The organism is Bradyrhizobium sp. ISRA464 (genome assembly GCF_029910095.1).
In the GTDB taxonomy this organism is placed as follows: Bacteria; Pseudomonadota; Alphaproteobacteria; order Rhizobiales; family Xanthobacteraceae; genus Bradyrhizobium.
Map to the genome: position 1 here is coordinate 800,700 of NZ_CP094526.1, position 55,815 is coordinate 856,514.

At 65.1% G+C, this 55,815-nt stretch carries 55 protein-coding genes, 1 tRNA gene and 1 pseudogene (2 of these 57 running past the window's edge); 26 read left to right on the top strand and 31 right to left on the bottom strand.

Translation table 11 applies throughout. The features are described from left to right. The 6 genes from MTX19_RS03725 to MTX19_RS03750 all read right to left on the bottom strand — a co-directional run. A protein-coding gene (locus MTX19_RS03725) for an acyl-CoA dehydrogenase family protein (protein WP_280982483.1) crosses the window boundary here: on the bottom strand, positions 1-469 show its start. The gene continues 692 nt to the left of window position 1, outside the view; 469 of the gene's 1,161 nt are visible here — the first part of the coding sequence; its start codon is at positions 467-469; its stop codon lies off the left edge, out of view. Positions 470-492: 23 nt separating this feature from the next. Next, positions 493-1,560, bottom strand: coding sequence for an acyl-CoA dehydrogenase family protein (locus MTX19_RS03730; protein ID WP_280985846.1), 1,068 nt, complete (start codon positions 1,558-1,560; stop codon positions 493-495). A 229-nt stretch (positions 1,561-1,789) separates the two neighbouring features. Continuing rightward, positions 1,790-2,632, bottom strand: coding sequence for a helix-turn-helix domain-containing protein (locus tag MTX19_RS03735; protein ID WP_280982484.1), 843 nt, complete (start codon positions 2,630-2,632; stop codon positions 1,790-1,792). A gap of 2 nt (positions 2,633-2,634) precedes the next feature. Then, a complete protein-coding gene (locus tag MTX19_RS03740) occupies positions 2,635-3,768 on the bottom strand; it encodes an NADH:flavin oxidoreductase/NADH oxidase (RefSeq protein ID WP_280982485.1) in 1,134 nt (377 codons plus the stop codon). A gap of 44 nt (positions 3,769-3,812) precedes the next feature. Further along, the gene (locus MTX19_RS03745) at positions 3,813-5,027 is read right to left on the bottom strand and encodes an ABC transporter substrate-binding protein (RefSeq protein ID WP_280982486.1); all 1,215 of its coding nucleotides are present in this window, start codon (positions 5,025-5,027) and stop codon (positions 3,813-3,815) included. Between the two features lie 15 nt (positions 5,028-5,042). Next, complete coding sequence (locus tag MTX19_RS03750) at positions 5,043-6,671, bottom strand: AMP-binding protein (protein ID WP_280982487.1); 1,629 nt, start codon at positions 6,669-6,671, stop codon at positions 5,043-5,045. Between the two features lie 189 nt (positions 6,672-6,860). Between MTX19_RS03750 and MTX19_RS03755 the strand changes: the two genes are divergently transcribed. Together MTX19_RS03755 and MTX19_RS03760 are read left to right on the top strand one after the other, a co-directional pair. Beyond that, positions 6,861-7,622: an N-acyl homoserine lactonase family protein gene (locus tag MTX19_RS03755; protein ID WP_280982488.1), complete on the top strand. Its 762-nt coding sequence runs from the start codon at positions 6,861-6,863 to the stop codon at positions 7,620-7,622. Positions 7,623-7,714: 92 nt separating this feature from the next. After that, entirely contained in the window at positions 7,715-8,497 is a 783-nt protein-coding gene (locus tag MTX19_RS03760) for an SDR family oxidoreductase (RefSeq protein WP_280982489.1), read from the top strand. 156 nt (positions 8,498-8,653) lie between these two features. Here the strand turns inward: MTX19_RS03760 and MTX19_RS03765 are convergent, their stop codons facing one another. Both MTX19_RS03765 and MTX19_RS03770 read right to left on the bottom strand, forming a co-directional pair. After that, positions 8,654-8,932, bottom strand: a complete 279-nt coding sequence (locus MTX19_RS03765) for a GlsB/YeaQ/YmgE family stress response membrane protein (RefSeq protein WP_280982490.1) — start codon at positions 8,930-8,932, stop codon at positions 8,654-8,656. 38 nt (positions 8,933-8,970) lie between these two features. Further along, entirely contained in the window at positions 8,971-9,573 is a 603-nt protein-coding gene (locus MTX19_RS03770; RefSeq protein ID WP_280982491.1) for a YidB family protein, read from the bottom strand. A 151-nt stretch (positions 9,574-9,724) separates the two neighbouring features. Here MTX19_RS03770 and MTX19_RS03775 point away from each other — a divergent pair, with 151 nt between their 5' ends. The 3 genes from MTX19_RS03775 to MTX19_RS03785 are packed head-to-tail and all read left to right on the top strand — an operon-like array spanning position 9,725 to position 11,454. Beyond that, positions 9,725-10,729 (top strand): 2-dehydropantoate 2-reductase, encoded by a 1,005-nt coding sequence (locus tag MTX19_RS03775; RefSeq protein WP_280984685.1) that lies wholly within the window; start codon positions 9,725-9,727, stop codon positions 10,727-10,729. A gap of 52 nt (positions 10,730-10,781) precedes the next feature. Next, positions 10,782-10,988 carry a hypothetical protein gene (locus MTX19_RS03780; protein WP_280982492.1) on the top strand — a complete coding sequence of 69 codons (207 nt, stop codon included), beginning with the start codon at positions 10,782-10,784 and terminating at the stop codon, positions 10,986-10,988. Positions 10,989-11,031: 43 nt separating this feature from the next. Then, positions 11,032-11,454 (top strand): CAP domain-containing protein, encoded by a 423-nt coding sequence (locus MTX19_RS03785; protein ID WP_280982493.1) that lies wholly within the window; start codon positions 11,032-11,034, stop codon positions 11,452-11,454. A 79-nt stretch (positions 11,455-11,533) separates the two neighbouring features. Here the strand turns inward: MTX19_RS03785 and MTX19_RS03790 are convergent, their stop codons facing one another. Together MTX19_RS03790 and MTX19_RS03795 are read right to left on the bottom strand one after the other, a co-directional pair. Continuing rightward, entirely contained in the window at positions 11,534-12,187 is a 654-nt protein-coding gene (locus MTX19_RS03790) for a hypothetical protein (protein WP_280982494.1), read from the bottom strand. 295 nt (positions 12,188-12,482) lie between these two features. Continuing rightward, on the bottom strand, positions 12,483-13,580 hold the full coding sequence (locus MTX19_RS03795; RefSeq protein WP_280982495.1) for a hypothetical protein: 1,098 nt from the start codon (positions 13,578-13,580) through the stop codon (positions 12,483-12,485). 291 nt (positions 13,581-13,871) lie between these two features. Here MTX19_RS03795 and MTX19_RS03800 point away from each other — a divergent pair, with 291 nt between their 5' ends. Next, complete coding sequence (locus tag MTX19_RS03800; protein ID WP_280982496.1) at positions 13,872-14,009, top strand: hypothetical protein; 138 nt, start codon at positions 13,872-13,874, stop codon at positions 14,007-14,009. A gap of 139 nt (positions 14,010-14,148) precedes the next feature. Then, a tRNA-Arg gene (locus MTX19_RS03805) sits at positions 14,149-14,225 on the top strand. A gap of 667 nt (positions 14,226-14,892) precedes the next feature. Here the strand turns inward: MTX19_RS03805 and MTX19_RS03810 are convergent. Then, positions 14,893-15,312, bottom strand: coding sequence for a hypothetical protein (locus MTX19_RS03810; RefSeq protein WP_280982497.1), 420 nt, complete (start codon positions 15,310-15,312; stop codon positions 14,893-14,895). A 661-nt stretch (positions 15,313-15,973) separates the two neighbouring features. On the opposite strand from MTX19_RS03810, the gene MTX19_RS03815 reads away from it, so the two are divergent. Next, a complete protein-coding gene (locus MTX19_RS03815; protein WP_280982498.1) occupies positions 15,974-16,306 on the top strand; it encodes a hypothetical protein in 333 nt (110 codons plus the stop codon). 205 nt (positions 16,307-16,511) lie between these two features. On the opposite strand, the gene MTX19_RS03820 is transcribed toward MTX19_RS03815, so the two are convergent. Then, a complete protein-coding gene (locus tag MTX19_RS03820) occupies positions 16,512-16,994 on the bottom strand; it encodes a helix-turn-helix domain-containing protein (RefSeq protein ID WP_280982499.1) in 483 nt (160 codons plus the stop codon). A gap of 192 nt (positions 16,995-17,186) precedes the next feature. On the opposite strand from MTX19_RS03820, the gene MTX19_RS03825 reads away from it, so the two are divergent. Genes MTX19_RS03825 through MTX19_RS03875 form a run of 11 tightly spaced genes read left to right on the top strand, consistent with a single transcriptional unit; the run spans position 17,187 to position 28,350 of the window. Next, positions 17,187-17,825, top strand: a complete 639-nt coding sequence (locus MTX19_RS03825; RefSeq protein WP_280982500.1) for a 2-hydroxychromene-2-carboxylate isomerase — start codon at positions 17,187-17,189, stop codon at positions 17,823-17,825. A gap of 46 nt (positions 17,826-17,871) precedes the next feature. After that, entirely contained in the window at positions 17,872-19,425 is a 1,554-nt protein-coding gene (locus tag MTX19_RS03830; protein ID WP_348638265.1) for an AMP-binding protein, read from the top strand. A 44-nt stretch (positions 19,426-19,469) separates the two neighbouring features. Then, on the top strand, positions 19,470-20,207 hold the full coding sequence (locus MTX19_RS03835; protein WP_280982501.1) for an SDR family oxidoreductase: 738 nt from the start codon (positions 19,470-19,472) through the stop codon (positions 20,205-20,207). Positions 20,208-20,219: 12 nt separating this feature from the next. After that, on the top strand, positions 20,220-21,401 hold the full coding sequence (locus MTX19_RS03840; RefSeq protein ID WP_280982502.1) for an acyl-CoA dehydrogenase family protein: 1,182 nt from the start codon (positions 20,220-20,222) through the stop codon (positions 21,399-21,401). Positions 21,402-21,424: 23 nt separating this feature from the next. Then, positions 21,425-22,555, top strand: a complete 1,131-nt coding sequence (locus MTX19_RS03845; RefSeq protein WP_280985847.1) for an acyl-CoA dehydrogenase family protein — start codon at positions 21,425-21,427, stop codon at positions 22,553-22,555. Between the two features lie 11 nt (positions 22,556-22,566). Further along, the gene (locus tag MTX19_RS03850) at positions 22,567-23,754 is read left to right on the top strand and encodes an acetyl-CoA C-acyltransferase (RefSeq protein WP_280982503.1); all 1,188 of its coding nucleotides are present in this window, start codon (positions 22,567-22,569) and stop codon (positions 23,752-23,754) included. Between the two features lie 21 nt (positions 23,755-23,775). Continuing rightward, positions 23,776-24,786: a nitronate monooxygenase family protein gene (locus tag MTX19_RS03855; protein ID WP_280982504.1), complete on the top strand. Its 1,011-nt coding sequence runs from the start codon at positions 23,776-23,778 to the stop codon at positions 24,784-24,786. Between the two features lie 11 nt (positions 24,787-24,797). Continuing rightward, on the top strand, positions 24,798-25,571 hold the full coding sequence (locus MTX19_RS03860; protein WP_280982505.1) for an enoyl-CoA hydratase-related protein: 774 nt from the start codon (positions 24,798-24,800) through the stop codon (positions 25,569-25,571). 41 nt (positions 25,572-25,612) lie between these two features. After that, complete coding sequence (locus MTX19_RS03865; RefSeq protein WP_280982506.1) at positions 25,613-26,773, top strand: iron-containing alcohol dehydrogenase; 1,161 nt, start codon at positions 25,613-25,615, stop codon at positions 26,771-26,773. A 29-nt stretch (positions 26,774-26,802) separates the two neighbouring features. Further along, entirely contained in the window at positions 26,803-27,609 is an 807-nt protein-coding gene (locus tag MTX19_RS03870; RefSeq protein ID WP_280982507.1) for a glutathione S-transferase, read from the top strand. A gap of 39 nt (positions 27,610-27,648) precedes the next feature. Then, positions 27,649-28,350, top strand: a complete 702-nt coding sequence (locus MTX19_RS03875; protein WP_280982508.1) for an SDR family NAD(P)-dependent oxidoreductase — start codon at positions 27,649-27,651, stop codon at positions 28,348-28,350. Positions 28,351-29,335: 985 nt separating this feature from the next. Here MTX19_RS03875 and MTX19_RS03880 read toward each other — a convergent pair. From MTX19_RS03880 to MTX19_RS03890, 3 genes are all read right to left on the bottom strand, one after another. Next, positions 29,336-30,352, bottom strand: coding sequence for an ABC transporter substrate-binding protein (locus tag MTX19_RS03880; protein ID WP_280982509.1), 1,017 nt, complete (start codon positions 30,350-30,352; stop codon positions 29,336-29,338). A 153-nt stretch (positions 30,353-30,505) separates the two neighbouring features. Next, positions 30,506-31,372, bottom strand: a complete 867-nt coding sequence (locus tag MTX19_RS03885) for an ABC transporter permease (protein WP_280982510.1) — start codon at positions 31,370-31,372, stop codon at positions 30,506-30,508. A gap of 15 nt (positions 31,373-31,387) precedes the next feature. Continuing rightward, positions 31,388-32,167 carry an ABC transporter ATP-binding protein gene (locus MTX19_RS03890; protein ID WP_280982511.1) on the bottom strand — a complete coding sequence of 260 codons (780 nt, stop codon included), beginning with the start codon at positions 32,165-32,167 and terminating at the stop codon, positions 31,388-31,390. Between the two features lie 117 nt (positions 32,168-32,284). Here MTX19_RS03890 and MTX19_RS03895 point away from each other — a divergent pair, with 117 nt between their 5' ends. Together MTX19_RS03895 and MTX19_RS03900 are read left to right on the top strand one after the other, a co-directional pair. Next, the gene (locus tag MTX19_RS03895; RefSeq protein ID WP_280982512.1) at positions 32,285-32,950 is read left to right on the top strand and encodes a response regulator transcription factor; all 666 of its coding nucleotides are present in this window, start codon (positions 32,285-32,287) and stop codon (positions 32,948-32,950) included. A gap of 46 nt (positions 32,951-32,996) precedes the next feature. After that, positions 32,997-34,298 carry a sensor histidine kinase gene (locus tag MTX19_RS03900; RefSeq protein ID WP_280982513.1) on the top strand — a complete coding sequence of 434 codons (1,302 nt, stop codon included), beginning with the start codon at positions 32,997-32,999 and terminating at the stop codon, positions 34,296-34,298. Positions 34,299-34,325: 27 nt separating this feature from the next. On the opposite strand, the gene radC is transcribed toward MTX19_RS03900, so the two are convergent. Beyond that, positions 34,326-35,039, bottom strand: coding sequence for a DNA repair protein RadC (gene radC / locus MTX19_RS03905; protein ID WP_280982514.1), 714 nt, complete (start codon positions 35,037-35,039; stop codon positions 34,326-34,328). A gap of 118 nt (positions 35,040-35,157) precedes the next feature. Between radC and MTX19_RS03910 the strand changes: the two genes are divergently transcribed. Further along, the gene (locus tag MTX19_RS03910) at positions 35,158-35,877 is read left to right on the top strand and encodes a DNA-3-methyladenine glycosylase I (protein WP_280982515.1); all 720 of its coding nucleotides are present in this window, start codon (positions 35,158-35,160) and stop codon (positions 35,875-35,877) included. A gap of 30 nt (positions 35,878-35,907) precedes the next feature. On the opposite strand, the gene map is transcribed toward MTX19_RS03910, so the two are convergent. Continuing rightward, on the bottom strand, positions 35,908-36,732 hold the full coding sequence (map, locus tag MTX19_RS03915) for a type I methionyl aminopeptidase (RefSeq protein WP_280982516.1): 825 nt from the start codon (positions 36,730-36,732) through the stop codon (positions 35,908-35,910). Between the two features lie 214 nt (positions 36,733-36,946). Then, the gene (locus MTX19_RS03920; protein WP_280982517.1) at positions 36,947-38,263 is read right to left on the bottom strand and encodes a mechanosensitive ion channel domain-containing protein; all 1,317 of its coding nucleotides are present in this window, start codon (positions 38,261-38,263) and stop codon (positions 36,947-36,949) included. Between the two features lie 218 nt (positions 38,264-38,481). Here MTX19_RS03920 and MTX19_RS03925 point away from each other — a divergent pair, with 218 nt between their 5' ends. Further along, positions 38,482-40,275 carry a potassium/proton antiporter gene (locus MTX19_RS03925; RefSeq protein WP_280982518.1) on the top strand — a complete coding sequence of 598 codons (1,794 nt, stop codon included), beginning with the start codon at positions 38,482-38,484 and terminating at the stop codon, positions 40,273-40,275. Between the two features lie 24 nt (positions 40,276-40,299). Here the strand turns inward: MTX19_RS03925 and MTX19_RS03930 are convergent, their stop codons facing one another. The 6 genes from MTX19_RS03930 to mepA form a co-directional block, all read right to left on the bottom strand. Beyond that, on the bottom strand, positions 40,300-41,505 hold the full coding sequence (locus tag MTX19_RS03930) for a hypothetical protein (protein ID WP_280985848.1): 1,206 nt from the start codon (positions 41,503-41,505) through the stop codon (positions 40,300-40,302). A 39-nt stretch (positions 41,506-41,544) separates the two neighbouring features. Then, on the bottom strand, positions 41,545-42,216 hold the full coding sequence (gene modC / locus MTX19_RS03935; RefSeq protein WP_280982520.1) for a molybdenum ABC transporter ATP-binding protein: 672 nt from the start codon (positions 42,214-42,216) through the stop codon (positions 41,545-41,547). 2 nt (positions 42,217-42,218) lie between these two features. Next, positions 42,219-42,914, bottom strand: a complete 696-nt coding sequence (gene modB, locus MTX19_RS03940) for a molybdate ABC transporter permease subunit (RefSeq protein WP_280982521.1) — start codon at positions 42,912-42,914, stop codon at positions 42,219-42,221. Positions 42,915-43,076: 162 nt separating this feature from the next. Next, positions 43,077-43,862, bottom strand: a complete 786-nt coding sequence (modA, locus tag MTX19_RS03945; protein WP_280982522.1) for a molybdate ABC transporter substrate-binding protein — start codon at positions 43,860-43,862, stop codon at positions 43,077-43,079. 190 nt (positions 43,863-44,052) lie between these two features. Beyond that, positions 44,053-44,559: a hypothetical protein gene (locus MTX19_RS03950; RefSeq protein ID WP_280982523.1), complete on the bottom strand. Its 507-nt coding sequence runs from the start codon at positions 44,557-44,559 to the stop codon at positions 44,053-44,055. A gap of 177 nt (positions 44,560-44,736) precedes the next feature. Then, a complete protein-coding gene (gene mepA, locus MTX19_RS03955) occupies positions 44,737-45,681 on the bottom strand; it encodes a penicillin-insensitive murein endopeptidase (protein ID WP_280982524.1) in 945 nt (314 codons plus the stop codon). Between the two features lie 602 nt (positions 45,682-46,283). Between mepA and MTX19_RS03960 the strand changes: the two genes are divergently transcribed. Further along, positions 46,284-48,497: an EAL domain-containing protein gene (locus MTX19_RS03960; RefSeq protein ID WP_280982525.1), complete on the top strand. Its 2,214-nt coding sequence runs from the start codon at positions 46,284-46,286 to the stop codon at positions 48,495-48,497. Between the two features lie 50 nt (positions 48,498-48,547). On the opposite strand, the gene MTX19_RS03965 is transcribed toward MTX19_RS03960, so the two are convergent. Both MTX19_RS03965 and MTX19_RS03970 read right to left on the bottom strand, forming a co-directional pair. After that, the gene (locus MTX19_RS03965; RefSeq protein WP_348638385.1) at positions 48,548-49,342 is read right to left on the bottom strand and encodes a hypothetical protein; all 795 of its coding nucleotides are present in this window, start codon (positions 49,340-49,342) and stop codon (positions 48,548-48,550) included. A gap of 32 nt (positions 49,343-49,374) precedes the next feature. Further along, a pseudogene (locus MTX19_RS03970) lies at positions 49,375-49,641 on the bottom strand (hypothetical protein); the annotation flags it as partial. Between the two features lie 202 nt (positions 49,642-49,843). On the opposite strand from MTX19_RS03970, the gene MTX19_RS03975 reads away from it, so the two are divergent. Then, entirely contained in the window at positions 49,844-50,290 is a 447-nt protein-coding gene (locus MTX19_RS03975) for an isoprenylcysteine carboxylmethyltransferase family protein (RefSeq protein ID WP_280974339.1), read from the top strand. 30 nt (positions 50,291-50,320) lie between these two features. Here MTX19_RS03975 and MTX19_RS03980 read toward each other — a convergent pair whose 3' ends face one another. Beyond that, the gene (locus MTX19_RS03980) at positions 50,321-50,650 is read right to left on the bottom strand and encodes a hypothetical protein (RefSeq protein WP_280982527.1); all 330 of its coding nucleotides are present in this window, start codon (positions 50,648-50,650) and stop codon (positions 50,321-50,323) included. 111 nt (positions 50,651-50,761) lie between these two features. Then, on the bottom strand, positions 50,762-52,573 hold the full coding sequence (gene lepA / locus MTX19_RS03985; protein WP_280982528.1) for a translation elongation factor 4: 1,812 nt from the start codon (positions 52,571-52,573) through the stop codon (positions 50,762-50,764). Positions 52,574-52,966: 393 nt separating this feature from the next. Between lepA and MTX19_RS03990 the strand changes: the two genes are divergently transcribed. Then, the gene (locus MTX19_RS03990) at positions 52,967-54,565 is read left to right on the top strand and encodes a glycosyltransferase family 39 protein (protein WP_280982529.1); all 1,599 of its coding nucleotides are present in this window, start codon (positions 52,967-52,969) and stop codon (positions 54,563-54,565) included. Positions 54,566-54,580: 15 nt separating this feature from the next. Here MTX19_RS03990 and MTX19_RS03995 read toward each other — a convergent pair whose 3' ends face one another. From MTX19_RS03995 to MTX19_RS04005, 3 genes are all read right to left on the bottom strand, one after another. Next, complete coding sequence (locus tag MTX19_RS03995; RefSeq protein WP_280982530.1) at positions 54,581-54,907, bottom strand: HPr family phosphocarrier protein; 327 nt, start codon at positions 54,905-54,907, stop codon at positions 54,581-54,583. Beyond that, positions 54,904-55,305, bottom strand: coding sequence for a PTS sugar transporter subunit IIA (locus MTX19_RS04000; protein WP_021076632.1), 402 nt, complete (start codon positions 55,303-55,305; stop codon positions 54,904-54,906). The genes MTX19_RS03995 and MTX19_RS04000 overlap by 4 nt, the downstream gene beginning before the upstream one ends. An 87-nt stretch (positions 55,306-55,392) precedes the next feature. Next, a protein-coding gene (locus MTX19_RS04005) for an HPr kinase/phosphatase C-terminal domain-containing protein (RefSeq protein ID WP_280982531.1) crosses the window boundary here: on the bottom strand, positions 55,393-55,815 show its 3' portion. Its footprint extends 144 nt past the window's final position; the window shows 423 of its 567 coding nt (coding positions 145-567); the start codon falls outside the window, past its right edge; it ends in the stop codon at positions 55,393-55,395.

The following is a 55,815-nucleotide window of genomic DNA, read 5'->3' on the forward strand; positions in this document are numbered from 1 at the left end:
AGCCGCCGTCGGTCTTGGTCGCGCGCGTCTTTGCCGCGAACAGGTCCGAGCCGGAGTTCGGCTCGCTCATGCCGATGGCGAAGCAGAGCTCGCCGCGGCAGATCCGCGGCAGGATGTCCATCTTGATGTGCTCGGGCGCGTATTTGAGCAGGACCGGGCCGCTCTGGCGGTCGGCGACGAAGAAGCGCCGGGTCGGCGCGTTCGCCACCCGCATCTCCTCGGTGACCACATAGCGTTCGAGGAACGAGCGTTCCTGGCCGCCATATTTCTTCGGCCAGGTCATGCCGAGCCAACCCTTGGCGCCGACGCGGCGGGAGAACTCGGGCGCGTCATTGTCCTCGCGGTTGGGTGCGTGGGGATCGAAGGTGCCGGCGGCGATTTCCTCGGCGAGGAAGGCGCGCACCTCCTTGCGGAGCTGCTCGCACTTTTCCGGCAGGCGGATCGGATCGAAACGAAGGGCTGCGGTCATGTGATGTCTCTAATGTCCGGATCTCAGCGCGAGGCCACCAGCGGCCACAATTCGTCGGCGCCACGGTCGGCGACGCGCTTGCCGAGCTCGACCGCCCAGTAGCTCTCCGAGCCGAAATCGTCGCGCCAGGCGAGCGCGCGCAGCGAGTAGCGGTGCAGGATGTGCTCGACGGTGAAGCCGATCGCGCCGTGCACTTGATGCGCGATGCCGCCGCCCTTTTCTGCCGCTTCCGAGCAGCGGATCTTTGCGGACGTCGCTTCGAGGAACACCGCGTCATTGTCCAGTGACGTGGCGTTGACGATGGTGTCGGCTGCCGAGGTCGCCGCGGCCAGCGCCGCGGCGGACTCGCCGGCGAGGCGGGCGAGGTTGTGCTGCACGGCCTGGAATTTCGAGATCTTCTTCTCGAAGGCGACGCGCTCGTTGGAATAGCGCACCGAGATATCCAGCAGCGATTCCAGTGCGCCGGCGATCTGCAGGCTCCGTACCACGCCGCCCATCAGCATCAGCGTGGTCTGGTCAAAACCCTTCGGGGCCGGCTTGATTGAGATCGGCTGCACCTTGTCGAGCGTGACGGTATCGCTGTGATCGCCGCCGAGGCCGATGCCGGATTCGATCCGGCATTTCGCGGCGTCGACCAGCGCGATCGACGCCCCGCCGTTGCCGTGCGCCAGCACCGCGACATGCTTTGCCTCCTTCGCGAACGGCACGCCGCGGGCGCGGCCGGAGAGGCTGCCGTCGGCATTGAGGGTGATGCGGTCCTTCGGGCTTGCCGGCAGCACGGTCATCTCGCCTTCGGGGGAGGCGATCTTCGCCTGCGTCAGCAGCCAGCCGGCGAGCATTGTTTCGGCCAGCGGAACAGCGATCGCATGCCGCCCGGCGACGTTGAGGACGCTGAAGCCTTCGGCGAGGCTGGCGCCGGAACCGCCGAGATCGTCCGGCACCCAGGAGAGCGGCAGGCCGGCTTCCGTCAGCGCCTGCCACAGCGGCGCTTTCCATGCGCCCTGCTTGTCGTGATTGATGGTTTGGGCATCTGCGAGATCGGCGAAGATCTTTTCCGCGGTCTCGGCGACGATGTTCTCACTCTCCGCCACAGCGTTCCTCTTGTTGATTGGCTTGGGTCCGGCCGCTCGGCAGACCTGCTTGCGATGCTGTCTTGCGCTCAATGATGCGGAAAAGCCATAGCCGTGACAAGCGCTGCCCGCAGGGCCGCTTGCGCTGATGGCATGAAGCCGGACTGCCCGCGCGAATTCCGCATAGTGGATTTTTGGCGACTTCGGTCGGTATGCCGTGCGCGGGAGCAGGTTGGTCGGCGACATCCGTTCAGTCCGCCAGATGAAACCGGATCGCCTTCCGCATTAGGTCGGCGAGTTCGGCTTCCTGCGCGATCAACGCATCGGTCAGTCCGGCGACGCACAGCACCAGCGGCTCGTTCGATTCCGCGATCGGCGGCAGGTTCATGGCAACGACGCCGGCGCCCGGCGTGACCAGACCGAGCGAGAAGGCATGCCCCTTGGCGCGGACCTTTTTCAGCTCCAGCAGCAAGGCCTTGATGTCGATCTGGCGATCGGGCTGCGTCTCGTTGTCGTTGATCAGGCGCACAAGGCGGCGGACTTCGCGGTCCGGATAGGCCGACAGCAGCGCGTAGCCCGATCCGGATCGGGCCAGCGGCCGCAGCGTGCCGGATTTGACATACAGGCGCATCGGCAGCTTGGCCTGAATGACATGAACGTATTGCGCGGTGAGGCCGTTGCGCACCGCGACCATGATGGTCTCCCCGGTCTTCGCGGAGAGGTCCTCCATCAAATTGATCAGGCGTCCCTTGGTGAAAAGCGCCGGGCTCAGCCAGTGCCCCAGCATCGAAACCCGCGGCGTCGGGATATAGGTCCGACGGCTGGTGTCGTAGTGCAGATAGCCGAAGGCGGTCATCGTCCGCATCAGCGCCGAGGTGCTGGACTGCGGAAATTTCAGCGCGGTCGCAACCTCGATCGCCGACGCGGCGCGCTGATGCTCCTCGAAGAATTCGAGCACGTCGAACACGCGCCGCGCCGACTTGACCGAATTCTCCATCTTCGGAAGATCGCGCGAGGTATCGCCGGGGCCGTCGCAAGACCGCGCGCCGGCCGCGGGGCCGGCGCTCGCCACATCTTTCTTCGCCACCGGCATCGCTATCGTCCCTGCTGCGCCACCCGCCGCTTCAGCCACCAGCCATATTGCTCCGGCCAATGCGACCACTCCGGATCGCAACCGAGCGCGAGCGCCATCTGGGCAGGCCAGTTCGGATTCCACAGCAGTTCGCGGCCGAGCGCAATAAGCGTCGCCTTGCCGTCCCGCAAAATGGCTTCCGCGTAGTCAGCCTCGCGGATCAGTCCGACCGCGACCGTCGGCATGCCGGCCTCCTTCTGGATGCGCTCGGCGAACGGAACCTGGAAGCCGGGGGTCCGCGATACCAGCGAATTGCCGCGCGGCAGCTTCATCCCGCCCGACGAGCAATCGACCATATCGATGCCGATCGCCTTCAGCTCGGTCGCAAACGCGATCGAGTCCTCGATCGACCAGCCGATATCGACGCCGTCGACCGACGAGATGCGCACGAAGGCCGGCAGATGGTCGGGCCATTTCTCGCGCATGATCCGTGCGATGCGTAGCGGCAGACGCATGCGGTTCTCCCGCGACCCGCCGTATTTGTCGTTGCGGTTGTTCGCCAGCGGCGACAGGAAGGAATGCATCAGATAGCCGTGTGCGCAGTGCAGCTCGACGATGTCGTAGCCGGCGGCCCTGGCGCGGCGAAAGGCCTGGCGGAAGTGGTCCACCACGCCATCGATCTCCTCGGCGGTCAGCATGTGCGGCGCCGGCCAGCCGTCGTCGAAGGGAATTCTGCTCGATGCCGCGATCTTCCACGGCTCTTCGCCGCGCGCCTTGATGTCGGCCTCACTGAGCGGGCCGCCGCCTTCCCATGGCCGCTGCGAGGATCCCTTCCTGCCGCTGTGCGCGATCTGGATCGCCGCCTTGGCATCGAAGCGGTGGATCAGCGCGGCGAGGGTGGCGTGGCCCGCGACCTGAGCGTCGTTCCAGATGCCGAGGCATCCGTGGGTGATGCGCCCCTGCACGCTCACCGAGCTCTGCTCGACGAAGATGAGGCCGGCGCCGCCGGCCGCGAGCTTGCCGATATGCGCGGTGTGCCAGTCGGTGGCGTGGCCGCCGCGCGCCGAATAGGTCGCCATCGGCGACACCATGATCCGGTTCTTCAGTTCGAGGTCGCGCAGTCGGAGCGGGGTGAAGAGCAGCGGCAGTTCGGTCATGCGATGTCCAGCCTTGCCTGTGGGTTGCGGGTTGGTGAGAGCGATCATTTCTTCAGCAGCGGACAGGCGCTCTCCTCAGACGTCGCAAACGCCTCCTTGCCCGGAATCACCTGCACCAGCTTCTCGTAGTCCCAGGCGCCCTTGGACTCCGCGGGCGATTTCACCTGCACCAGATACATGTCATGGATGAGCTGGCCGTCTTCTCGCAGGTAGGCATTACGGGCAAAGAAGTCGTCGATCGGCATGTCCTTCATCTGGGCGATCACCTTGGGGCCATCGTCGGTCCCCGATTTCTCGATCGCCTTGAGGTAGGTCATGACCGCGGAGTGGAGGCCGGCCTGCACCATGGTCGGCCGCTTCTTGGTCTTGGCCATGAAGCGCGCGGCGAAGTCGCGGGTCTTGTCGTCGAGGTCCCAGTAGAAGGCGGTTGCGAGCTGCAGCCCCTGGGCCGCCTGCAGGCCGATCGCATGGATGTCGCTGGTCTGCATCAGGAAGGCTGCCAGCTTCTGCTTCTGGGCAAGCCCGAATTCCTGCGCCTGCCGGATCGAGTTGGCGAGATCGCCGCCGGTGTTGGCGAAAGCGATCACGTCCGCGTTCGAGCTCTGGGCCTGCAGCAGATAGGACGAGAAATCCATGCTGTTGAGCGGATGCCGCACCTCGCCGGCGATAGTGCCGCCGAGCTTCTCCACCGTCTTGGCGGCGTCGTTGCGCAACGCGTGGCCGAAGGCGTAATCAACCGTGACGAAGTACCAGCTCTTGGCGCCGCCCTTGGCAAGGGCGCGCGCGGTGCTGTTGGCGAGCGCGTAGGTGTTGTAGGTCCATTGCACCGAATTCGGCGAGCAACTTTTCCCGGTCAGATCGGAGGAACCGGCCGACGACACCAGCATCGCCTTGTTTTTCTGCTTGGTGAGTTCGAGCACGGCGAACGCCACGGCGGAATTGGCGAAGTCGACGATGACGTCGACATTCTCCTGCTCATACCAGCGCCGCGCGATGCCGGCGCCGACATCGGCCTTGTTCTGGTGATCGGCATCGACCATCGTGATCGGCTTGCCCAGAACCTTGCCGCCGAAATCCGCGATCGCCATCCGCACCGCTTCGACCGATCCGGGGCCGGTCGCGTCGGCGTAGAGTCCGGCCTGGTCGGTCAGCACGCCGATCTTCACCATGTCGTCGGAGATTTGCGCATGGGATGGGGTGGCGAAGGCGGCCGACAGGACTGCGGCGCCCGCGGCGATCCCTCGGAAAGTCGATGTCATTGTTGTTCGTTTCCTCTAGCTGGGCTGTCTTATGGCGTTGGTCTTGTCTTGCCGCAGGTCGATCATGCCTGGATGCGATTGCGGGTCTTTGTCCGCGCCGAGCAGCGCGTGTTTCTGGATCTTGTTGGTCGAGGTTAGCGGCAACTCCGCGACGAAGGCGATCCAGGCCGGCAGCTTGAATGGCGCGAGGCGCTCGCGGCAGAACCGGAAAATCTCCTGCGCCAGCGCGTGCGAAGCATCGGCGCCGTCATTGAGCACGATGAAGGCCGCGACTTCCTCGTCGCGGATCGGATCGCGCGCGGCGACGATCGCTGCCTGCTTGACCAGTCGAGACGTCGTCAGCACGGCCTCGACCTCGGCCGCGGAGATGTTCTCGCCGGCGCGCCGCACCAGGTGCTTCAGGCGGTCGACGAACACGAAGGCGCCGTCATCGTGCTGCCAGGCGCTGTCGCCGGTGTGGAACCAGCCGCCGCGCCGCGCCTGCTCGGTGGCCTCCGGGTCTTTCAAATAGCCTGAGAAGAAGCCGCGCCGCGGCGTTGCGTCGGAGTGGCGCACGCAGAGTTCGCCAATCATGCCTTTCGGCACTGCATTGCCATCGGCATCCAGAATCGTCATCTCGAGGCCGGGCTCGCTGCGGCCGATGGTGTTGGTCTCGAGATGCCGCGGCTCGACCGTGTTGAACGGGCTGCGTCCGGTCTCCGTCATGCCCCAGCCCTCGACGAAGGGAATGCCGAAGCGCGCGCGGGCGCTCGCGCGCTGCTCGGGATTGGCACCGACGCCCATCGAAAAGCGCAGCGCGTGGGCGTTCTCGTCCGGCGTCTCGGGCTGGGCGAGCAGGGCCGCGACGATCACGCCGAGATAATGCAGCACCGTTGCCCGGCAGGTGACGATGTCGCGCCAGGCGAACTTTGCATTGAAACGCTCCGGCAGGATCAGGCAGCCACCGGTCAGCATCATCGCCATCGTCGTCAGCGTGAGGCCGGCCATGTGGAACAGCGGCAGCGGACTGTACAGGCGCTCGGTGCCGACATGATAGGTCGCCTCGCCGCCGCGGCTTGCGTACCAGCGGCCGGCGCCGACCACGTATTCGTTGGTGAGAATGCATCCCTTTGGCCGCGCCGTCGTGCCGGAGGTGTAGAGCAGCGCGGCCTCGGTGTCGCTTCCGGGATCGTCGGCGCGCGGCGGCGGCCGCTTCGTCAGCGGGATTCGCGTCACGCTCACGCCGAGATCGTCGCCCGACACCGCAAGCAGCGGCACCGCGCCGCCCAGCGCCTTCTGCAATTCCTTCTGATCAGGCAGCGTGACGATCAGATCAGGCTCGGCATGCGCGATCAGATATTCGATTTCCGCTGCGCGGTAGGCCGGATTAATCGGAACGATCGAGACGCCGAGGCCGTTGAGCGCCAGCCAATGCACGATGAAATCAGGCCGGTTCTCCAGCAACAGGCAGGCGCGGTGTCCGTGGCCGAAGCCGGCCGCGCGGTACTGATCGCGCAGCGCACAGACCTGCCGCGCAATGTCGCCATAGGACAGCTCGATGCCATCGGGAAAATAGGCGCGATCGGGACGCGCGGGAATGCAAAGGAAGGATCTGAACGCCGCAGCATCGGCAGTCGCAGCGAACACGCTGAACACGGTGTACATCGTGGCGTCGTTTCCCTCGGGTGGCCGCGAGTCGATGTCAACGATGCCGGTCGACGAGAGCTGCTTCGTTGAGCGCGTTGCCGCGATCGCGGCGTTGCGCGGAAGCTATAAGGGAGATTAATCTGCTGTCAAATCCATTATGAGTTTCCATAAAACTCATATGTAGTTTGAGGCATCAGGGGTGACGTGATGAAGATGCATATGTTGTCGGGCGGCCGGCTCAGGATGGCGAAGCGGACCTATCTGCCCGACGCCGCGCGTGGTGAGATGTTCGAGCTTCCGGTGTCATGCGCGCTCATCCGGCACGCTCAGGGCAATGTGCTGTTCGATACCGGATGTCATCCCGACGTTGCGACCGATCTCGAAGGTCGGCTCGGCACGCTCGCCAAGTACATGAATCCGATCATGCCAGCGGGCGATCATGTGCTGACGAGTCTCAAGGCGGTCGGCCTCGGCCCCCACGACATCGATGTCGTGATCTGTTCCCACCTGCACACCGATCATTGCGGCTGCAACGCCTTCTTCAAGAAGGCGACGATTTTCGTCCACGCGCTCGAGATCGAGGCTGCGAATGCGCCTGATGCGTTCGATCGCGGATACATCAAGGCGGATTGGGATCATCCGCTGAAGATGGAAATCTTCGACCGGCAGACGGACGTGTTCGGCGACGGCAAGCTGACCCTGATCCCGCTGCCCGGACACTCCAAGGGAACGACCGGCGCGCTGGTCAAGCTCGACAAGAGCGGCGAATTCCTGCTCGCTTCCGACGCGCTGAGCGTGCGCGCGAATCTCGACCAGCGAACTTCCCCGAGGAATAGCCTCGATGTCGATCAGTTCCTGAAATCGCTCGACGAGATCGCGAAGCTCGAGGCCGCCGGCGTCAAGATCATCTGCGGCCACGACGATGCGCAGTGGGCGAGCCTGCGAAAGGGGCCGGACGCCTATGCGTAAGGGCCTTGCTGATTTGCAGGTATTTCTCCGCGCGATGTGGTATCCGACGGTCCGGAATTGAACTGGACCAGAACAACAAAAAGGAAACGCAGATGTCGAAGGAAGGTTTGTGCGCGATCGTGACCGGGTCCGCATCGGGGCTCGGTGCTGCTACGGCGCAAATCCTCGCCACGGACGGCGCGCGCATCATCATCAACTATTCCAACAGCAAGGCGGAGGCTGAGGCGACCGCGGAAGCCTGCCGCAAGCAGGGCGCCGAGGTGCTGGTGGTGCAGGGCGACGTCTCGCGCGACGAGGACTGCAAGAAGATTGCCGCCGCGGCGCAAGGTTGGGGCCGGCTCGACGTGCTGGTCAACAATGCCGGCACCACCAAGCATGTGCCGCATCACGATCTCGACGGGCTGTCGGCGGAAGACTTCCAGCGCATCTATGCCGTCAACACCATCGGCCCGTTCCAGATGGTCCGCGCCGCGCGTGCGCTGCTGGAAACCGGCGCGAAGGCATCAGGCCGGCCGTCGGCGGTGGTGAACGTCTCCTCGATCGCCGGCATTTCCGGCGGTGGTTCGTCGGTCGCCTATGCCGCGAGCAAGGGCGCGCTCAACACCATGACGCAGTCGCTGGCGCGCGCGCTGGCGCCCCTGATCCGCGTCAACACGGTTTGCCCGGGCTATATCGATACGCCGTGGTTCACCAAGGGCCGCGGCGAGGCGGGCGCCAAGCAGGTGCGCGATGCCGTGGTGGCGCGGGTGCCGCTGAAGGTCGCGTCGACGGCGGAGGATATCGCCAACCTGGTCTGCTTCCTGGCAAGCCCGGCGTCGAGCAACATGACCGGTGAGTTCGTTCGCATGGACGCCGGCATGCATTTGATTCAGTAAAGGCGTCTCTGTGGATGGCAGGACATAGCCGAGAGACAGCGTCGCTTCCGCAGGCTTATGCCCGGCCATCCATCGTCCCGCTGAGCCGTTGCAAAGACGTAAATGCCCGGGACAAGCCCGGGCATGACGTTGTTGAAGCGGTCTTCGCGCCTGCTCTTATTTGTTGCCGGGATCGGAGACCACGCCCGCCGCGACCAGCCGGTTCCAGATGAACAGCACCACCAGCGCGCCGATCGTGGCGGTGATGAAGCCGGCGCCCTGCTCGGGACCGTAATGGCCGATCGCCTGGCCGACCCAGGTTGCGAGAAACGCACCGGCGATGCCGAGCACTGTGGTGAGAATGAAGCCGCTTGGATTGTTCGGCCCCGGCGACAGGAACCGCGCGATGATCCCTGCGACAAAGCCGACGATGATGACCCAGATGATGCCGCCCATGTCAGTGGTCCTCCTCGGATGGAATCAAACCGCCGCCGTCACAGCCTGCCGTGCAGTTCGTCGCCGCTCGGCAGCCGCCCGTCCGGCGTCAGGTGATTGATCACGTCGGGCAGATACTGGCTCAGGCCCTGCAGCAAATCGTCGCGCGACATGCCGCTCTGCGATGCCAACGAATCGATCTGGTCGGCGCCGAGCGCGTTGGCGAGATCGCCAGGCGAGATCTGCTTGTTGGGACCGTTGCTGACCCAGGAATTTGCCGCGTCGCCATGCCCCGTCTGCTGAAGTTGGTTGAGCAGGTCGCCGAGGCCGCCGCTCAGCACAGTGCCGGCCGCGCCGCCTGCGAGCAGTCCGCCGAGGCCGCTCTTGAGCACATCAGAGAGTCCGCCGCCGGACCCGCCGGGAAGTCCCGCGGTCACGTTGCCGGGGAGCGGCGGAGCCTGTGACGGCGTCGGTGCCGGCGCTGCGGTACCCGGCTGGTTGCTGCCGGTGAAATGCTTGACGGCTTTCCAGGCAAGCAGCGCCAGGATGGCCATCGTCATCGGCGACATTCCCCCACCACTGGAGCTGTCGGATTGTGTGCTTGGCGCACTCGGACCGCGGGGCCCGTTCTGCATGCCGTTGAGTACGTCGAGTAAACCCATGATTGTCTCCTGCAGCAACCGTGCCCCGCGGCAGAAACATAACGGCCGCTCGTGACGGTTACAAGGCGGGGCGTTGGCAACCAGCGGCGCGGTCGATAGGCAGCCAATGCCAGGTCTGCTATCGAGCTTTGATGAACGGATGTTCGGCGAGATGAACAACGACCGGCCGATCGGCATTGCGGGCGCCGGCAGCATCGGCTGCTTCGTCGGCGGCATGCTGGCGGCGTCCGGCCGCCGCGTCGCACTGCTGGCGCGGCCGCGCGTGGTCGAGGAAATCACGGCCCGCGGCTTGCGGGTCACCGATGTCGACCGCTCCGAGCAGGTTGTCGCAGCGGACCGCCTCACGCTGTCCGACGATCCGTCGATCTTGCGCGATGCTCAGGTGGTGCTGGTCACGGTGAAGAGCGCCGATACACGCGAGATGGCCGACCTCATCGCGCGCCATGCACCGTCCGATATCGTGGTGATCAGTTTGCAAAACGGCGTCGGCAATGTGCCGCTGCTGCGCGAGCGGCTGCCGGGCCGGAGCGTGCTCGGCGGCATGGTGCCGTTCAACGTGGTCCCGTTCGGCGACGGCCGCTTCCATCGCTCGACCTCGGGCGACATCGTGATCGCCCGTGACGACGCCGGCACCGCCGCACGTCTGTCGGCGCCGGGCCTTGCCATCCGCGCGACCTCCGACATCGACGGCGTGCGGTGGGGCAAGCTGATCGTCAATCTCAACAATGCGCTGAACGCGCTCTCCAACATTCCGCTGCGCCAGCAACTCGCGCAACGCGACTGGCGGCGCCTGCTCGCCGATCAGATGGCGGAGGGAATGGCCGCCGTCCGCGCCGAAGGCATCACGCCGGTGTCGCCGACGCCGCTGCCCTCGAGCTGCATGCCGCCTTTGCTGCGGCTGCCGGACCCGCTGTTTACGATGCTGCTCGGCCGCACCATGAAGATCGATCCCGAGGCGCGCTCCTCGATGTGGGAGGATCTGCAACGCGGCCGCCGCACCGAGATCGATTATCTGCAGGGCGTGATCACCGCGATCGCCGATCGCCGCGGGCTTGACGTGCCGTTGTCGCGCCGTGTCATTCAACTGATCCGGACAGCGGAGGCCGACGGCAAGGGCTCGCCGGGGCTGACGCCGCAGCAGATCCGCGCGGCGTAGGGTTATGATCGCGGTGACACTAGGTGGTGCCGCGTGTGGGAAGGAGGAAGCCATGAAACCGGTTTGCATCGTGCTTGTCGCGCTTGCGGCGTTCGCTGCGTGGTCTGCGCAGGCCGCGCCACCGACCGTGATCCCGTCGCCGGGCTATGACGCGCGGCTGCAGGAGCAGCGTGCGCGGATGGCGGCGTCAAGCGAGCGGCCCGTGCCCGCTGCTAGGCACATCGCGCCGCGGCACCACAAGCGTAGCCGCACGCATTGATCCTCTGTAGTTCTCAGCGACCTCTTGAAAGAGACGTTCCGAAATGAAGTTGTTCGTTCTCGTGCTTGGCTTTGTGCTGGGCCTGACCACCGCTGCAAGCGCGGCCGACTATGCCGGCGTCCTCAGCGCCTATCGGCGCGCTCACGGCATGTCCAGGGTGAGGCTCGACGCGAAGCTGAATGCGATGGTGTTGCGGCAGGCACGGGCGATGTCGGCGACCGGCTCGGTGAGCCATTCGGCGGGTGGCAGCTTCTTCTCGCGCATTGCGCCGTTGAAGAAGCAGCGCGCGGCCGAGAATATCGGCGCTGGCTTCATCGCCTTCGCCGAGATGCTGAAGCAGTGGCAAAGCTCGGCCGGTCACCGCGAGAACCTGTTGATGCCCGACGCAAAGCGCGTCGGGGTCGCATTCGTGGACAATGCGAAGTCGCCGTACCGCAGGTTCTGGGCGATGGTGATCAGCAATTGATGCCGCGGCGTCTGATCGCGGTTCGCGCCAGCGAGACCCTCGGCTGCGCCCGTTGCGTGCGGGAGGAATGGGAGAGAGATCAGCTTCGCTTCGCCGGCCGTCCTGGTGTCGATGGCTGAAAAGTGAACAGCTTCTTGAGATCATCGAGGCTTTGCGACAGTCGCGGCCATTCGCACGAGAATGAGTTCTTGGCGCAGTGCGCAGCCCTGATGCGCGCGGCCTGCTTGACCGGGCTTGCGACCGGGACGGGCACGCGTACCGGTTCGCTGCGCATCGTGACCTGGATCCGTTTGTGCTGCGCTTGTTGCTGTGGCGGTTGTTGCTGCTGCTGCTCTTGCTGCAGCTTTTCCTCTTGCTGAAGCTGCTTGGCGTTGAACGCTGCGACGATGTTCGAGCGACGCTGCTTCTCGAGATAGACGGTATATTCCTGGTCGATCTTCTTCTGCTCGTCCCGCGTCGGATTGGGACCCGCGATGTCGAAGCTGCGGTCCTGCATGAAGTCGTAATAGGTGTAGCCGCCGCCGGGCTTGCGGCGTCCAGCAAACTTGGCGTTGCACTCGCCGAGCTGCGCGGTCTTGTCTTCCTTCGTCTTCGCCTTCTCGGCGATATCGGCGCAATCCTCGAAGTCCTTCGGCCCGCTGCGCCACCACTGCGCATGCGCGGTCACTGGCGCCAGCTCAAGGCAGGCGGTCACTGCGGCAATGGCAAACGCCGATGAACGGCTCGCAGTCACGAACGAAACCCCGATGCAAATCAGCGGTCACGATTTGCGCCAATTTTTGCCATTTTGGGGCAGCTTGTCACGCTGCTTGTAGATGGATTCCAGTTCGCATCCAGGTGTGACGGATGGGACACAACGATCAAAATTGACGTGTATTCTCAATATCAAAGGCGGGTTCCCTTGTGTGGAGCCGTCATGCTGCCTTCACAGTGACGAGGAACTTTGAGACCCCGCTCCGCAATGTCTCCGATTGCCGCGAGAGTTCGCGCGCCGCAAAGCTGCGCCTGGCGGCAGCCCGCGGCCGCGCTCACTTCACCCTGTGCAGCAGCGCGACGAGCTCCGCCTGCCGGTGCGTGCCGGTCTTCTGGAAGATCGACTTGAGCTGGTTGCGGGCGGTGGCGAGCGCAACGCCGGCCTCGCGTGCTGCGTCCTCGACCGAATCGCCGCGTGCGAGCCGTGCGGCGAGGCGTGCCTGCGCCGGCGTCAGCTCGAAGGTCGCAGCCAGCAGCGCCTGATCGAAGGCGACGCTGCCTTCGAGATCGCGGATCAGGAGGATCGCGCGTGCGCCGAGAAACGGCGAGCGTGCCGCGGGAGGCACCGGCTGCATCTGGATCACGATCGGCCGCCTGTCGAGCCGGCGCACCACGATCGGCGAGGACGGCACCGTGAGCAGGTCCGAGGTGTGGTCGAGCTGATCGATCAACCGGGTCAGGTCGGCATTGGCCTGCCGGTCGCGGAGCGTCAGGCGGTTGTTGCGGATCGCAAGGTCGTCGCCGAGGCAGGCGCCCGCCTGGCCGTTCGTGCCGATGACGACGCCGAAGCGGCCGACCGCGATCGCCGCGACCTGGATCAGGCCGAGCGCGCTGGTGATGCCCGAGATCGCGGAGCGGCCGACGACGGTCGACAGCGTCGCGGCCTCCGTCAGCCGTGTCGACAGCCGTGACAGCGCCTTGACCTCGTCGGCATCGAACATGCCTTGCTTCGGCGAGCGCTGGATGGTCAATCCCCATAGCGCAGGGCCGGCGCGGAAGCCGACGGCGGCAAACCATTTCAGGCCGAACTCGCCGAGACTGGCGTAGAGCGGATCGCGCAGCATCTCGCGCTCGGACTCGAACAGATCGGCGTCGGTGACGACATCGGCGCCACCAAGCAGCCGCGGCACGCCGCGCGCCGCGCGGATGTCGGTGAGATGCAGGTTGTTGGGGAAGTAGACCCTGGTGAAATAATCGTCGACCGATTCGGTGCGGGGAATGTCCTCGGTGCGGACGTCGCTCTGCAGCATCGCGGCGCCGGTCGCGCCGACGGCAGCGCAGACCTCGTCCATGAAGGTCGGCCAACGCGCAGGATCGAGAACCACGTCTCCGAGGCGCGCGGTCACATCGTCAAGCTTGCGCAGGTCGACCAAGGCTCACCCTCCGACCGATGCCAAAACCCTTCGTTTCGCCAGTCAAACCTACCGCGCGTGTATACGCACGGTACCGTGCTTAAGAAAACCGGCGCCGCCGAACTTGCAAGCAAAATCGACGCCGCGAATGTAGCTGCCGCGCGATATCCTGGAAGCCCGGCGCAACGTGACGGAGGTCACGCAGACGCCCGGCCACGGTCCGCGATGGCTGTCGATCCGGCTCAACGATCAGGCTGGTTGACGATTTTGGTGTGACGCGCGGGATTGGCGAGATCACCAAAGGCCTGCGCCATGCACCAGAACTATGCGCTCGACATCGTCAGCCTGCGCTTCGGCTCGATCAAGGACGAGGCGATCGAGTACCTGCCGGCCCGCTGCGCCGCGACCGCGGTTGGGTCGTCATCGAAGCCGGCCGGGCAGGCGGCGTAGGAACCGGCTCGCGGACGGCGTCCGCAACGTGCGCGGCTGAAATACCTACGACTTCATGCATGCCGGGTGTCGGCGCAGGCTGGCGATCCGGCGACGGCTCTGCTATGGGAGGGCCACGCCCGTTGGTCTGCGGGCTCGCGGTCCCGTAGCTCAGCCGGATAGAGCGACGGTTTCCTAAACCGTAGGTCGGAAGTTCGAGTCTTCCCGGGATCGCCAGCACCATTCGCAGAGCAGGGCCGGCGATCATCGCGCGCCTCCATCCTGCGCTGCTCTCGATCCCGGCGGACCTTCAAGGCCTTGTGCAGAAGATCGCGTGTCCGTTGATCGACCTGCAGCTTTCCGTGGCGTCGATCTCCAGCGCTTCACGTAGTTCGGCAAGGACCTCAAAGCAGTTTCGCCTCGTCAGCCATCATGATTTCTCCCGTTATGGCGCGGCCAAGTCGGGGCGCCGGCTAGACGCAACCGGCTGCGGACAATGGGCGGCGCGCCTTGCACGTGAACAAGGTACGAAAACAAATGCTGCGCCGGCTGTGACAAGTGCCCTTTTGTCACTGACAGCGTGAGCGGCATCTGTGCTGCTATGGGGCGTCCGGGAAATTGCCCTTGCCCGGAGACTGAGCCAGCGCCGTCCGCGCGATCATACTCCGCTGGGGCGGCGCTGAGCGTTTGCGGTGATGTCGCGGCGCGCCACTGCGGCATATGACTTTCGGCACCTTGCGCATCGTATCGCCATTGGGTGACCTTGGATGCGCCAGCGCGAGGCAAGCGCGGCCTCGGGCCCAGCCCCCACTACCCCAGGGGTCCGGGGCCGCGCCCTCCCGTTGCAACAAAAAGGCCCGCCAATAACGGCGGGCCTCGTCGCGGGTCTTTTCTTGGCTAGAGCTCAATACGGATAAGGCGCCCACGGATCGGTTACGATCACATCCGTGGCTGGATACCAATAGCATTCGACATCGACGCCGGTGTCGAAACAGTATCCGTAATAGTCCGTCACCTGCGCAAGTTTGATCGGACCGTTCGCGGCAACCTGGGTCGTGTCGGCACCCGCCATTTTCTTGCTCGACTTCACTTTCTGCACAGGCAGGCTCCCGGCGCTCATTCTCACGACCTTGTCATTGCTCACTTCCGCAACGACAGGGTTGTTGCCGATCTTGCCGATTTCGTGCTTCCCGTTTTTGTGAATCTTCTCGCCAAGAAGGTTATGGCCATTGTTGTGATGGGCGTTCTTGGCCGCGGCCAGTCCGGCCGTGGCCAAGAGGCTCGCGCCGATGACGAACGCCGTCATCATCCGACGATTGAACATGCAGTTTCTCCGTAGTGACTTTGTGAAACCAGCCCGCAATCAAATTTGGTGAGGCCGCATGAACCGCCGCTGAACAGGCAAAAGGCGCGTGCGGTGACTCCGACTGTCTGTAAGACTGGTGTCAGCTTGAGGCTCTATTCCACTTTTCCGATCCGGGACGGCCGCCGAATCGTTTGGCGGCCGATCAAGAAGAAAGGGTGGATCAAGTGAAAAAGGTGTTGGTGATCGCGGCTGCGTTGGTCGCTGTAACGTCGGCGGCCCATGCGCGCGGTCCGGGAGCGGGCTTTGGTGGTGGCGCATCCAGCTTCTCGCCGGGTCATTCATTTCAGGGCAACGGATCTGTTGCAGGTAGCAGCGGCGCGTCTGGTTATTCGCCCGGCCATCAAATGCGGTCCAATGGATCGGTCACCGGCCACCCGGGAGCCTCGGGCTACGCACCCGGCAAGCTCCGGCGCTAAGATAAAGGGCACAGAGGCCGCCTCAACCGGCGGCCTCTTTCTTCCTGGTGGGACGAAGCGTCTGCCGAACGACCTGACGGGCGCGTGCGTCGATCTCAGCCCCGTCCAGCGCCCCCCGAGATGAACGACCGACAACAGCATGTTCAGCATGGCTTCAAGGCGGGCAACATAGAACGTTCGCGCAATCCTAATGGAGGCGACACATGTCTTCGCTCACGAAAGCCCTCTCCAGTGGTCTCGCTGCGCTCGCGGTGGCGGCAACACTGACCGCCGGCTCCGCGCCGGCTCAAGCACGTGACGGCCGAAACGCTGCGCTGATCGGCGGCCTGATCGTCGGCGGCCTCATTGGCGGCGCGCTGGCTTCGGAGGCGCAGGCCTACCCGTCCTATCCGTCGTACCAGGGCTACAGCGAATATCCGACGTACCGCCGCACCTACAGCGGCTATGACGACGGCTATTACGCGCCTCGATACCGGTATCGCAATTGCGACGACGATTACCGCAGCGTGTCGGGTTGGGACTCCGACGACGATTGAACAGGCGGTCGGGCGGTCCAAGGTCCACCGTCTTTATCGGTTCGGCTGGGATCGCCTCGCAAAAGGGCCCGCCATGCTGGCGGGCCTCGTCATCGGCGTGGTGTCGTAGGTTTCGCGCAGCCACAGCCTGATTGACGCAATCCGCATACTCCTCAAACAATCCGGCGGCGGCGCCGTTGAGCCCAGCCCGGCTTCGACAAAGCGATCATTTGCGGTGTGCTTGCGCGGGCGAGGACCGTCGCGCGCCCGGGCCGGGATGCACGTGCACGGCTTTCGCTGACAGTGGCTCGCCGCATTCCGAGCAGACCATGACGGGGTCGAACATGTGGCCGCAGGTCTTGTGTTGGTGCAGCATCGGCCGGCCGCGCGAGTCGACCATGTGGATGTTGCCCCAGTGCACGATCGACATGATGATCGGATAGAGATCGAGGCCCTTCTGCGTCAGGATGTATTCGTAGCGCTTCGGGGCTTCCTGATACGGAATCTTGCGCAGCACGCCGAAGCGCGCCAGCTTCTTCAGCCGGTCGGCGAGCAGATGGCGGGTGATCCCGAGCGACGCCTGGAAGTCATCGAACCTGCGGATGCGCAAGAAACATTCGCGCAGGATCAAGAGGCTCCAGCGGTCACCGATCACGGCCACGGTGCGGGCCAGTGAGCACGGCTCCTCCTCGAGTGCATCCCATCTCATCGGCGTCTCCAGCGATCTGCAACGGCAGCGCAAATAAATTCTAAATCGGAACTAGTATCATTTCAATAAGATGCCTCCAGAGAGCCATTGAATGATAAATATCATATTGACAGTTCGAAAATAGAACTTAAGGTCTCGACCACGATCAACCCGGCGGCGCGCAATTGCCGCCAGTCGAAGGGAAGGCGTTTCATGGCTGCTCCGCTCAAGGTCGAGTTCCACTTCGATTTCGGCAGTCCCAACGCCTATCTCGCCGAGCTCGTGCTGCCGGACATCGAGCAGCGCACCGGCGTCAAGTTCGATTACGTCCCGGTGCTGCTCGGCGGCGTGTACAAGGCAACCGGCAACATGTCGCCGGCCGACTCCCTGCGCGGGATCAAGAACAAGCCCGAATACAACGCGCTCGAGACCGAGCGCTTCCTGCGGCGTCACAACATCACGGCGTTCAAGTCGAACCCGTTTTTTCCGGTGAATACGCTGGCGTTGATGCGCGGCGCGGTGGCCGCGCAGTTCGAGGGCTTGTTCGAAGCCTATTTCCGCGCCGCCTATCATCACATGTGGGTCGAGCCCAAGAAGATGGACGACCCGCAGATCTTCCGCGAGGCATTCCTGTCCTCGGGTCTCGACATCGACCGCCTCATCGCTCGCGCCCAGCAGGACGACGTCAAGAAGAAGCTGATCGAGAACACCAGCGACGCGGTGGCACGCGGCTCGTTCGGGTCGCCGACCTTCTACGTCGGTGACGAGATCTTCTTCGGCAAGGACAAATTGCGCGAGGTCGAGGAAGAGATCGTCGCGCAGCTGGCCGTGGGGCGGCGCAAGACCGCCTGATCGGAGCAAACAAACAAGCCCCCAGGGCTATCGCAGGGAGGTTTCGGTGCTGGCGACGACGCAGGTGATGGAAGGAAGTGTTGCAGGCTTGCCGAACCGTATCCACGAGGTGATGGATCGGCATGTCGCGACGACGCCGGATCATCCGGCGCTGATCGACGATCGCGCGAAGCTGACCTACCGCGAGCTGGATCGGGACGTGAGCGGCGTGGTCGATGCGCTGCGTGCGGTCGGCATTCGCCCTGGCGACCGCATCATGATTGTCAGCGAGAATGCGATTCCGCTCGCCTGCCTGCTGCTGGCCGCCAGCCGGCTCGACGTCTGGTCCATCGTGGTCAATCCGCGGCTGTCGCCGCGCGAGCTCGATCAGATCCGCGAACACAGCGGCGCCCGCCGCGTGTTCCTGACCGCTGAGGTCTCGCAGGAAGCGGCGGCGCACGCCGCGCGCTATGAGGCCATCGTGCAGGACGTCGGCCCGCTCCGCGGCGTCGGCGTCACCGGCCTGAACCTGGCGACGCTGGCCGAGCGGGTCGAGTCCGACGGCGCGAAGCAGGTCGCGGTGCTCATCTATACGTCGGGCACCACGGGCACCCCGAAGGGCGTGATGCTGACTCACCGCAATCTGCTGTTCAGCGCCCGCGGCACCGCCGCCTGGCGCAAGATGACGGCTGAGGATGTACAGTATTGCGTGCTGCCGATCTCACACATCGTTGGCATCTCCCTGCTCACCATGACCTTGATGGTCGGCGCCACCGTGCGCCTGGTCGCAAAGTATGACCCAGCCGCGCTGGTGAAAGCGATGGCGGAGGAGGGCATCACCATCCTCAACGGCGTGCCCGCGACCTATCAGCGCCTGCTCGAATATCGGCGCAATGCCGGCCTGCCGAAGCTCGACCGCGGCAAGCTTCGCCTGATCTCGGTGGCCGGTGCGCCGCTCGACCTCGATCTCAAGTCGCGGGTCGAGCAGGAGCTCGGCCTGCCGCTGCTCAACGGCTACGGTATTACCGAGTGTTCGCCGGGAATCTCGGGCGTGCGGCACGATACGCCGCGGGCCGACCATGCGGTGGGCGCCATCCTGCCGGGCCTTGAAACCAGGCTCGTCGGACGCGACGGCAAGGCGGTTGGTGCTGGCGAGGTCGGCGAGCTGCATGTCCGCGGCCCGAATGTGATGCGCGGCTACTACCGCGCCCCCGATCTGACCGCCAAGGCGATCGACAGCGACGGCTGGTTCAACACCGGCGACCTCGCCCGCTTCGAGGGCGATGCCCTCTTCATCGTCGGTCGCACCAAGGAGATGATCATCCGTTCCGGATTCAACGTCTATCCGGCTGAGATCGAGGCGGTGCTGAGCACGCATGATGCGGTGGTGCAGTGCGCCGTGGTCGGACGCCAGGTCGAGGGCAACGAGGAGGTCGTCGCCTTCGTGCAGCTGATCAAGGGCGCGACGGCGACCGCGCAGGAGCTGATGGCCCATGTCGCGCCGCAACTCACCTCGTACAAGCGGCCGTCGGAGATTATCCTGATGGACGCGCTGCCCGCGACGTCGACGGGCAAGCTGCTGAAACACAAACTGGCCGAGTCGGTGCGCAGCCCGCGCTGACGCGTCCGAACAGCAACTTACGCAAACAAAAGCCGGAGAACACCATGCAGAAGAGAAACAGGACGGTCGCGGTCATCGGTGCCGGCGACTTCATCGGCGGCGAGATCGCCAAGAAATTCGCCTCCGAAGGCTTCACGATCTTCGCCGGCCGCCGCAACGGCGACAAGCTGGCGCCGCTCGTCAAGGACATCGAGGCCGCCGGCGGCGAGATCCACGCCCGCTCGCTCGATGCGCGCAAGGAGGAGGAGATCATCTCCTTCCTCAACGATGCCGACAAGCACGCGCCGCTCGAGGTCTGCATCTTCAACATCGGCGCCAACGTCAATTTCCCGATTCTCGAGACCACCGAGCGCGTGTTCCGCAAGGTCTGGGAGATGGCCTGCTATTCCGGCTTCCTGGCCGGGCGTGAGGCGGCGCGGCTGATGCTGCCGCGCGGGCAGGGCAACATCTTCTTCACCGGCGCGACCGCGTCGCTGCGCGGCGGCAGCGGCTATGCCGCCTTCGCCAGTGCCAAGTTCGGCCTGCGCGCGGTGGCGCAGGCGATGGCGCGCGAGTTGGGTCCGAAGAACATGCACGTCGCGCACCTCATCATCGACTCCGGCGTCGATACCGAATGGGTGCGGCAGCGTCGGATCGAGGCGCTCGGCCCCAACGCGCTCGACAATCCGGACGTCCTGATGCCGCCGGCCTCCGTCGCGGGCGCCTACTGGCAGCTTTACCAGCAGCCGAAGAGCGCGTGGACCTTCGAGCTGGAAATCCGTCCCTTCGGCGAGAAGTGGTAAGGAGCAGGTCCCATGGAGCTCGCGCTATCTCCTGAAGATGTGGCGTTCCGCGACGAGGTTCGCGCCTTCATCAAGGACAACTATCCGGCGGAGATGCGCGTCCCTAATCCGGAGACCGACCTTTCCAAGGAGCAGATGCTGCTGTGGCATCGCATCCTGCACAGGAAGGGCTGGATCGCGCCGCTCTGGCCCAAGGAATATGGCGGGCCCGGCTGGTCGATCACCCGCCGCTTCATCTTCGAGCAGGAGACGGCGCGCGCCGGCACGCTGCCGCCTTTGGCGTTCAGCGTCACCATGGTCGGCCCCGTCATCTATACGTTCGGCAACGCGGCGCAGAAAGCAAAGTTCTTGCCGCGCATTCTCTCCGGCGAGGATTGGTGGTGCCAGGGCTATTCGGAGCCGGGATCGGGGTCGGATCTCGCGACCGTCCGCACCAAGGCAGTGCGCGACGGCGACCACTACATCGTCAACGGCCACAAGACCTGGACCACGCTGGCCCAGCATGCCGACTGGATCTTCTGCCTGGTCCGCACCGATCCGGCGGCCAAGCCGCAATCCGGCATCTCGTTCCTGCTGATCGACATGAAATCGCCGGGTGTCACCGTGCGGCCGATCATCACCATCGACGGCTCGCACGAGGTCAATGACGTCTTCCTCGAAAACGTCCGCGTGCCGGTCGAGAATCTGATCGGCGAGGAGAACAAGGGCTGGACCTACGCCAAGTTCCTGCTCGGCAATGAGCGCACCAGCATGGCCGGCATCGGCCGCTCGACGCGCTACATCGAACGGCTGAAGAAGATCGTGAAGGCGGAGATTCCGGCAGACGATCCGGCCTATCTGGAATTCATCCGAGACATCGCCCGCGTCGAGCTCGACGTGCTGGCGCTGGAGGCGACCGAGCTGCGCGTCGTGGCGCAAATGGCCCGCGGCATCGACCCCGGGCCGGCGGCATCCCTGTTCAAGATCCGCGGCACCGAGATCTTCCAGAACATCACCGAACTGACCCATCGCGCGATCGGAAATTATGGCCTGGCGATCCGCGAGCATCCGGTCAGCGCGAACCATTTCATGCCCGGCCCGGACTACGGCCACACCGCGTCGGAAAAATATCTCAACGCGCGCAAGCTCTCGATCTACGGCGGATCGAACGAGATCCAGCGCAACATCATCGCCAAGGCCGTGCTCGGTCTCTAGCAACAGCGCAACAAGAGGATCGTATGGATATCCAGTTCACGGAAGAGCAGGAATTGTTGCGGTCCAGCCTCCAGCGGCTGCTGCGCGACCAGTATGATTTCGATGCGCGGCGCAAGATCGTCGCGGGTGAGGACGGCTTCAGCCGCAAGCAGTGGGGCGCCTTCGCCGAGCTCGGCCTGCTCGCCGCGCCGTTCTCGGAAGCCGTCGGCGGACTCGGCGGCGGAGTGCTGTCGACCATGATCATCATGCAGGAATTCGGCCGTCATCTCGTGGTCGAGCCGTTCGTCGAGACGGTCGTGCTGGCCGGCGGCTTGATCGAGCAGGCGGGCTCCGAGGAACAGAAGCAGGGCTTCCTTCCCGAGATCATCGCGGGAAACGAGATCTGGACCCTGGCGTGGACCGAGAAGGGCTCGCGCTTCGATCTCGCCACCGTCACCACCGCGGCGCGCCGGGACGGCGACGGCTATGTCCTGACCGGCGAGAAGACGGCGGTCATCGCGGCGCCCTGGGCGGATTATCTGATCGTCTCCGCTCGCACCTCGGGTCATCGCCACGATCGCGGCGGCGTCAGCCTGTTCGTGGTCGATCGCCGCGCCACCGACCTCGATCTCAAGAGCTTCAAGACCATCGACGGCCGGCGCGCCGCCGAGATCAGCCTGCGCGAGGTGCGCGGCCAGCTCCTGGGCCGCGAGGGCGACGGCGTCGCCGCGCTCGAGGCCTGCCGCGACCGGGCGATCGGCGCGCTGTGCGCCGAGCTGGTCGGGGCGATGGGTGAGTTGAACGCCGCGACCTTGGATTATTCCAAGACGCGAAAGCAGTTCGGCGTCACGATCGGCTCCTTCCAGGTGTTGCAGCATCGGATGGTCGACATGTTCATCGCGCATCAGGAGGGGCTGTCCCTGATGCAGCATCTCAATCTCAGCCTCAACGCAGGCGAAGCCGGCCTCTCGCGGCTCGCCTCGGGCGCCAAATCGAAGATCGGCTATGCCGGCAAGTTCGTCGCCGACCAGGCGGTGCAGATCCACGGCGGCATGGGCATGACCGACGAGCTCAATGTCGGCCACTACTTCAAGCGTATCTTGTCCATCAACATCCAGTTCGGCGATCCCGCCTATCACGTGCTTCGCTATGCGCAGCTCGACGCGGCGGCTTAAGGAGACCTAGCATGACAGCAGACGCAGTTATCGTTTCCACCGCGCGCACCGGCGTGGGCAGGGCCTATCGCGGTGCGCTCAACAACACCGATGGCCCGACCTTGGCCGGCCATGTGATGGCAGAGGCGGTGAAGCGCGCCGGCATCGCGCCGGGCGAGGTCGAGGACGTGGTGATGGGCTGCGCGATGCAGCAGGGCACCATGGTGATGAACGTCGCGCGCAAGGGCGCGATCCGCGCCGGGCTGCCGGTCACGGTCGCCGGCACCACCATCGATCGGCAATGCGCCTCCGGCCTGCAGGCGATCGCGGTCGCCGCGCGTTCGGTGATGCTCGACGGCGTCGAGATCGCGATCGGCGGCGGCATCGAATCGATCAGCCTGGTGCAGAACGAGCACATGAACAAATTCCACGCCGTCGACGACGAGCTGATGGCGATGAAGCCGGACATGTACATGTCGATGCTGGAGACGGCGGAAGTCGTCGCCGAGCGCTACGGAATCGGCCGCGACAGGCAGGACGAATACAGCCTGGAGTGCCAGCGCCGCGTCGGTGCCGCGCTGCAGGGCGGCCGTTTCAACGACGAGATCGTGCCGATCACCACCAAAATGGCCGTGGTCGACAAGGACACCAAGCAGGTCAGCTACCAACAGGTGACGCTGTCGCGGGACGAGGGTCCGCGTCCCGATACGACCGCGGAGGGCCTCGCCAAGATCAAGCCGGTGTTCGAGGGCAAGACCATCAGCGCCGGCAACGCTAGCCAGCTCTCGGACGGTGCGTCGGCCTGCGTGATCATGAGCGACAAGATCGCGGCCAGGAAGGGCCTGAAGCCGCTCGGCATCTTCCGCGGCTTCGTCGCCGCCGGCGTCGAGCCGGACGAGATGGGCGTCGGCCCGGTCGCCGCGATCCCGCGATTGCTGCAGCGGCACAATCTCAAGATCGACGACATCGATCTGTGGGAGCTCAACGAGGCCTATGCGGTGCAGGTGATCTATTGCCGCGACAAGCTCGGCATCGATCCGGACAAGCTGAACGTTAATGGCGGCTCGATCGCAATCGGCCATCCCTACGGCATGACCGGCGCGCGGCTCACCGGCCACCTCCTGATCGAGGGCCGACGGCGCAAGGCAAAATACGGCGTGGTGACCATGTGCATCGGTGGCGGCATGGGCGCGGCGGGTCTGTTCGAAATCGTCCACTGATCGGAAACGCAGGAGATATTCGTGAAGACAGCGATCACTGAACTGTTCGGCATCCAGCATCCGATCATCCAGGGCGGAATGCACTATGTCGGCTTCGCCGAGATGGCGGCCGCGGTGTCCAACGCCGGCGGCCTCGGCATCATCACGGGCCTGACGCAGAGGACGCCGGAAGTGCTGGCGAAGGAGATCGCGCGCTGCCGCGACATGACCGACCAGCCGTTCGGCGTCAACCTCACCTTCCTGCCGAGCTTCACCGCGCCGCCCTATCCGGAATACATCGCCGCGATCCGCGAAGGCGGCGTCAAGGCGGTGGAGACCGCAGGCCGCAGCCCCGAGCAATACATGCCGGCGCTGAAGGCCGCCGGCATCAAGGTGATCCACAAATGCACCTCGGTGCGGCATTCGCTGAAGGCCGAGAAGATCGGCTGCGATGCGGTCAGCGTCGACGGCTTCGAGTGCGGCGGCCATCCCGGCGAGGACGACATCCCGAACATGATCCTGCTGCCGCGCGCGGCGGAGGAACTGAAGATCCCGTTCGTCGCCTCCGGCGGCATGGCGGATGCGCGCAGCCTGGTCGCGGCGCTGGCGATGGGCGCGGCGGGCATGAACATGGGCACGCGCTTCATCGCCACCAAGGAAGCGCCGGTTCATCCCAATGTGAAGCAGGCGCTGGTCGAGGCCAACGAGCTCGACACCCGCCTCGTCATGCGCGCGCTGCGCAACACCGAGCGTGTGCTGAAGAACAAGGGCGTCGACGAGCTGCTCGAGATCGAACGCGAGAAGGGCGCCAAGTTGAAGATCGAGGACATCCACGAGCAGGTCGCGGGTGTCTATCCCAAGGTGATGATCGACGGCGACATGGACGCCGGCGCCTGGAGCTGCGGCATGGTGGTCGGCCTGATCCACGACATCCCGACAGTCAAGGAGCTGATCGACCGCATCATGGCTGAAGCCGAGCAGATCATCCGCCAGCGGCTGACCGGTTTCCTCGACGGCATCGTCGAGACCACGCCGGCCCGCGCCGTGGCGTGACGGAGGACGCCATGACGGAGCACGTCAAAGTCAAGATTGCCGATGGTGTCATGACGCTGACGCTGCAGCGTCCGGAGAAGAAGAACGCGCTGACAGGCGCCATGTATAACGCCCTGTCTGATGCGCTCAAGCAGGCGGAGGCGGATGCCTCCGTTCGCGTGATCTTGTTCCAGGGCGATGGCGACAGCTTCACCGCGGGCAACGATCTCGCCGATTTCGCCAGCCAGGCGCGCGGCGAAAGCACGGTCGATAGCCCCGCCCATCGCTTCATCGGGACCATCAGCAAGGTCGGCAAGCCGCTGGTCGCCGCCGTGCAGGGCAATGCCGTCGGCGTCGGCACCACCATGCTGCTGCACTGCGATCTGGTCTATCTCGCGGACAATGCGCGGCTGATCACGCCGTTCGTCAATCTCGCGCTGGTGCCGGAAGCGGCATCGAGCTGGCTGCTGCCGTTGCGGATCGGACATGCACGCGCCTACGCGATGTTTGCGCTCGGCGAGCCGATGGATGCGGCGGGTGCGGTGGCATCTGGCCTCGCCAATGCCGTGGTGCCGCAAGCCGAGCTGCGCAAGAAGGCGTATGACGCCGCGATCGCGCTGACTACGCGGCCCGCGGGGTCGCTCAGCCTGACCAAGAGACTGATGCGTGAGCACCAGCGCATCGCGGCGCAAATCGCCGCGGAAGCAGCCGTGTTCAAGGAGCGGCTGACGACGCCGGAGGCGCGCGAGGCCTTCGCCGCTTTCGCCGAACGGCGTCCGCCGGACTTTTCCAAACTGTCGACCTGATTGATTGGACTAATCACGGACCCACCGAGGGAGTGAAGAGCATGCACGTCACGGGCAGCCATCAATACCCCACCATGGAATCTGTGAGCTACGGCAAGCCGGCGGCCGAAGCGTTGCGCGAGGAGGCCGAGCGGCTCGGCGCGACGCGCGTCTATCTGATTGCCAGCCGCACGCTGAACACGACAACCGACGAGATCGAGAAGATTCGCAAAGGCCTCGGCGATCGCCATGCCGAGACCTTCGACGGCGTGCCGCAGCACACGACCCGGGACGTGGTGGTGCGGATTGCACGGCAGGCCAAGGAGGCCAAGGCCGATCTGATCGTCGCGATCGGCGGCGGTTCTGTGGTCGATGCGGCGAAAATCGTGCTGATGTGCATGGAGCACGAGATCTTCGCGCCGGAAGGGCTAGACGGCTTCGAGACCACGCCCGAGCGCCGCTTCGGCGCATTCCGGACCCCGAAGGTGCGCATGATAGCGATCCCCAGCACGCTGTCGGGCGGCGAATATAATTCGGGCACGCTGGTCACCGACACCAGCCGCAAGCTGAAGCAGATCTTCAATCATCCCCTGATGATGCCGCGCAGCATCATCCTCGACCCCGCGATCACCAGATATACGCCGGAGAAACTCTGGCTGGGCTCCGGCACGCGGGCGATGGATCACGGCATCGAGGCGATCTGCTCCTCCCGTCCCAACGTGCTTGTCGATGCCGTGTGTCAGCAGGGGCTGCGCTATCTGCACGATGGCCTGCTGCGCACCAAGGCTAACCCCGACGATGAGGCAGCGCGGCTGAACTGCCAGTTGGGCTCGTGGCTGTCGGCCTTCGGGTTGCAGTCGCGGGTGCCGATGGGAGCGAGCCATGCCATCGGCCATGTGCTCGGCGGCACCTGCGATGTGCCGCATTACTTCTGCACGGCGGTGATGATGCCGAGCGTGCTCAAATACAATCGTCCCGCGACGGAGGCCGCGCAGCAATCGATCGCCGCCGCGCTCGGTGCGCCCGAGCGCGACGCCGGCGAGGCGTTCGCGGCGTTCATCGCCGAGCTAGGCCTGCCGCGGCGGCTCGCCGATGTCGGCGTCGCCGAGGATCGCTTCGAGTTGATCGGCAAGAACGCCATGCTCTCGATCTTCACCCGGACGAACCCGCAGCCGATCCGCGAGCCCAGCGACGTCGTCAAGATCCTCAAGCTCGCCGCCTGAGGCGGCGGCCGCATCAGGAGCAATCCACGATGGCCGACCTGCGCATCTTCTCCTACCTGCCCAATCCGCGGGTGTGGAAAGCAACCATTGCCGCCCGCTTCTGCGGCGTGGACGTCGAGGTCAGAGGCGCATCCAGCAAGGAACTGCGCGACTGGCTGTGGGATTACGATGCGCGTCCGCTGGCGGAAGAGGAGCGGCAATCGCTCGCGTCCCTGGCGCGCACTGGCCGAGTCGGGTTGACTAGCGCGCAGCTCTTCAAGACCGACGCGTTCATGGAGGCGCAGCCGTTCGGCAACGTGCCGGCCGCGTTCGGGCGCGATGGCACGGTCGGCATCTTTGAGTCGAACAGCATCATGCGCGCGGTGGCGCGGCTCGGCGAGGCGGCGTTCCCGCTCTACGGTCGCGACGCCTATGAAGCGTCCCGCATCGACAGCTTTCTCGATGTCAGCCTGGTCTTCGCACGGGATTCGCAGATCTACCTGCTGGCGCTGGCGGACGGCTCCGTCGATGCGGCGATCCACGCGCGCGCCAAGCTGGCTTTTGCGATCTACGCCTCGGGGCTGGAGCAGGCGCTGTCTCCACGGTGCGACGCGCTGGTGGGCGACAGCCTCTCGCTGGCCGACATCTGCTTCGCGGCCGAGCTTGCGCTGTTCATGAACGAGCATGCGCGGGCCGTGCAGTTGAACGAGCGCGGGTTGGACAAGATCCTGCACGCCGGTGTCGAAAACGATTATCCGCGGGTGTTCGCCCACTTTGCCCGATTGATCGCGCACCAGCATTTCAAGCCGGATCTCGGACCTTATGTCGAGAAATTGTTGTCAAAGGCGGCCGCCTGACCGTCAGGATTGCCGCTTGCAACGCGGAGGGTTGATCGCATGACCACGCCGGTTTGCCTGATTACTGGTGTCGGACCCGGCACGGGCTCGGCACTCGCGAGGAGGTTTGCCGAGGGCGGCTATCGCGTGGCGCTGCTCGCCAGGAACGAGGAGCGGCTGGCCGCGCTGGAGAAGGAGCTGCCGAACGCCAGGGGCTATCGCTGCGACGTGTCGGATCCGGCGCAGATCGAGGCGGTGGCATCAGCGGTCGAGCGCGATCTCGGCAGTCCCGGCACCGTCATTCACAATGCCGTCGGTGGTGCGTTCGGCACCTTCCGGGAGATCGATCCCGCGATCTTGAACCGGAACTTCCAGGTCAACACGATGGGGCTGTTGTACCTCGCCAGGCGATTTGCCCCGGCGATGATCGGCGCCGGCAAGGGCGCCATTGTCGCGACCGGCAACACGTCGGCCTTGCGAGGCAAGGCCGGCTTCGCAGGTTTCGCGCCGACCAAGGCGGCGCAGCGGATCCTGGCCGAAGCGATGGCGCGCGATCTGGGGCCGCAAGGGGTTCATGTCGCCTATGTGGTCGTCGATGCCGTGATCGATCTCGAGTGGACGCGGAAGCGCTGGCCGGAGCGGCCGGACGAATTCTTCATCAAGCCGCGGGCGATCGCGGACGAGATCTGGCACGTCGTTCATCAGGACCGCAGCGCCTGGTCGTTCAATGTCGAATTGCGGCCGTTCGGCGAAGCCTGGTAGCCGCTCGCGCTATCTTCGTATCGATCAGGTCGAGTGGAGCGGCAACGGAGGTTCACCTCCCCCCGTTGGGGAGAGGCGAACCGATTCCATCCTGACTCATCTTGCTCTAAGTCAATGCGCACGATGACGATGCGCTGGCGCGCCACACGGATGCACCTGCGGGCAAGAACTATCCGGCGCTTGACCTGCGACAAATCAACCCGACGGGCAAGTCAGTCAAAACCCGTCAAGCCCTCGCGCGCAAAATATTTCTGTTTTCCAGAAGCGAAACTCGGTGTATGAATGGCCCGTCTCACCCGCTTGAGGGGCGCTGCGCGATCGTCACGAGTGCTGGGTCGAGATGCGGTGGACGCCGATGTCACGGCTGACGAGCGTGGCAGATAGCGGACGGTGAAGTCGTGCAGGCCTGACGCCCTAGTGGCAGGTGTCTCATCAGTAAGAGCAGGAGCTCTCACTGATGACGGTGACAACAAAGCCCAGTCTCGCCGGGGAGAGCACGTATAAGCCGTAAACCATCGCGCAGGGAAAGCCGGGATTGCTCCGGTTTCACCTGTGGTCCTACCTCCCGTGCTTTCCATTTGCACGGGACCCATGGGTGCAATCGGCACCCGGCTTTCCCTGCGCCCTCTGTTCAAGAGAGGGCGGAACGAAGAGCAAACCTCGGACGCAACGCGCCGCGAGAACGCGAAGCCATATCTCCACGACTGTCATCGCCCGCGAAAGCGGGCGATCCAGTATTCCAGAGGCAGCTGATTGATCCGAGCGGCCGCGGCGTACTAGATGCCCCGCATGCGCGGGGTATGACGGCGGGGCGGAGCGATGGATTGCTTCCGTCTTCGCCGAGGCTTCGGCGGACAAGTCGTCGCGGTCGCTCCTCGCAATGACGGCGTGCTGGATTGGATCGCGCCACAAACTCGATGTCGTCCCGGCTTTCGCCGGGACGACGAATGGAGAGAGATGCGAAAGCGTCCTTTCCCGCGATATTTCAGCTTCCGGGCCGACCGGCGAGTTGCGGCACGAACATGTCGCTCCACTTCGCCGGCTTGACCTTGATCGAGCCCGCCTTGTGCATGAACTCGGCGAATTGCATCACGCCTTCCGGTGTCGCGGTGAAGCGTGCATCCTTGTCCTCGATCATCTGCTGGACTTCCGCGGCGTCAACCTTGACCTTCGAGTTCTTGGCATAGATCTCGGCGGCGAGTTTCTTGTCCTTGGCGATGAGCGCAGTGGCGTCGTCCATCGCCTCGATGAAGGCCTGGGTCATCTTGGGATTGGCGTCGACGAACTTCTTCGGCGCGAAGGTGACGTCGAGCGTGAGATTGCCGAGATAGTCGACCGAATTGAGCACACGGTGGATGCCGGGGCTCTTGGCTTCCAGATACTGGAAGGGAGGCGAGGTGAAATGGGCCTTGACCTCGGTCTTGCCGCCGACGAGGGCGGCGAGCGCCTCCGGATGCGGCAGGCTGATCGTCATCGGATCCATCTTGGCGTAGTTGGCAGCGCCGAATTCCTTGGCGGCGATCATTTGCAGCACGACGGCGGCGAGCGAGGTCTTGATGCCGGGCAGCGCGATCTTGTCGGTCGGGGTGAAGTCCTTGAGCGACTTCAGCTCCGGCTTGTTCGCCATCAGCCACAGCGAAGTCGAGCTCATGCCCGAGACGCCGACGACCTCGACGCCGGGGATGCCCTTGGCCTTGGCCCAGAGCGTGACGAAGCCCGGCGCGCCGGTGCCGGCGAAATCGAGCGTGCCGGCCATCATCGCGTCGTTGATGACGTTGCCGCCGTCAAGCATCAGCCAGGTCACCTTGATGTCGCCGAGCCCGGCGGCCTTGGCGCGCTTCTCCAGGAACTGCTGGTCCTGCATCACGATTAACGGCAGATAGAGGATGCCGAAGCCCTTGGAAATGCGCACTTCGGCGACCTCGGCACGGGCCGGGGCGCCGAGCGCCGCCGCGAGCACGGCGGCAGCCGCGAGCGAGCGGACGATGTTCTTCAATGTCATAAGTCTCCTCCTTGGAATGCGGGCCATTCGGCCTGGTTGCGGTGGTGGGCTGGAGCGTTTTTCAGCGAAGTGGATACCGGTTCGCGTGAAGAAAACGCGTCAAAACAAGAATCCAGGACGTCGGTTCCGATTCAAATCAGAACAGAAAATGCTCTAGTGCTGCATACCCCAGCGACGGATCGTCCTGCGCTCGATGTTGGCGAAGACGATATTCTCGACGAAGAGGCCAATCAGGATCACGGTGAAGAGGCCAGCGAAGACGTTCGCCGTCTCGAGCTGGTTGCGGTTCTCGTAGATGAACCAGCCCAGCCCGCCCGAGCCCGACGAGACGCCGAAGACGAGTTCGGCGGCGATCAAAGTGCGCCAGGCGAAGGCCCAGCCGACCTTGAGGCCGGTCAGGATCGCCGGGAAGGCTGCCGGGATCAGGATGAGGCGCACCAGCTTCAGGCCGCGCAGGCCGTAGTTCTGCCCGACCATCCGCAGCGTGTTCGAGACCGAGCGGAAGCCGGCATGGGTGTTGAGCGCGATCGCCCACAACACCGAATGCACCAGCACGAAGATGATGCTGCCGGTGCCCAGCCCGAACCAGATCAGCGCCAGCGGCAACAGCGCGATGGCCGGCAGCGGATTGAACATGGAGGTCAGCGTCTCGAGCAGATCGGCGCCGATCCGCGAGCCGATGGCCAGCGTCGTGAGCAGCGCCGCTAGGGCGATGCCGATGCCATAGCCGATGACGAGCGTCTGCAACGAGACGAGCATGCGCTGCGGGATGACGCCGCTTGCGACGTTGCTGACGAAGGCCTCGACGGTTTGGCCAAAGGTCGGGAACAGCAGCGGGTTGCCGAGCCAGCGGCCATAGATCTCCCAGGCCACGGCGAGGACGACAAGGATTGCCGTCTTGCGCACGAAGCCGAGGCGATAGATGCGCTCGGCCGGGCTGAGCGTCTTGGCGACGACGGGGGCGTCGCCCGACTGGACTTCGCGGATGATTTCCGGACGGAAGCTGACGAGATCGGTCATGACGGTCGCCTCGGCTCAATGGCTCGCGAAGAGCATATCGTTGATGCGGGTTTCGAGCGCAGCTTGCTTGCCGGTGCCCATCTCCGCCGGCGGCACGCTGTTGAGCTCGGCCTTGACCTCGCCCGGATGCGGCGAGAGCAACAGGATGCGGGTGCCGACGCGGATCGCCTCCTCGATCGAATGGGTCACAAAGAGCACGGTGAAGTGCGTGTCGTCCCACAGCCGCAGCAATTCGTCCTGCATCTTGCGCCGCGTCAACGCGTCGAGCGCGGCGAACGGCTCGTCCATCAGCAGCACGTCAGGTTCCATCGCCATGCCGCGGGCGATAGCGACGCGCTGCTTCATGCCACCGGAGAGCGTGTGCGGATAGCTGTCGATGAACTTGGTCAGGCCGACCTTGTCGATGTAGGAGCGCGCCCGTTCTTCAGCCTCTGTTTGGCCGGCGCGGCCGGAGGCGGTCAGGGCGAACACGACGTTCTCGCGCACCGTCTTCCAGGGCAGGAGCTGATCGAACTCCTGGAACACCATCATTCGGTCGGGGCCCGGCCCGGACACCTTGCGCCCTTTCAGGCTGATCTCGCCCTCGACGGGGGTGAGGTAGCCGCCGATTGCCTTCAGCAGGGTCGACTTGCCGCAGCCGGACGGTCCGAGCAGCACGAAGCGGTCGGACGGATAGACATCGAAGGAGACCCGGCGCGTCGCGGTCACCACGGCGTCAGGCGTCTTGTACTGGAGCGTCACACCCGCTACGGAAAGCAGCGGCGACGCGGATGCGGCATCAGATGGCGCGAGCATGTGGCCCTCCCTTGTGTTGTGCCTCGTGTTATGTCCTTGCGCACTTATGGGCGCTTGGGAGATGAGATAGCGTGGCTCACTGACGCGAAACTGACTCAGGACGCCGGAGGCTCCCGTTTGCGGGTACTCGTTGTCGAAGACACCGTCGATATCGCCGAGGCCGTGGTCATGCGCCTCGAGAAAGTCGGGTACGCCGTGGACTGGGAGCGGGACGGCCTGACCGCCGCCGAGCTGCTTGAAGTGCAACCCTACGATCTCGTGATCCTCGACCTGACGCTGCCGGGACAGGACGGAATTGCGGTCCTGAAGGGCATGCGCAGCCGCAAGCTCGCGACGCCGGTGCTGGTGCTGACCGCCCGGTCCGCCGTCGACGACCGGATCGGCGCACTCGACCTCGGCGCCGATGACTATCTGATCAAGCCATTCGACTATGGCGAGCTCGAAGCGCGCGCCCGCGCCCTGCTGCGTCGCAGCGCAGGCCAGCCCGACAATCTGCTGCGCGTCGGGCCGCTGGTCATCGACCGTGCCGGCCGCGTCGCGACCGTCGCCGACAGGCCGCTCAATCTGACCAGACGGGAGCTGACGGTTCTCGAAATCCTGGCGGCGCGGCCCGAGCGCATCGTTCCCAAGGAAGAACTCGTCGAGCAGCTCTTCAATTTCGATCAGGAGGCGAGCCCCAACGCTGTCGAGCAATTCGTGGCAAGGCTGCGGCGCAAGCTCGGCGATGCGCCGATCGAGATTCGTACCCTGCGCGGGCTAGGCTATCAACTTGCGGCACTCTGACCTGCGTTACTCGCTGCGTGTCCGGATCATCGCCGTCCTGTCGGCGGTGCTGGCGCTCGGCGCGGTGATCCTCGGCTTCGCCGCCTGGCGTTCGGCCTCCATCGCCGCGCAACAAGCCTATGACCGCATGCTGAGCGGCGGGGCGATCCAGATCGCCGAGAACGTCTATGTGCAGGGCGGCGTCGTGACGCTCGAGCCGCCCGTATCCACCATCGCGGCGCTGGCGGCCTACGATCTCGTCTTCTACAAGGTCGTTGACCCGCGCGGTGTCGTCGTCGCCGGCTACGAGGACCTCGCCTCGGAAGCCGGGCCCGAGCAGATACGCAATGGTGTGGTGATCGAGGACGGACTCTATCAGGAGCAGCCTGTTCGCATCGCCACGGTGGCCAAGCAGATCGAAGATCCTGCCGTGGGCGGCTGGGTGACAATCGTGCTGGCTCAGACCACCGAAGCCCGGCGCGCCCTGGCGCGTGATCTTACATTGAAGGCGCTCGGCGTCATCGCGGCCATGAGTGCACTCGCGCTGCTGGCGACGGGCTATGCAGTCACGTTCGCCCTGAAGCCGCTCACGCGCATCGAGCGCGAGATCGTTGGACGCCGCCCGGATGATCTGCGGCCGCTTCAGACCGAGCCGCCCGCCGAGATCCGCAATCTTGTGCACGCGATCGATGACTTCATGCGGCGGCTTTCGGATCGCATCACGCTGATGCAACGCTTCATTGCCGATGCCGCGCATCAGATCCGTACGCCGCTGGCGGCGCTCGACGCCCAGGTCGAAATCCTGTCGGCGACGCCTCCGTCGCGGCAAAAGGCCGTCACGGTGGCGCGCATTCGGGAGCGGACGACCGAGCTGGGCCGGCTCACCGGCCAACTTCTCGATCACGCCATGGTCATTCACCGGGCTGACGTTGTCGCCATGACGCCCATAGACCTCAACGTGTTGGCAAGGGGCGTTCTGGCCGCGGCGGTTCCGTTGTCCCTGACGCGCGAGGTCGATATCGCTTTCGTGCCGGCCGAGCCGACGCCAATCGTGAATGGCGACGCGGTCAGCCTGCGCGAAGCGCTGGGCAATCTCATCGACAACGCGTTGAAACATGGCGCTCGCAGCAGGCTCGTCGTTTCCGTCGGCGCCGATGACGGCAGGGCATGGATCGAAGTCGCCGACAACGGTGATGGATTTGCCGTTCCGCCAAGCGATGTCATCCGGCCGTTCGCGAAGGGACCGGATTCCACCGGGTCCGGTCTCGGCCTTGCCATTGCGGCCGAGGTCGCCCGTGCCCACAAGGGAGAAATTGCCATCTTCCGCGAGGGAGCTATGACGCGCGTTCGTCTGCTGGTCGCGACATAGGCGCGGCAGTTCAGTTGCGTTCGGTGTTCAAATCAGCCGCATCCCTTTCAAGCTCGCATGTCCGTTCTTGCCGACAATGATGTGGTCGTGCACCGCGATCCCGAGCGGCCTCGCGATCTCGACGATCGCCTTCGTCATTTGGATGTCGGCCTGCGACGGTGTCGGGTCGCCGCTCGGATGATTGTGCACCAGGATCAGCGCGGTCGCCGACAGTTCCAGCGCGCGCTTGATCACCTCGCGCGGATAGACCGGCGTGTGGTCGACGGTGCCGGTCTGCTGCACCTCGTCGGCGATCAGCTGGTTGCGCTTGTCCAGGAAAAGCAGGCGAAACTGCTCCTTGTCGGCAAAGGCCATGCTGGAGCGGCAGTAGTCGATCACATCGTTCCACGACGACAGCGCGACGCTGCGCCTGATCTCGCCCTTGGCGATCCGGTCCGCCGCGGCGGCGATCAGCTTGAGCTGGTTGATCGCGGCGTCCTTGACGCCGTCGACCTCGCGGAGCCGCGCCACCGGCGCATGCACGACCTCGGCGAACGAGCCGAACTTCTTCAACAGCGCCTTGGCGAGCGGCTTGGTGTCGCGGCGTGGGATGGCGGCAAACAGCGCCATCTCCAGCAGCTCGTAATCGCTCAGCGCCTCTGGCCCGGCCGCGTAGAAGCGTTCGCGCAGCCGTTCGCGATGGCCGTGATAATGCGGCGTCTCGTCGGATTCGGTCTGGCTGTCGGCGGGCTTGGCGGGCATCGGCCACAACCATGCCGTGCCCGCCGGGTTTTGCAAGAGCCGATGCTGCCCCGGTTTGCCTCGGCCGAACCGCTGAACTACCGTTCGCTCTCCTGAAAACATCGGGAAAGGTGTGGGCGTGACTTCATTCAAGGTGATCCGGGCACGTGCCGAGAAGCGCAAGGGCGGCGCGAAGGCACTGGAGACGGTGCTGCCGCTGGTGACGACGCCGAAGGCGCTGGCCAAGCTCGGCGACGACCGCGCGCTCGCCGAAATGACCAAGCGCGTGTTCTGCGCCGGCTTCGCCTGGAGCGTGATCGATGCCAAATGGTCGGGGTTCGAGGATGCCTTCCTGGGCTTTCAGCCGGCCAAGCTCGCCTTCAAGCCCGATGAATTCTGGGAGAAGCTCACGAGCGACGCCAGGATCGTGCGCAACGGCGCCAAGATCATGTCGGTACGCGACAACGGCCGCTTCGTGCAGGAGATCGCGCGCGAGCACGGCAGCTTCGGCAAGTTCCTCGCCGCCTGGCCGTCATCGGATGAGGTCGGGCTATTGGACCTGCTGGCCAAGCGCGGCAGCCGGCTTGGTGGCAATACCGGGCAGATGCTGCTGCGCTTCCTCGGCTGGGACGGCTTCGTCACCTCACGCGACGTCGTCGCCTGCCTGCGCGACGCCGGCCTCGACATCGCCGAGGAGGTCAAGTCGAAGCGCGATCTCGCCAAGGTGCAGGCGCAGTTCAATGCCTGGGCGGAGGAGACCGGCTTGCCCTACACCCACATCTCGCGCATCTGCGCGATGTCGATTGGAGAGAATTATACGCCGGAGGAGATCATCGCGCGGACGCGGAGCGACGCTTGATTGCGCCGCCGCCGATTATACCGCCGCCGATTACACCGCGACCCAGGGCTTCTCGCCGTGACGCTCGGACAGTGTGAAGATCTCGACGCCGTCGGCGGTGACGCCGACCGAGTGCTCGAACTGCGCCGACAGCGAACGGTCGCGGGTCACCGCGGTCCAGCCGTCGGAGAGGATCTTCACATGCGGCTTGCCGAGATTGATCATCGGCTCGATGGTGAAGAACATGCCGGGCCTCAGCGTCACGCCTTCGCCCGGGCGGCCGATATGGATGATGTTCGGTTCGTCGTGGAACAGGCGGCCGAGACCATGGCCGCAGAAGTCGCGCACCACGCTCATGCCCTGCGGCTCGACATAGCTCTGGATGGCGTGGCCGATGTCGCCGGTGGTGGCGCCGGGCTTGACCGCGGCAATGCCGCGCATCATCGCCTCGTAGGTCACCTCGATCAGCCGCTCGGCCTTCCGCGCGATGCCGCCGATCGCATACATCCGGCTGGAATCGCCATACCAGCCGTCGACGATGAAGGTGACGTCGATGTTGACGATGTCGCCCTCCTTCAGCGGGCGGTCGCTGGGCATGCCGTGGCAGACCACGTGATTGATCGAGGTGCAGGTCGAGTAGCGATAGCCGCGATACATCAGCGTCGCTGGATAGGCGCCGTGGTCGAAGGCGAACTTGCGGACGAACTCGTCGATGACGGAGGTCGGGACGCCCGGCCTGACGATGTCGGTGAGCGCATCGAGGCACTTCGACGCCAGTGCGCCCGCCTTGCGCATGCCGACAAAACCGGTCTGCCCGTGCAGCTTGATTTGTCCGGTCTTGCGCAGGGAGGTGTCGGTGGCGTCGATATAGCTCATGGGCGGGTCGGTTCTGGAGGCAAGGGGCTGATTTCTGGCCCTAATTTAATGATCGGGGCGGCCGGTGCAAGCCAAGGTTGGACATAGGGCGATGCCCAAACGCCTGATTTCCGGGCAGGAGCCGGATCCGACGGCCCGCGCCGGCGCAAAGTCGCAACCGGTTTGCCCTCGCGACAAACGCGGAACGCGATTGCGCGGAGATCGGGGCCGGAAGCTAGCTGGAAACCTCCACCACGCTCTCGACCGGGAGCGCGCCGCCACGGACGCGGAGTTCCCGCACCGGGTAGGGCACGTGGATGCCGCGACCCTTGAAGGCGTCCCACAGCGCCAGCATCACGTCGCTCTTTACCCTGTCCATGCCGTCGGGATCGGCGATCCAGAAGGTCAGCGAGAATTTCATGCCGAACTCGGCGAATTCGGTCAGGATGCAGCTCGGCGGCTTGCCCTTGATGGCGCGCTCATGGGCTGCAGCGGTGTCGATCGCAAGTTGGCAGACCAGCTTGGGATCGGCATCGTAATTGGTGGCGAAGGCGATCTTCACCAGCGTGTTCTTGTCGGTATAGGTCCAGTTGGTGACCTTCTGCGTCACCAGATCCTCGTTCGGGATCAGAAACTCGCGGCCGTCGCCGGCGGCGACCGAGATGTAGCGCGTCTTCATCGCGCTGATCTTGCCCGAGCTGTCGCCGATGGTGACGAGGTCGCCCGGCTTCACCGATTTGTCGACCAGCAGGATCAGCCCGCTGATGAAATTGGCGACGATCTTCTGCAGACCGAGACCGATGCCGACGCCGGCTGCGCCGGTGAACACGGCAAGCGCCGAGAGGTTGATGCCGACCGCGTCGAGCGCGATGGCGACCGCCATCACCATCAGCCCGATGCGGATGATCTTGACCAGCAGCACCTGGATCGACGGCGTCAGGTCGGTGGCGCGGTTGATGCGGCTCTCGGCGAAATTGCTGGCGATGTTGGTCAGCCACAGCGCCACGATCAAAACCGCGCCGGCCTTGATCAGCAGCAGCGGCGTCAGCCTGAGGCCGCCGACCACGACGCCGACCGAATCCAGCGTGTCCGCGGCCCAGTTGAGCTCGCCGATGATGCTCAGCGCGGCGACCACCCAGGCCGCGATCGAGACCAGCTTGACGATGAAGGCGTTGTCGATCACCGACGTCACCAGGCGGATGACCAGCCACGCCAGGGCCAGCTTGGCGGAGACCGCGATCAGGTAGCTGCGGCTTGGCCAGGTCGTGTGCCACATCACGATCCGCGAGATGATCATCAGGACCGCGAACACGGCGGTGGAGGCGCTCGCCACCATCACGCGCGCGAAGTGCCGGAGCGGCAGCGGCCAGCGCATCGCCAGCGACGACATGTCGACCCGCGCGTGAATGGCGGTGTCGGCGGCGTAGGAAATCCCCGCGGCCGCGAGGATGATGCCGAACTGAAGGTAGAACCAGGGCGAGGCGATCTCGGCCCCGACCGAGCGCGCCGCCATTTGGATCGATTCCAGGACGTCCTTGAGGCTCATGTCCATCGGCAAAATCTCAACTCAAGTGCGGGTCAGGCAAATGTGATTCGATTGGCCGGTAGAATCCCACAAAGGCGGGCATGCGACCATCGATACAACACAGTGTCGAGGCGACCTGAGGCTGCAAAACCGGGCACAATGCCGCTGATGACAGAAAATGGGTTGGCGTCCAAGTGTGGCGACGATAAGGATGCAATTGCAAGTATTTGATCCACTGAAGGCGCATGGCTTCCCTCGACGCGGTCAGCATAGCAATCCTGCTCGGCGCCGTTCTGGTGATGGCCGGCATCCTGTCGAGCCTGCTGGCATTGCGGTTCGGCGCCCCCCTGCTTCTGGTGTTCTTGCTGGTCGGCATGCTGGCCGGGGATTCCGGGCCTGGCCACCTCCAGTTCGACGACGTCCGCACCACCTACCTGGTCGGCTCAGTGGCGCTGGCGCTGATCCTGTTCGACGGCGGGTTGAAGACGCGATTTGCCAGCATCCGCACGGTGCTGGCGCCCTCGATGATGCTGGCGACCGCGGGCGTGCTGCTGACCGCGCTGGTCACGGCGCCGGTCGCCCGCTATGTACTCGACCTCAACTGGATCGAGTCGCTCCTGGTCGGCGCCGTCGTCGCCTCGACCGACGCCGCGGCGGTGTTCCTTTTGGTGCACACCCAGGGCCTGCGCCTGCGCCCGCGTGTCGGCGCGACGCTGGAGGCCGAATCCGGCACCAACGACCCGTTCGCGATCTTCCTCACCCTGATGCTGGTCGAGTTCATCTCGATCGGCCAGAGCTCGGCGTCGCATATCGCGATGGAGTTCATCCAGGAGGCGGTGCTCGGCGCCGTCATCGGGGTGGTCGGCGGCCGGCTGGTGGTGCTGGCGCTGAACTATGTGGCGCTGCCGCAAGGGCTGCACGCGCCGTTCGTCACCACCGCCGCGCTGGTGATCTTCGGCGGCTCGCAGATCGTGCATGCCTCGGGGTTTCTCGCCGTCTACCTCGCCGGCATCATCATCGGCAACCGGCCGACCCGCGCGCATAATTCCGTGGTGACGTTTCTCGACGCCGCGACCTGGCTGGCGCAGATCGTGATGTTCGTGCTGCTCGGCCTCTTGGTGTCGCCGCATCGCCTGGTCGCGAGTGCAGGCGGGGCGGTGCTGGTGGCGTTCGCGCTGATGCTGGTGGCGCGGCCGCTGGCGGTGCTGGTCTGCCTCGCGCCGTTCAAGTTCAACTGGCGGGAGAAGGTCTTCATCGCCTGGACCGGGCTGCGCGGCGCCGTCGCGATCTTCCTCGCCTCGATCCCGATGCTGGTCGGCCTGTCCAAGGCCTATCTCTATTTCGACGTCGCCTTCGTCGTCGTCATCATCTCGCTGCTGCTGCAGGGCTGGACGCTGGCGCCAGCGGCGCGGCGGCTGCATGTCGCGCTGCCGCGCACCGAGCGCGGCCCGCGCCGCGTCGAACTGGATCTGCCCGGCCAGCTCGAACAGCAGCTGGTCGGTTATCCGGTCCGGCCGAAGAGCCTGTATTTCCGCCGCGGCCTGATCCCGTCCTGGTCGAAGCCGACGCTAGTGATCCGCGACGAGCGGATCCTGACACCGACCGAGGCCGATCCCGTCGAGCCCGGCGACTACCTCTATCTGCTGGCGCCGCCGGAGCGCGCCGAGGCGCTCGATCGCTTCTTCGTCGACATGCCGCCGTCGACCGCACCCGACCCGCATCTGCTGGGCGACTTCATGGTCTCGGGTGAGCACACGCTTGGCGAGCTCGCCGAGATCTACGGCGTCAAGGTCGATGAAAACCAGGCCAAACTGACGCTGGCGGATTACTTCGACATCAATCTCGACCGCGCGCCGAAGGAAGGCGCCGAGCTCGCGCTGGATGCGATTGTCCTGGTGGCGCGCAATATCAGCGGCGGCCGCGTCAATGTCGTCGGCCTTCGTCTGCCGGAAGAAGAGGAGGAGGCCGTGCCGCAGACGCGGATGCAGATCCTCCGGCGCAAGCTTGCGGATATCTGGGCGTCGGTGGCGGGGGTCTGACCCCCAAGGGGGCGGAGACGCAGCTTACGTCTTGCGCAGGAAATTCGAATCGGGCGCGAACTTCTTGATCATGTCCGACAGGTCGTCGTCGGCCGGCGAGGGCGGCGGCTCCTTCGAGGCGGGGTTCGGCTTGGTCGGGTCGGTGAGCTTCTCGCCGGAAATCTCGGCCAGCGCCGCAAGCAGGGTCGCGTCGACATCGCTGGCCGGCGCGCCTGCCTTGGGCGGGACAGGCGGCGGCGCAGCAGGCGTGCCATCCGGCTCGCGCTTCGCGGGTGCGGGTGGACCCTCCGGCGGCGCCCCCGGCCTTGGCGGATCGGCCCGTTTGGCGGACGCCTCGGTGACGGCGGCGATCAGCGACGCTTCGAGATCGGCGGATGGGTTGGACGATGGGAGCGGCGGCAGCCGGCCGGGCTGCCCGTGCCTCGGCACCCGCGCGAACTCCGGCTCCCGCCGGGTCACGGGCGCCGGCCGGCTCGCCGCATCGCCGCCGGGCCTGGACGGATCGGCCCGTCCGGCGGTCCGGGCGGAGGCCTCCTCGACCGCGGCGATCAGGGACGCCTCGAGCGCGTCGGCCGGATTGGCCGGCGGCGGTGGCGGTGCGGTGCCCGGCTTCGCGTCCCCGGACGCCCTCACGGCCTGGGCCTCGGAGCGAGGTAGCGGCGGCTGCGATCCCCGTGCCGGCGCAGGCGGCGGCACCGGCTGACCGCCGCTCGCCCGTGCGATGATGCCGTCGACGATCCCGCCGAGCCGGTTCTTGTCGGGCGCGGCGAGATAGTTGGTCGCCAGCTCGTCGACATATTGCGGGCCGTAATCGGCAAGGACCTTGGCGAGGCGGGCAATATCGGGATCGCTCGCGACCAGCCGGTCCCACGCCTCGCGGTCATAGGGGGCATCCCCGGTCTTGGCGGGCCATGCCGCCCGGCGGGGCTGCCGCGGCGTGCCGTCGCGCTGGACGACGGGCTCGAAGATCGGCGGCTGTAGACCTGCGCCGACAAGCGGCGGGATGAACCCCACGGCGGGCGCGGCCACCGCCAAACTGGCGCGGTGCCGGCCGCGCTCGGCGACCTGCAGCGAAATCAAGCCGAGGCCCATCAGCAGGAAACCGACGGCCGCCCACGCGACCGTCACACACAGCGCCAGGCCGATCAGCAGCAATGTCCAGCCAGTCAATCGCACGATGCGTCTTTCCCTATGCGTCCGGTCCGACGCCAAGGGACGTCTAGCGGACAAGCTGGGCTATCTTATGCCGGCTTTCGGTGAAACGGCCAGCTACGACGTCGTCGTCAGCACCTTGACACCGCCGAAGGCAGTCACCTGGCCGAGGCGCAGCATCACGATCTGGGTGGCGAGCTGGCGCAGCTCGGCGGCGTCGTGGCTGACATAGACCATGGGGATACCGGCCTCGTCCCGCAGCCGCACCAGGTAGGGCAGGATCTCGAGCTTGCGGCCCTCGTCGAGCGCACCCAGCGGCTCGTCCAGCAGCAGCAGCCGCGGCTTCGAGAGCAGCGCCCGGCCGAGCGCGACCCGCTGGCGCTCGCCGCCGGAGAGCTTTCCGGGACGGCGGTCGAGCAGCGCGCCGATGTCGAGCAGCTCGACCACCCGCTTGCGCTGCGCGGGATCGTCGGCGAGCCCGTTCATGCGGCGGCCGTAATCGAGATTTTGCCGGACATCGAGGTGCGGAAACAGCCGCGCGTCCTGGAAGACGTAGCCGATGCGGCGGCGATAGGTCGGGACGTGGATGCCGGCCGAGGTGTCGTCGACGGTTTCGCCGTCGATCACGATGGTGCCGCGGTCGGGGCGCAACAGCCCGGCAATGGTATTGATCAGCGAGGTCTTGCCGGAGCCGGAGGCGCCGAACAGCCCGGTGACGCGGCCCTCGCTGGCGAACGACGCCGCAAGCGTGAACTCGCCGAGCTGCTTGGTGATGTCGACGCGCAGCATCGCTATTGTCCGTGCAGGCGTGCGGTGGCGCGGCGCGCGAACCACTCCGCGGCGACGAGTGCGCCCATCGCGATCACGATCGAGATGATCACGAGCCGCCCGGCGGCGCGGTCGCCCTCCGGCGTCTGGATCAGCGAATAGACCGCCGACGAAATGGTCTGGGTTTCGCCGGGGATGTTGGAGACAAAGGTAATCGTCGCGCCGAACTCGCCGATCGCCTTGGCGAAGCCGAGGACCATGCCGGCGAGCACGCCCGGCAGAGCGAGCGGCAGCGTCACCGTCGCGAACACCCGCCAGGGAGCGGCGCCGAGCGTCTCGGCCGCCTGTTCGAGCCGCCGGTCGATTGCCTCGATCGAGAGGCGGATCGGCCGCACCAGAAGCGGAAACGACATCACGCCGCAGGCGAGCGCCGCGCCGGTCCAGCGGAAGGCGAAGACGATGCCGAGATGGTTGGCCAGCCAGGCGCCGACCAGGCCGCGCCGACCGAAGGTCAGCAGCAGCAGATAGCCGGTGACGACCGGCGGCAGCACCAGCGGCAGGTGCACGGCGGCATCGAGGATGGATTTGCCCCAGAAATCGCGCCGTGCCAGCAGCCAGGCGAGCGCGATTCCGAACGGAGTCGCCACCAGCGTTGCGATGACGGCGACCCTGAGCGAGAGCAGGATCGCCGTCCACTCGGTTGGCGAAATCTCAAACACTAGTGTCTGTTCCCGAAGTTCGGATGCAAGTGCGGCTCCTCTGTTACGAACTTCGGGAACAGACACTAGCAAGATTCGATTTGCCAGTGCCGCTGATCGATTTGAAGCTCCTCATCGTAGTCGCGGCAATCACTGGAGGAGCTTCAAATCGGCGGCGCTGGATCAGGTCGTCGGGCTGATCAGGAACTTGAAGCCGTACTTCTCGAGGATCGTCTTCGCCGCGGACGAGCGCAGGAAGGCGAGATAGTCGGAGGTCTCCGGCTTCGCATTTGTGGTCGCCGCCACCGGATAGATGATGGCGGGGTGGGTGTCGGCCGGGAAGGTGCCGACGATCTTGACGCCCGGCTCGACCTTGGCGTCGGTCGAATAGACGATGCCGAGCACGGCCTCACCGCGCGCTACCAGCGTCAGCGCGGCGCGCACGCTTTCGGCCATCGCGAATTTCGGCTCCGCCGCCTGCCACGCGCCGAGCTTCTCCAGCGCCGCCTTGGCGTATTTGCCGACCGGCACGGCCTTGACATCACCGGTCGCGATCTTGCCGTCGCCGGCAAGCTTGGCGAGGTCGAAGCCCGGGGCGATGTTGACATTGTCGATTTTGGAATCCTTCGGCGCGATCAGCACGATCGAGTTGCCGAGCAGATTGATCCGGGTCGGCTCGTTGATGGTCTTCTGCTTGATCGCATAGTCCATCCAGTCGGTATCGGCGGAGACGAACACGTCAGCCGGCGCGCCCTGCTCGATCTGCTTGGCGAGCGCCGAGCTTGCGGCATAGCTGGCGTTGATCTTGACGCCGGTCTTCGCGGTATAGGCCGCGTCGATGTCGTCGAGCGCATTCTTCATCGAGGCCGCGGCGAAGACGGTCAGCGTCTTGTCGTCGGCTGCGGCGGGCGAATGCATCGCGCCGAGCAGGATAACGAAGGCGGTGAAGAGTCCGACAATACGTGACATAGGAAGCGCTCCGTGCGACCTCGCGCGCGAACAAGCGCGCGCAAATCAGGCGTGGGATGGATCTGGGCCGCGATCGGCGGAAGCGCTGTTCCGCTGCTCCCTGGAGGACTTACGGTCATCGGGGATATCGCACTGCAAACATAGCAGGCTGAGGCTTACGGTAAAGGCGCTCGTTTGTCCAACGATCGTCCTATTCGCTCGGCTGGATCGCGATCGAAATCGAGTTCTCCCTGGCGCCGCTGACTTGCAGCACGAAGGGGCTCGCGGAGAGCTCATACTTCATCGTCTTGCGGATACCGTCGCAATCGGTCGCACCGCTGAAGGCCTTGGGCTTGAGGGAACGGCCGTCCTGCACCACGTCGACCCAGGCGCCGGCCGACAGGCTGATGGTGTAGAGCCCGGACTTCGGGGTTGTCTTGAAGCTGGTGAACCCGGCAAAGGTGCCATCCTTCGGCGCACGCTCCGGCGGCGTGGGAAGCTTTGCGTCGGCGGGAGTGACCAGCGTGAGCGTGATGCCCGTCGACGGTAACGCCGCCTGTTCGCTGCCCGACGTCAGCTTGGCGCGATCGGGCGCGGTGAGCGCGGCGCGCGCATGGTCGATCGGCCATTTGAACTTGTCGCAGCCGCTTGGCTCTTCCGCTGCGAAGGCGGGGTTTGCAACGAGCAACAACACGGCGGCAAGGAGCGATTTGCGCATGTCTAAGTCCACTGCAAAGAACGTTGGTCATCGTGTGCGACGACGGCCCGCATCGATAATAAAATGGGGGAATGACGAGAGATCAGCGCCCTGATCCGCGATGTGAACGCGCTTGCGGCGCGTGACGGCGGATCATAACGCATCTGCAGCCTGCCGGAACAGCGTCTGACAAAGATGTTATTGCTTGGCGTCCGGCGCGTTCAGTACCGCTTTGCAGTCTGCCGGCAGCTGCGCCAGCGTCATCGGCGGGCGCGGCTTCGGCGGTTTCGGCGGGGGTTTCGGATGCAGCACCGAGTCCTTGAACCAGAAGGCGAGGTCGGAGGGCTTGCAGCCTTCGTCCCCCGACTGCGACGGCTGTCCCTTGCATTCGGGGCTTCCGGGCGGGCATCGCATCCGGATGTGGAAATGGTAGTCGTGGCCCCACCACGGCCTGATCTTCGACAACCAGCTCCGATCGCCCTTGGCTTCGCGGCACAGCGCCTTCTTGATCGCAGCGTTGACGAAGATGCGCTGCACGGCCGGCTCCTGCGCCGCGTCGCGGAGCACGAGCACATGACCGGGCGTGAAGACGCGCGGATCAACGTCGAGGCGGTCGTCGCGCACCATCATGACCGCCGACATCTCCTCGCGCTCTTCGCGCGACAATCTGTGATCGGGCATCGGCGTCAGCCAGATGTCGGCATCGAGCCCGATCTGGTGACTGGCGTGGCCAGAGAGCGCGGGGCCGCCGCGTGGCTGGCCGATGTCGCCGACCAGGATGCCGGGCCAGCCCGCGTCCTTGTGCGCCTTCGCCGCAAGCCGCTTCAATAGCGCGATCATCGCCGGGTGGCCCCAGTAGCGGTTGCGCGACAGCCGCATCACCTGCCAAGTGTCGCCGTTCAGCGGCATCTTCACGGCGCCGGCGAGACAGCCCTTCGCATAGGAGCCGATCGACTGCGTCGGCATCGCGGCCGGCAGGACCTTGCGTGCGAACAATTCCTTCGCCCCGATCTTCGGATCCTTGGGGTTGGCGAGCGGCGGCAGCGGCTTGGGGTCGAGGGAGCCCTTGTCCTGCGACCAGGCGGAACTGGTGGCGATGAGGGCGGAGAGCAGGAGCGGGATCAGAAGCAGGCGGGGTGTCATTCGGATCACTCTGTCCGCGCAAGGCTAGCATGGATTTGCCGTGTGAGGACGGCGCTTTCATCGCAATTGCTTGATCACCCACAGCTAGGAGCAAAGATTACGCGCCGCTTCTCCGCCCGCCTGTGCCTGCAGCGCTTTGCAAGCGACGGCAGCCGGCAGGCATCATCTGCGCAGTTCATTCAGGGCAGGCGTTCGCACGCTGCGATGCTCTATGGGTTCGTCAAGTGCAACGGCCGTGGCGGTATGCGCATCGTGATCGCAAACCGGGCGCGCTGGAGCGCGCGCATCGCATCGCGCCTTAACTCCACGATAACCGTGTTGCGCGCTGACACATATTCGTGCGCTTCGGGAGATTTCGGCGCATCCACTATGCAATCGCACGCTCGTTTACGCATTCCTCACTATGCGACGGCGCCTCCGTCTTGCGAATCTGGCGTGTCGTCGCTTGTACAGTATCGTGCACTCGCGCGGTGCGTGTATTCGCCTTCAAAGCGGGCAGGCCGCGGGCTCGTGACCGGTGCGCTCCTCGTCGATAGATACCATTTTTTCAGACACTTATCGCAGAAACACTCGCCAAGCTGGAATGCGCGTGGGGCGTGCGGATGCCGATAATGCGGCCGAAAAAGATCAAGAAACCGAAGCAGGCTGCAATGCACCGTCGCCGTGGCCACCAGGCCAAGCCTGCGCCGAACCTGTCGGGCAGTTCGCACCGTGCTGCCGCCGAAATCGGCGAGCTGGTGCGTCAGCGTGCGCAGGCCGAGGCGGCGATCGCGGAGGCGCGCAAGTCCAACGAGCGGCTGCGCGAGGCGATCGATATTCTGCCGCAGGGCATCGTGTTTCTCGACGCCGAGGGTCGCTACATCCTCTGGAACAAGAAATACTCGGAAATCTACAAGCGCAGCTCGGATCTCTTCGAGCATGGCGCGCGGCTGGAAGACACCATCCGCATCGGTGTTGAACGTGGCGATTATCCCGAGGCGACGGGCCGCGAGGAGGAATGGATCGCCGAGCGGCTCAAGAAGATGTACCAGCCAGGCGAGCGGCACGAGCAGGTGCTCGCCGACGGCCGCGTCGTCCTGATCGAGGAACGGCTGACCTCGGATGGCGGCATTGTCGGGCTGCGCGTCGACATCACCGAGCTGAAGCAACGCGAAGCGTCGTTCCGCCTGCTGTTCGACGGCAACCCGGTGCCGATGATCCTGTGCGCGCTCGACGGTGAGCGGATTCTCAGCGTCAACGATGCGGCGGTCGCCCATTACGGCTATGCCCGCGCCGAGTTCGAGAAGCTCACGATCCGGAGCTTGCAGGCGTTCGATCCAGAACTGCCCTGGGCCGCGGGGCGCAGCACCGATGAACAGGCCGCGCGGACCTGGAAGCACGTTCGCGCCGACGGCACGCTGATCGATCTTGCGATCTATTCGCGCCAGTTGATGCACGGCGACCGGCCGGCCATGCTGCTCGCGCTGATGGACATGACCGAGCGCAAGCGTGCCGAGGCGCGGCTCGCCTTCATGGCGCAGCATGACAGTCTGACCGGCCTGCCGAACCGCAATCTGTTGCGGCAGCAGATGGACGACATGCTGCAGCACACCCGCCGCAGCTCGGACAATGTCGCGGTGCTGATGCTCGGGCTCGACAATTTCAAGGCGGTCAACGATACGCTCGGCCATGGCGTCGGCGACAAGTTGTTGCGCGGCGTGGCCAAGCGGTTGCGCTCGACCTTGCGCGAGGAGGATGCGCTGGCCCGACTCAATTCCGACGAGTTCACGATCGTGCAGAGCGGCGTGGTCCGGCCCGAGGACGCGGTCTTGCTGGCCAAGCGCATCCTGGATGCGATCGGCGAGCCTTATCTGCTCGAGGGGCATTCGGTGGTGATCGGCGCCAGCATCGGCATCGCGATGTCGCCCGGCGACGGCGAGGATTCGGAAAAGCTGCTGAAGAGCGCCGACATGGCGCTGTCGCGGGCCAAGAGCGAATTCCGCGGCACCTTCTCCTTCTTCGAGGCGGAGATGGATGCGCGCGCCCAGAGCCGGCGCAAGATCGAGATCGATCTGCGCGACGCGATCCAGAACGAGGGCCTGAGGCCGTACTACCAGCCCTTGGTCGATCTCGCGAGCGGACGCATCACCGGCTTCGAGGCGCTGGTGCGCTGGCCGCATCCGGAGCGCGGCATGATCTCGCCCGGTGAGTTCATCCCGGTGGCGGAGGAGACCGGGCTGATCAACCCGCTGGGCGGGCTGATGCTGCACCGCGCCTGCATGGACGCGGCGCAGTGGCCGGATGACGTCCGCGTCGCGGTCAACCTCTCGCCGCTGCAGTTCCGCACCGGCAATCTGCTGTCGCTCGTCACCGACGCGTTGAAGCGATCCGGTCTGCCGGCGCGGCGGCTCGAACTCGAGATTACCGAGACGCTGCTGCTGGAGAAGAGCAGCCAGGTGCTGGCCACGCTGCATGCGCTGCGCGCGCTCGGGGTGCGCATGTCGATGGACGATTTCGGCACCGGCTATTCGAGCCTGAGCTATCTGCGCAGCTTCCCGTTCGACAAGATCAAGATCGACCAGTCGTTCGTGCGCGACCTCGGCGCGAACCGCGACGCGCAGGCGATTGTGCGCTCGATCGTCAGCCTCGGCATGGGGCTCGGCGTCACCATCACCGCGGAGGGTGTCGAGACCGAGGCCGAGCTGAGCTGCCTGCGCGCCGAAGGTTGCCACGAGGGCCAGGGTTTTCTGTTCAGCCGCGCCCGGCCGAACGCCGAGGTCGTCAGCCTGCTGCAGGCCCAGCGCGGGGCGGAAGTGAGATCGGCGCTGGTGGCGTAGGGGCCAGCGCCCATTGCTTCATTGCGAGGAGCGAAGCGACGAACGCATGGCTAACGCGCCGATGGCGGCGCGGCCAGATTGGCCGACAGGATCGCCTTGCCGGCGTCCTCATATTGCGTGTCGCGTGCCTGGATCTGCTGTGCGATCGCATGCATGTCGCGGAAGCGCCGCTCGAACGGATTTTTTGCGAACACCGCGGTGGCGCCGGCCATGTGATAGGCGGTGTCGACCACGGCCGCCGATTGATGGATGGTCCAGGTCCCTGCACGGCGTTGTTGTCGCGCATCGCCTTCAGCCCTTGCGGCGTCTTGCCGCGCGCAAGCTCGGTCGCCGCGTCCAGCATGGCGCGTGCGACGCCGAGCGAGGTGGCGGCAAAGCCCATGCTGAACACCATGTTGGTGGAGAGCTTGTACAGCGGTCCCTGCTCGCGAAGGGCGGTGGGATCGTCGCGCAGTGCGGCGAATTTCTCGGGGATGAAGAGATTTTCGACCGAGTAGGAATCGGTGCCGGTGCCCTTCAGCCCGATCACGTCCCAGACGTCGTGCAGGGTGGCCGACGACACCGGGAACAGGATGGTGCGGATTTCCGGCGAGCCGTCCGGCTTCCTGCGCTGCGAGCCGTCGGCCTCGACGACGCGGACATGGGCGCCGAGCCAACTTGCCTGCCGCGAGCCGGAGGCGAAGTCCCAGCGTGCGCTGGCGCGGTAGCCGCCGGGCTCGGCGCGCACCTCGTGCGCGATCGCGCCCCAGGCCAGGATGCCGGGCGCGGTGTTGAAGATCTCGCTGGCGGCGTCGGGATCGAGATAGGCCGCAGTCATGGCGCAGACGCTGCACTGGCCGAGGCACCAGGCCGTCGACGCGTCGGCCTTGGCGATCTCCTCCTGCATCTGCATGAACGCGTCCAGTGTAGCCTCGGCGCCGCCAAAACTCTTCGGCAGCAGCGCGCGATACAGCCCGTTCTCGACGAGTGCGGACGTGACGGCCGGTGTCAGCCGCCGCGTGCGTTCGATCTCGTCGGCTTCGCTTGATATCAGCGGCGCCAGCGCGCGTGCCCGCTCGACGAGGTCGAAACCCTGCGGCTTGTTCATGCCTTTCCTCAGCCCCTTTTCGCGTTTTTGTTGGGCGGGTGCGCGATGGTGGCCCATCCCGTGGGCGAGGGCAAGGTGGGATAGCGCCGTCGCAGATCAGCTATCGAAGTCTTGCGACGATCGGGCCCGTGCGAGTTGCGTCGCGACGGGCTGAATGACCGTCGCAATGGACTCAGGGCGAACATGTTTTTGTGGTAGGAGCGCGCTGCAGCCGCAGCTGAAATGCCGATTGTGCGTCTATTCCAGTGAGGTCCCGGCCATGCTCAAGCTCCCTCCGCCGATCTGGACGTTGATCTATCTCCTGCTTGGCGTGACGCTGAGCTGGTCGCTCGACTGGCCGAGGCTGCCCGGCCTGCCGCTTCCGCTGTTCGGACTTGCGTTGGTGGTCATCGCGTTCGGTCCGCCGGTGTGGGCTTTCGTCCTATTCCGGCGAGAGGGCACCGAAATCGAACCGACGTCGCCGACCAACCGGAAACTGGTGACCAGCGGTCCCTACCAGTTCACCCGCAACCCTATGTACCTGGGCCTCGTGCTGCTGGCCCTGGGCATTGCGATACGGGTTGGAGCCTGGCCGATGTTGATTGCGCCGGTCGGCGTATTCGCGACGGCCAATTGGGTTCACATTCCCTTCGAGGAAGCCAAGATGCGCCGGCAGTTCGGAGCAGCCTATGACGACTATGTCGCCCGGGTGCGGCGCTGGATCTAAGAGCGGCCGCGCGAACGCTCCACGCGCCTTCTATCCACAATTCCAGGCCCGTCCGATCGGCGTCCAGGTCCAGCACGGGCCAAAGCTGCCGCCATTGTAGCGTCCGCGATAAAATCCGGGCCGGCCGAAATAGTACCAATCACCGCCATACCAATACTGCGGCGCATAGTCCGGCAGGCCGCGAGCGGCGCCGCGTGGACCAAGCACTGGAATGGTGGGATTGGGCGGCTGTCTATAACCGGGCAGGAAGCCGTAGCCATGCCAGCGGGCGGTGTGCCGCTTCTTCGCCGAAGCGGCCGAGCTCAGGTCCGGTTGCAGCAACAGGAGAACGACGACTGCGAGTGACAATATGCGCGACATGATCGTAGCATAGTCGGCGCTCGGCTCAATGGCGATTCAAATCGCAGTGCGCTTTCATACGTTGCTGAGACAACGATAGACATCATCCGCGCCGGCGAACGGGCCGACGCGTCAGCTATCCACCTTGAGCGCGGCGATGAAGGCTTCCTGCGGGATGTCGACCTTGCCGAACTGCCGCATCTTCTTCTTGCCTTCCTTCTGCTTCTCCAGAAGCTTGCGCTTGCGCGTGATGTCGCCGCCGTAGCACTTCGCGGTGACGTCCTTGCGCAGCGCACGCACGGTTTCGCGCGCGATCACCTTGCCGCCGATCGCCGCCTGGATCGGGATCTGGAACATGTGCGGCGGGATCAGCTCCTTCATCTTCTCGACCATGGCGCGGCCGCGGCCTTCGGCGCGGGTGCGATGCACCAGCATCGACAGCGCGTCGACCGGCTCGGCGTTGACCAGGATCTGCATCTTCACCAAATCGGCCGGCTTGTAGTCGGTCAGGTGATAGTCGAACGAGGCGTAGCCCTTGGAGACCGATTTCAGGCGGTCGTAGAAATCGAACACCACCTCGTTGAGCGGCAGGTCGTATTTCACCATCGCGCGGGTGCCGACGTAAGTCAGCTCCTTCTGCGAGCCGCGGCGGTCCTGGCACAGCTTCAGCACGCTGCCGAGATATTCGTCGGGGGTGAGGATGGTGGCCTCGATCCAGGGCTCGTCGATCTCGGCGATCTTGACCACGTCGGGCATGTCGACGGGATTGTGGATCTCGAGCTCGCTGCCGTCGGTCAGCTTCATCTTGTAGATGACGCTCGGCGCGGTCGCGATCAGGTTGAGGTCGAACTCGCGCGACAGCCGCTCCTGGATGATCTCCAGGTGCAACAAGCCGAGGAAGCCGCAGCGGAAGCCGAAGCCGAGCGCGGCGGAGGTCTCCATCTCGTAGGAGAAGCTCGCGTCGTTCAGCCGCAGCTTGCCCATCGCCGCGCGCAGCGTCTCGAAGTCGTTGGCGTCGACCGGAAACAGGCCGCAGAACACGACCGGGATCGCGGGCTTGAAGCCCGGCAGCATCTCGCTGATCGGCTTCCGGTCGTCGGTGATGGTGTCGCCGACGCGGGTGTCGGCGACTTCCTTGATCGCCGCGGTGATGAATCCGATCTCGCCGGGGCCGAGCTCCTCGACCTGCTCCATCTTCGGGGTGAAGAAACCGACGCGCTCGATGTCGTAGGCGGCGCCGGTGCCCATCATCCGGATGCGCTGGCCCTTCTTCATCACGCCGTCGACCACGCGGATCAGCACGACCACGCCGAGATAGACGTCGTACCAGCTGTCGACCAGGAGCGCCTTCAGCGTCGCGTCGCGGTCGCCCTTCGGCGGCGGCAGGCGGGTGACGATCGCCTCCAGCACCTCGGGCACGCCGAGCCCGGTCTTGGCCGAGATCATCACGGCGTCGGACGCATCGATGCCGATCACGTCCTCGATCTGCTGCTTCACCTTCTCCGGCTCGGCGGCCGGCAGGTCGACCTTGTTCAGGACCGGCACGATCTCGTGGTTGTTGTCGAGCGCCTGGTAGACGTTGGCGAGCGTCTGCGCCTCGACGCCCTGGCTGGCGTCGACCACGAGCAGGGAACCCTCGCAGGCCGCCAGCGACCGCGAGACCTCGTAGGCGAAGTCGACATGGCCGGGCGTGTCCATCAGGTTGAAGATGTAATCCTTGCCGTCCTTGGCGCGGTAGTTCAGCCGGACGGTCTGCGCCTTGATGGTGATGCCGCGCTCGCGCTCGATGTCCATGGAATCGAGCACCTGCTCCTTGCCCGCCATTTCGCGATCCGACAGCCCGCCCGTCATCTGGATCAGGCGGTCGGCCAGGGTCGATTTGCCATGGTCGATATGGGCGACGATGGAGAAGTTGCGGATGTTGGAAATCGGGGCGGTTGTCATGGGGCGCGGGATAGCATCCGCACCCCCCAAGCGGCAACCATATTGCGGTATTTTGCAGCGGTGTGACGGCGAATCGCCGGGCGGCGTCGTGATCGATTTCCGGGCATGTTTCGGTCGGGTCTGGTGCTCCGGACCTTTCGATGCGCTGGACCTTGTCTCCGCTGGCGGACTGCTCGCTCTGCGGTTCGTTCCGCGGGCGGCAGCCGAAAAGCGCGTGGCGCTGGTCGTCGGCTGAGAGCGTCGTTCACGCCAAGCTGATTTCACTGGCGGCAAAAACGCGCTAAAGCGCGATGAAATCCGAACGAGATATCATCGCGCTTTCGTCTCCTGTTGGGCATGATCTTTTCGGAACACCGCTTCGCACTTGTCCGGATCATGCCGTAGGCACTGACTATGTCGACTGCCGCCTATCTCCCCGCCGCGCGGCGCGCGAACCGCCGGCTGACAATCCGCCGACTGGCCGCATGGCTGGTGTCGCGGGCCACGGATCCCAAAACCGGCCTGTGGCTCGTGATCAGCTTCGCGCTCGTCCACGCGGTGCTGTGGACGGAGATCCTCATCAAGCTCAAGGCCGCACAGGACGTCCACATGGACGTTGCGGAAGCCTATGCCTGGGGCCAGCGCTTCCTGCTCGGCTATGGCAAGCACCCGCCGCTGTCGGGCTGGATCGCCGGTGTCTGGTTCAAGTTCTTCCCGGTCGCCAACTGGTCGACCTACGCGCTTGCGATGGCGACCGTGAGTTTCGCCATGGTGGTCTGCTGGCTGATCGCGCTGCGCGTCGTCGACCGCCGCCGCGCGTTCTTCACGGTGGTGATGCTCGCGCTGTACCCGATCTTCAATTTCAAGGGCTTCAAGTACAACGCCGATCTGGCGCAGCTCGTGCCGTTGCCGCTTCTAGTGCTGGCCTATCTGAACGCGTTCGAGAAGCGGAGCGTGAGATCCGGTCTGTTGCTCGGCTTCGCCGGCGCGCTGGCGCTGATGACCAAATACTGGGTGCTGACCATGATCGGCGCGATCGGCCTTGCCGCGCTGATCCACCCGCAGCGGCTGCAGTTCCTGCGCTCGCCGGCGCCCTGGGTCGGGATCGGCACCATGCTCGTGCTGATGATCCCGCATCTGGTCTGGCTGGAGGAAGTGGATTTCCTGCCGCTCACCTATGCCGGCGACGTCTACGCGCTGTCGAGCCGCGCGCTCAACGTCCAGCTCGTGCTCGGCTATATCGGGCACAATCTCGGGCTGCTCGCCGCACCGGCCCTGCTCGGCCTGCTCGCGCTGTCGCTGAGCTCACTGTCGTGGCGGCCCGTGCGGATCTGGTCGGACCGGCCGAATCCGGAGCTCAATCGCGCGCAGGCGCTCAACGTCTGGATCGTCCAGTTCATCGTCGCGATCGGGCCGCCGCTCGGCGCGCTGGCATTCACGGTCTACATGAAGACCGATTGGGGCATCCCGCTGTTCTTCCTGGTGCCGCTCGCGCTGGTCGCGATTCCCCGCGTGCGGATGCCGCGCATGGCGCTGTTCACCGTCACCGCGATCTGGCTCGTGATCACGGTCGCCATGCTGTTCGCCGCGCCGAGCATCGCGACGCAGGAGATGGCGTCCAGCCACAACACAGCCTCGACCTATGCCGCGCGCTCCGAGCTCGCGCGCGAGCTGACCGAGACCTGGCAGGCCAAATTCCATTCGCGCTGGGCCGTCGTCGCCGCCCGCTCCGACATCAGCGAGCCGATGACGTTCTACAGCCCCGATCATCCGGCCGCGATCACGCCCGGCGAGGTATCGTCCGGATTGACCTCGCTCGAGGAAGCCAAGCGTTACGGTTTCATCGGCATCTGCGACACCACCGATCCGGTCTTCCTGAAGCCGTGCGAAGAGTGGATGGCGGAGCATGCCAAGGCTGCCGAGCCGCTGGTGATGACCACGCAGCGGTTCTTCCATGGCCATCCCGGCCCGTCGACGGTGTGGAAGGTCTATCTGGTGCCGCCGGCGAAGTAGCGGCGCCAACGCGGCCTACGCGCCTTCTTCGTTGAATTTGCTGGCGACGAGCTCAGCGATGGCGTCGAGCACACTCTGCGCTTCGGGGCCCTTCGCGGAGACGATCACCGTCGTGCCGGGCCCGGCGGCGAGCATCATCAGGCCCATGATCGAGGTGCCGCCGACGGTCTCGCTGCCGCGCGTGACCCAGACCTCGGCGTTGAAACGCTCGACCGTCTGGACGAATTTGGCGGAGGCGCGGGCGTGCAGGCCGCGCTTGTTGACGATCAGGAGTTCACGGGAGATGGCGCCCGCTGGCACGCTCGGGCCGACGTCGTTCGCGCCCGAGGTCTCGTCGCTCATTTGCCTGCAAGGACGCGGCTGGCGATGGTGACGTATTTGCGGCCGGCTTCCTGGGCCATCGCGATCGCATCGGGCAACGAGCGCTCCTCGCGAACCTTGGCAAGCTTGACCAGCATGGGAAGATTGATGCCTGCGAGCACTTCCACCTTAGGGCGGCTCATGCAGGAGATCGCAAGGTTCGACGGCGTGCCGCCGAACATGTCGGTGAGGATCGCGACGCCGTCGCCGCTATCGACGCGATTCACCGCTTCGATGATATCGCTTCGACAGAGATCGGAATCGTCCTCCGCTCCGATCGTAATTGCCTCAATTTGTTTCTGCGGACCCATCACGTGTTCGAGCGCCGCTCTGAACTCGTCGGCAAGGCGCCCATGGGTCACCAGCACTAGACCAATCATCGGAAACTCCTCGTGGGCGCTCTTTGGTGCACCGCACGAACGCGCCACTTTGACCATCCAGAGGCCCTGCGCAAGAGGGCATCTTGGCTAGTCTCCCTGTTCCTGGCGGTAGAGAGGGGAGGCTGCGCCGACCAAATCGGACGCGATAGTGGATGTGATATGGTTACCAATTTCCTTTCCACAATCGGCCGCAAGATTACCGGGATATGAACTCTCGGTTGTCGTCAGCGCGGCGACAACCAGCGGCAGGGGTTGGACGCCGATGCCGATCGGGATTCTTGGTAATAAAACACCGTTTAGGCAGGTCTTCAGGGCCTCCGGCGGCGGCAGCCGTTCCGCGTCGTCGGCCGCGAGGTCGACCACAAGCCCCACCCGGGCCTCGGCGACAAAGTCGCAGCGGCGGATTCCGAGGCCACGGATCTCGATCAGGCCGGCCAGCTCCCGTGCCGGGCGAACCCACAATTGTTCGTCGGCTGTGTCGAGATGGACACGGTCGTCACCCACCAAAAT

What these genes read in the sequence shown, in the direction of transcription:
- MTX19_RS03735 (WP_280982484.1), bottom strand. Translation starts at nt 2,632, where the DNA reads ATGCCGGTGGCGAAGAAAGATGTGGCGAGCGCCGGCCCCGCGGCCGGC.
- MTX19_RS03740 (WP_280982485.1), bottom strand. Translation starts at nt 3,768, where the DNA reads ATGACCGAACTGCCGCTGCTCTTCACCCCGCTCCGACTGCGCGACCTC.
- MTX19_RS03745 (WP_280982486.1), bottom strand. Translation starts at nt 5,027, where the DNA reads ATGACATCGACTTTCCGAGGGATCGCCGCGGGCGCCGCAGTCCTGTCG.
- MTX19_RS03750 (WP_280982487.1), bottom strand. Translation starts at nt 6,671, where the DNA reads ATGTACACCGTGTTCAGCGTGTTCGCTGCGACTGCCGATGCTGCGGCG.
- MTX19_RS03755 (WP_280982488.1), top strand. Translation starts at nt 6,861, where the DNA reads ATGAAGATGCATATGTTGTCGGGCGGCCGGCTCAGGATGGCGAAGCGG.
- MTX19_RS03760 (WP_280982489.1), top strand. Translation starts at nt 7,715, where the DNA reads ATGTCGAAGGAAGGTTTGTGCGCGATCGTGACCGGGTCCGCATCGGGG.
- MTX19_RS03765 (WP_280982490.1), bottom strand. Translation starts at nt 8,932, where the DNA reads ATGGGCGGCATCATCTGGGTCATCATCGTCGGCTTTGTCGCAGGGATC.
- MTX19_RS03770 (WP_280982491.1), bottom strand. Translation starts at nt 9,573, where the DNA reads ATGGGTTTACTCGACGTACTCAACGGCATGCAGAACGGGCCCCGCGGT.
- MTX19_RS03775 (WP_280984685.1), top strand. Translation starts at nt 9,725, where the DNA reads ATGAACAACGACCGGCCGATCGGCATTGCGGGCGCCGGCAGCATCGGC.
- MTX19_RS03780 (WP_280982492.1), top strand. Translation starts at nt 10,782, where the DNA reads ATGAAACCGGTTTGCATCGTGCTTGTCGCGCTTGCGGCGTTCGCTGCG.
- MTX19_RS03785 (WP_280982493.1), top strand. Translation starts at nt 11,032, where the DNA reads ATGAAGTTGTTCGTTCTCGTGCTTGGCTTTGTGCTGGGCCTGACCACC.
- MTX19_RS03800 (WP_280982496.1), top strand. Translation starts at nt 13,872, where the DNA reads ATGCACCAGAACTATGCGCTCGACATCGTCAGCCTGCGCTTCGGCTCG.
- MTX19_RS03810 (WP_280982497.1), bottom strand. Translation starts at nt 15,312, where the DNA reads ATGTTCAATCGTCGGATGATGACGGCGTTCGTCATCGGCGCGAGCCTC.
- MTX19_RS03815 (WP_280982498.1), top strand. Translation starts at nt 15,974, where the DNA reads ATGTCTTCGCTCACGAAAGCCCTCTCCAGTGGTCTCGCTGCGCTCGCG.
- MTX19_RS03820 (WP_280982499.1), bottom strand. Translation starts at nt 16,994, where the DNA reads ATGAGATGGGATGCACTCGAGGAGGAGCCGTGCTCACTGGCCCGCACC.
- MTX19_RS03825 (WP_280982500.1), top strand. Translation starts at nt 17,187, where the DNA reads ATGGCTGCTCCGCTCAAGGTCGAGTTCCACTTCGATTTCGGCAGTCCC.
- MTX19_RS03835 (WP_280982501.1), top strand. Translation starts at nt 19,470, where the DNA reads ATGCAGAAGAGAAACAGGACGGTCGCGGTCATCGGTGCCGGCGACTTC.
- MTX19_RS03840 (WP_280982502.1), top strand. Translation starts at nt 20,220, where the DNA reads ATGGAGCTCGCGCTATCTCCTGAAGATGTGGCGTTCCGCGACGAGGTT.
- MTX19_RS03845 (WP_280985847.1), top strand. Translation starts at nt 21,425, where the DNA reads ATGGATATCCAGTTCACGGAAGAGCAGGAATTGTTGCGGTCCAGCCTC.
- MTX19_RS03850 (WP_280982503.1), top strand. Translation starts at nt 22,567, where the DNA reads ATGACAGCAGACGCAGTTATCGTTTCCACCGCGCGCACCGGCGTGGGC.
- MTX19_RS03860 (WP_280982505.1), top strand. Translation starts at nt 24,798, where the DNA reads ATGACGGAGCACGTCAAAGTCAAGATTGCCGATGGTGTCATGACGCTG.
- MTX19_RS03865 (WP_280982506.1), top strand. Translation starts at nt 25,613, where the DNA reads ATGCACGTCACGGGCAGCCATCAATACCCCACCATGGAATCTGTGAGC.
- MTX19_RS03870 (WP_280982507.1), top strand. Translation starts at nt 26,803, where the DNA reads ATGGCCGACCTGCGCATCTTCTCCTACCTGCCCAATCCGCGGGTGTGG.
- MTX19_RS03875 (WP_280982508.1), top strand. Translation starts at nt 27,649, where the DNA reads ATGACCACGCCGGTTTGCCTGATTACTGGTGTCGGACCCGGCACGGGC.
- MTX19_RS03880 (WP_280982509.1), bottom strand. Translation starts at nt 30,352, where the DNA reads ATGACATTGAAGAACATCGTCCGCTCGCTCGCGGCTGCCGCCGTGCTC.
- MTX19_RS03885 (WP_280982510.1), bottom strand. Translation starts at nt 31,372, where the DNA reads ATGACCGATCTCGTCAGCTTCCGTCCGGAAATCATCCGCGAAGTCCAG.
- MTX19_RS03890 (WP_280982511.1), bottom strand. Translation starts at nt 32,167, where the DNA reads ATGCTCGCGCCATCTGATGCCGCATCCGCGTCGCCGCTGCTTTCCGTA.
- radC (WP_280982514.1), bottom strand. Translation starts at nt 35,039, where the DNA reads ATGCCCGCCAAGCCCGCCGACAGCCAGACCGAATCCGACGAGACGCCG.
- map (WP_280982516.1), bottom strand. Translation starts at nt 36,732, where the DNA reads ATGAGCTATATCGACGCCACCGACACCTCCCTGCGCAAGACCGGACAA.
- MTX19_RS03920 (WP_280982517.1), bottom strand. Translation starts at nt 38,263, where the DNA reads ATGGACATGAGCCTCAAGGACGTCCTGGAATCGATCCAAATGGCGGCG.
- MTX19_RS03925 (WP_280982518.1), top strand. Translation starts at nt 38,482, where the DNA reads ATGGCTTCCCTCGACGCGGTCAGCATAGCAATCCTGCTCGGCGCCGTT.
- modC (WP_280982520.1), bottom strand. Translation starts at nt 42,216, where the DNA reads ATGCTGCGCGTCGACATCACCAAGCAGCTCGGCGAGTTCACGCTTGCG.
- modA (WP_280982522.1), bottom strand. Translation starts at nt 43,862, where the DNA reads ATGTCACGTATTGTCGGACTCTTCACCGCCTTCGTTATCCTGCTCGGC.
- MTX19_RS03950 (WP_280982523.1), bottom strand. Translation starts at nt 44,559, where the DNA reads ATGCGCAAATCGCTCCTTGCCGCCGTGTTGTTGCTCGTTGCAAACCCC.
- mepA (WP_280982524.1), bottom strand. Translation starts at nt 45,681, where the DNA reads ATGACACCCCGCCTGCTTCTGATCCCGCTCCTGCTCTCCGCCCTCATC.
- MTX19_RS03960 (WP_280982525.1), top strand. Translation starts at nt 46,284, where the DNA reads ATGCCGATAATGCGGCCGAAAAAGATCAAGAAACCGAAGCAGGCTGCA.
- MTX19_RS03975 (WP_280974339.1), top strand. Translation starts at nt 49,844, where the DNA reads ATGCTCAAGCTCCCTCCGCCGATCTGGACGTTGATCTATCTCCTGCTT.
- MTX19_RS03980 (WP_280982527.1), bottom strand. Translation starts at nt 50,650, where the DNA reads ATGTCGCGCATATTGTCACTCGCAGTCGTCGTTCTCCTGTTGCTGCAA.
- lepA (WP_280982528.1), bottom strand. Translation starts at nt 52,573, where the DNA reads ATGACAACCGCCCCGATTTCCAACATCCGCAACTTCTCCATCGTCGCC.
- MTX19_RS03990 (WP_280982529.1), top strand. Translation starts at nt 52,967, where the DNA reads ATGTCGACTGCCGCCTATCTCCCCGCCGCGCGGCGCGCGAACCGCCGG.
- MTX19_RS03995 (WP_280982530.1), bottom strand. Translation starts at nt 54,907, where the DNA reads ATGAGCGACGAGACCTCGGGCGCGAACGACGTCGGCCCGAGCGTGCCA.
- MTX19_RS04000 (WP_021076632.1), bottom strand. Translation starts at nt 55,305, where the DNA reads ATGATTGGTCTAGTGCTGGTGACCCATGGGCGCCTTGCCGACGAGTTC.